We start from the raw sequence: 45188 nt of genomic DNA on the forward strand, positions 1-45188 counted from the left end.
GGGGTCTGGCCCATCGCTCCGGCCCCGTCCCCCTCTCAACTCCGACTAGGCAGCATGCTGCCAAGTCTCCGTATCTCTCCCGCAAGGGGAGAGAAATCTATGACCGCAATCGGGTCGCTTGCCGAACGTCAGCTTTTGGCAAGACCAGCAGCAAAACAGCTGAAGCTCCTCACCCCTTATCAAACGCCGCCTGCACCTTCGCCGCATCGGTCACCCCGTTCGCGACCAGCACCATCAGCAGCACCCGCGCCTTGGCCGGGCCGAGCGCCCTTGCCGCCACCAGCCCGAGCACGTCGTCATCGACCTCGACATTGCGGTCGACCAGCCCTTCGTCGACCCGCGAGGCGCGCACCACCGGCACGCCGCTTGCCGCCGCGCGGGCGAGGGCCTCCAGCACCACGCGGGGCGCATTGCCCTGCCCCATGCCGGCCAGCACGATTCCGCGCGCGCCGATGCCGAGCAGCGCCTCGACCGGTTTTTCGTCCATCCCCGCGCCTGCCGTCAGGATCGCGACGCGCGGCAGCTCCGCCGGGAAGGGATAGCGCGCCGCCTCACCCATGCGGTGCGCGGGGCCGAACCAGTCGAGGCTCGAGGGGGTGACGCGCGCCAGCGGCCCCCTCGGGAAGGTGCGGAAGGCGTCGATGCTGCTCGTCGCCGCCTTGCGGGCATCGCGCGCGGCGAGCACCGCGTCGCCCATCACCAGCATCACGCCGCGCCCCGCGGCCTGAGGGTCGCCCGCGACCCTTACCGCGTTGGCGAAATTCCGCATCCCGTCCGCGCCGACGGCATCCGCCGGACGCATCGCGCCGACGAGGATCACGGGCTTGGCGGTGGGCAAAGTGAGGTCGAGCAGCAGCCCCGTCTCCTCCGCCGTGTCGGTGCCGTGGGTGATGATCACGGCGTCCACCCCGCGATCGTCCATCGCCCCCGCGCAGGCCGCATGAAGCGCCTGCCACTCGGCAAAGCCGATATCCTGCGAGCCGATGCGGGCGATCTCCTGCGGGTGCAACTCCGCCGCCAGCCCCAGCGCCGCAAGGTGCCCGACCAGCACCTCCAAGGACAGCCCACCGGGCCGGTAAGCCGCCCCCGTCCCGCTCGCGCCCGATCCGGCAATCGTGCCGCCGGTGCCGAGGACGAGAATGCGGGGCGTGCGCGTGCTCATGTCCCTGCCCCTAGCCTTGGCACGCGCCCTCGCCTAGCGGCTCGTTGCCGAACTGATCGAACACCGCCGCGAGCCCCGGCACATCGGGCTCGGCCCGCAGGGTCGCAAGCGCATCTTCGATGTCGATCGACAGCTCGGAGACCCCGCCCGCATAGCCGACCCCCTTCGCCCCCAGCGCGCGCGCCAGCGCCAGCGCCGGGCGGTTTTCGGGCAGGACGTGGACGGTGAAATGCTCGTAGCCCTCGCGCGTGCAATCGAGCAGCAGCACCGCCGTCAGCAGCCGCGCAAGGCCGCGACCGTGATAGGCGTCGATCACCGCGACCGAGAACTCCGCCGCATCCGGATCATCCTTGTCGCGGAAGGCGTGGACCACGCCCAGCGCCGGGGTATCGGCGAGGTCGCTCCGCAGTGCGCCCCAGGCGAGGTGATCGTGGCCGTCGGGCGAGGCCAGCGCGCGCAGCACCTGTGGCGGAGCCTCGCGCATTCCCGAGAAGAACCGCAGGTAGCGCGACTGCGGCGAAAGCTGCGCGATGCCCTCCTTCAGCCGCGCCTCGTCCGCGCGGTTCACGCGGCGGATGCACACCGGGGTGCCGTCATTGAGAGCTGTGTGAATGGCCATCGTGCCTGCCGACTCCTCCTGCCCCGCCTGCTGCCTGCGCCGTCCGCCTATCCTAGCGGCTTGACCCGCACACCAACACAGCTAAACCGCGCCCGGCCCACGAAGCCGTGGGGCGGTTAGCTCAGTTGGTAGAGCATCTCGTTTACACCGAGAGGGTCGGCGGTTCGAGCCCGTCACCGCCCACCAGGCGATGAACCCGATGACCGGACTGCCTATCCCCGGGAGCGCGGCGCCAGCAGGGCGGCGGCCAGACCATCGACGATGAACCGCTTTGTCAGCGGCCCCAGCACGTCGGCCGCCATGGAAGCGCGCCGATCACGGCATTCCCGCAAATCGCCTCGGCGTGAATTAAACCGGCTGCACCGCTCGTTTCATCCGTGACCGTCCCGATCGGGGCGAGCAGCAATGAAAGGAGACATCACGTGAAACTCGCAATCGCTACCCCGGTCATCGCCCTGGGCATGATCGCGGCCGCCGGGCACGCCGCCGCAAGCGACCTTTACGAGGAGCGGCTTGCCCGTGCCGAAGAGCACCTGATCCTCGCCGCACCGATCGCCGGGATCGAGAACAGCCTGTGGTATGACTACCGCATCGACATCACCGAAGCGCAGAAGGAGCTGCGCGCCGACCTTGGCCGGGCGAGCGATATCGAGGACCTGCGCGATGCGTGGGAGGAATATGCCCGCGAATTGCGGACCGAACGCAAGCACTACATCGAGGAGATGGCGGAGCGCGGCTATCGCTCGGGCACGGTGACGGTGGGCTGATCCGCCGCACTTCTTTCCATCGAGGCACCGGGACGGGGCTGGCGTGATGCCGGCCCCTTCTTGCATGTGGTCTCGTCAGGGCTGCTTCCATCCGCGCGCGCGCGCGGCACGCTCCTGCGCGGCGTCCAGAGCGTCTCCCGCCGCCATGTCCTGGGCCGCTGCGAGCAGATCGGCTTCGCTGCCGGCCTGACGGAACTCGGTTGCCTGCCCATCGCCCAGGGCGAACTGCTGCTCGATCCTCCAGCCGGTGTCATCGCGGCAGGCAATCCCGCCGGCGTCAGCCCCTCGCCACGCGCGGCACAGATCACCGTCGTCGCGCGCGAAGCTGAGCAGGATGCGGGTGCCTGCCTCGGCGGGCTGGGTGGCGGCAAGCTGCGTATCGAGCGCGGCAGCCAGCTCGCCCTGGGCGTAGCCCTCGGGCGTGCTCGCCTGCCATGGCTGCAAGACCGCGAGCACCAGCGAGGCCGCCAGGGCCGGACCGGCAATGGGCACCCAGCGCCGAACTGCCGGTGCAAGGCCCCGCTTCTGCCGGGCGGCAGCGATGCTGGCGACCTGCGAGTCGCTCGTCCCGGCGTCATGCGTCGGCGTGACGAGCAGCGCAGCAAGGCCGGGCGGCACCGCCTCTTCGGCGATCGGCGCATAATGCCCGGACAAAGTGGCCCTGAGCGCGCGGTGAGCCTGAACCTCGCGGGCGAGCGCCGGGTCCGCGGCGATTGCCGCCTCGACCTCGGCCTGCTCGGCAGCGCCCAGCTCGCCATCGGCATAGGCTGCCAGCATTTCCCGGGTCACGCTCATTGCGCATCCTCCAGCATCGCCATCAGCGCGTCGCGCCCGCGCACCAGCCGTGAATTGAGCGTGCCCACCGGGCAGCCGACGATCTCGGCCGCCTCCTTGTAGGACCATCCCTCGACCATCACCAGCAGCACCGCCTCGCGCTGTTCTTCGGGCAGCCGGGCCATGGCGCGATCGACCAGAGACAGCTCGACCGCCGCTTCCTGGCTACCGTCACCGCCAACCGCGAGACCCGCGTCCGGATCCACGAAGGTCTCGCGGCGGCGCGCCGTCGCACGGGCCTCGTCGATGAATATGTTGCGCATGATCCGGTACATCCAGCTGTCGAGCCGCGTCCCCTCCTGCCACTGGTTGCGGCGGGCAAGGGCGCGTTCGATGGTCATCTGGCACAGGTCGTCGCCGTCGGCCCGGGACCCGGCAAGCCCGATCGCGAACCGCCGCAGCCGCGGCAGCAGATCGAGCACCTGGTTTTCGAAGCTCTCGGGCAGCGTTCCTTGCCTTTCTGCGGATGAAACGGATGGGCCTGTCCGTTTCATCCATGCTTAATGCCAAATGGCGGAAAGAGACAATCATGCGCGGTGGGACAAAACTTCTGGCTGTGTCGCTGATGGCGGGGGCGCTAGCGTGGCCGCTGGCGGCGCAGCTTCAGGTGCCCGGGGTTCCGGTTCGCGTGCCGCCCGTCGGCGGAGTGCTGGGCGAGGTCAACGGGCAACTCGAACAGACGGTGGAACAGGCAAGCGCGCTCACCGGGCGCGAGGCACGTCGCCTGCTGCAACTTCGCGAGCGCACGCTTGGAAGGCTGCTGCGCGCCAACCCGCAAGCGATCGAGCGTGACGCGGTCGGCAACCTCGCGCGGCGCGGCGAGTTGCTTGCGACGGGACTTGCCGAACCGGGGTTCGCGGTGCTGGAGCAGGCGGGCTTCCGCGTGCTGGCACGCGAGCAGATCGAGGGGCTCGACATCGCCTTCGCGCGCATCGCGGTTCCGGCCGGAATGACGCTGGCCGAAGGGCAGGGGCGCGTCGCAGAGCTTGTCCCCGAAGCCGAGGTGGAGGCCGACACGCTCCATCTGGAGGCAGGAGGCCAGATGGCGCCTCGCCCGCTTCCGCTTGCTGCGATGGCAGCCGCTGCGACGGCTGCTGCGTCGAACGTCAAGGTCGGGGTGATTGACGGCGGCATTGGCAAGGCCGTGCCTGTCTCGGGGTTAAGGGGCTTTGCTGCCGGGGCACCGCGCGCCTCCGATCACGGCAGCGCCGTTGCCAGCCTGCTCCAGGCGCAGGGGATCACGCGGCTGTGGGTTGCCGACGTCTACGGCTCGGACCCTGCGGGCGGCAATGCCTCGGCGATCGCCAAGGCGGTCGGCTGGTTGACGGCCAGCGGCTGCAAGGTGGTGACGGTCAGCCTCGTCGGGCCGCGCAGCGCCCTGGTGGAGCGCGCGATCACGGCTGCTCAGGGCAAGGGCGTGGTGGTGGTTGCAGCGGTGGGGAATGACGGCCCGGCGGCACCACCTGCGTTCCCCGCATCCTATGCAGATGTCCTCGCCATCACGGGGGTGGATCGCAAGGGTCGTGCCCTGATCGAGGCGGGGCGCGCGCTTCATCTCGATTATGCCGCGCCGGGCGCCGGGGTCTTCGCGCGCGACGCGACGGGCAAGATCAAGGCTTGGCGCGGCACGAGCTTCGCCGCACCGCTCGCCGCTGCGCGGGTGGCCGCAGCGCTCGGCAGCGCAGGCGCGTGGCGTGCACGCGTCGATGCCGAGGCCCGCGATCTCGGCCCCAGGGGCGCCGACAAGACCTATGGCCGCGGCCTGCTGTGCGGGAGCTGCGCCCAGCGGAAATGATTCTTGCGCGGGGCCATGCATTAAGCGCGCGGCCCCATCCGTTTTCCTTTCGAGCGGGCCAGCGGAGGCCCGCTGGACACCTGAAAGGAGACGGACATGAACAAGCTTATCCTCGCTGCAAGTGCCATCGCGCTGATCCCCGCTGCCGCACAGGCGCAGCTGCTGGGGGGCGGCGGTCTGGGCGGTGGCCTCGGCGGCGGCCTCGGCGGCACGCTCGGCGGCACGATCGAAAGCACCACCACCACCGTCCGCGGCACGGTCGACAGCACCGTGAGCGGTCGCGGCTCGACCCGTGGCAGCCAGTCGGTCGATGCGCGCAAGGGCACCGTTCAGGCCGAGCGCAGCGCCGAAGGCTCGATCACCGGTTCGACCGGCAGCCTCGCCGATCTGGTCGTGCCCCCGATGGGCGAAATGACGCAGGCAAGCGGGAGCGGATCGGCGAGCGGCCAGGGCAGCGCCAATGCGCAGTTGATCGGCACCGATGCCGTGACCGGCACCCTCGCGCCGGTGGCGGGCACCGCCAAGTCCTTCGCCGCGAACACCGCCGGCGGCGCCGTGGGCACGGCCCGCGGCGCCGCCCAGAACGCACCGATGCCAGGCATGCCGGCGATCCCGGCTGCCGGCAGCATCGCAGGCGAGGGTAGCGGCGGCGCGGCTGGTGCGGGTTCGGCCTCGCTGATGCCCTCGGCGCTCGCCGTCGCGGGTTCGGCCGCAGCGGCAGGACAGGGCATGACCAGCGTCGCGCCGGGCATGCCGGTGATGACCCCGGACGGCGCCTCGCTCGGCAAGGTGCGCGAGGTGATCGCCAATGGGCGCGGCGAAGTCCGGCAGGTGGTCGTCAAGCAGGGCAAGGTCACGCGCACGCTGCCCGCCGGCATGTTCACTGCCTCGGGCAACGCGCTGGTCGCCGGCGAGGCGCAAGGCAGCGCGGGCAAGTCGGCCCCGGCGGCCGAGGCAGCGCCTGTGCCTGCGGCCGGAAACGACATGCCCTGATCCGACGGACCGAAAGCCCGCCGACCGTCCCGATCGGTCGGCGGGTTGCGCTGCTGGAGACGGCTGCCTCGAGCAGCCGTCTCCCCTTTTGTATGGCCGGGATCGGCTCCCCGTTCCCGACGAGGAGCCGGCTGGCGGTGTTTGCGAACACCGGCGGGGGAAAAGAGTGTTTGCAACTGATAATGATTCGCACTAGTAGGGCGCCGTCAGTCAGGCAGGCACAGGATTTCCATGCACTCCAAGCTCTACCGTTCGTCCGCGCTCTTCGCCCTTGCCACGCTTCTCGGCGTGGCACCTGCCAGCGCCAGGACCGATGCTGACACCGAGGCGACATTGGCGGATGCATCCGTACCGGGCGACGCGATCATCGTCACAGCGACCCGCTCCGGCACGGAGCTCGAAAACCTCCCGCTGTCGGTTTCGGTGGTGGACGAGGAGGAGCTGCAAACCCAGATCCGCCAGAACCGCAGCATCCTGAATGCGCTCGAGTTCACCGTGCCCGGCCTCAGCATTCAGGCGCCCGAGGACCGTTCGTCCTGCGGCAGCCAGATCCGTGGCCGCAACGCTTCCTTCCAGATCAACGGCGTGCCGGTGAACGAGGATCTGCGCGCCGGGTCATGCACCGCCCCCTTCGCGCTCACGCCCTTCGCGATCGAGCGCATCGAGGTGGTGCGCGGCGGCACCGCGCTTTACGGAGCTGGCGCCCCGGGCGGGATCATCAACCTCCAGACCCGCCGCGCCAAGGGCCGTGAGCTGGAGATCGACTTCACCGCCCAGACCAGCTTCAACACCGACGTCGCCCGCGACACCTTCACGACCGACCTCTACCTCGGTGCGGGTCAGGACCTCGGAGCCTTCGATTACTATGTCGGCGCGGGCTACACCGATGGCGGCCGCTCGCGCAGCGGCAACGGCAATCCGGTGCTGAGCAGCGATTTCGAAGCGATCGACCTTGTCGGCTCCTTCGGGCTCGACATCGGACAGGCGCGGATCGACTTCACCGGCACCTTCCACGACGAGAACAGGGGGCGCGACTTCTATCCCGAGGGCGCATTCCTCCCGGGCAGCGACGAGGTCGCGAGCGTGATCGAGGTCGCCCCGCACCCGCAGGTCGGCGAGGCGGGCGACCGCAGCGCCACCGCGATCCTCAGCTTCAACCACCCGGATCTGCTCGCCCATGACGTGACGCTCGCCCTGTTCTTCCAGGACCAGCGGATCATCCAGCGCGACAACTTCTTCGATGTGGCGTTCGGCGACGACTTCTTCGCCTCGAACCGCGAGAACTCGCGCCTCGGCCTGCGCAGCACCTTCGTGCGCAGCTACGACATCGGTGCCGCGCAGCTCAAGACGAGCTACGGGCTCGACTACACCCGCAACGACTTCCTGCGCTTCACGGTCGATCCCGCCGGCGAGGATCGGGTGATCGGCTATATCACCCCGGCCTTCTACCTCGAAACGCTGGCACCTTTCGCACAGGCCGAGTTCACCACCGGCGCGCTCACGCTGACCGGCGGGGTGCGGCACGAGTGGTATTCGGGTGCTATCGAGCAGGAGGGCTTCGACCCGACCCTGCCGCGCGCCGCCACGCCCGGTGCCTTTGCCGACAGCGAGCTGACCCTGTGGAACGCCGGCGCGGTCTACCGGCTGAGCGAGGCGGTGCAGCTCTATGCCGGTTTCAGCCAGGGGGCCGAGCTCTCGCAGCTCGGCCGTGCCGCACGAGGCGCTCTCGATCCTGGCGCAATTTCAAACGAGCCGGCGACCTCGGACCAATACGAACTCGGCCTGCGCGGCGCCAGCGGGCCGGTGAACTACAGCGCGGCAGTCTACCGCGCCACCTCCGATGCCTCCTCGCAGATCCAGCCCGATCCCTCCTGTGCGGGCGAGACCTTCTGCCCGCTGATCCCGCTGCGCATCCCCGAGCGGGCCTGGGGCGTCGAGGCGCAGGCCCAGTGGAAGGTGCTCGACAGCCTCCAGCTCGCCGGCGTCTTCACGCTCCAGCGCGGGGAAGTGTTCGACGAGGAAACGGGCGAGTGGATCAGCTTCTCGACCGACCGTGCCGTCCCGCTGCGCATCACCGCGCGCGCCGACTGGCAGCCGGTGGAGAGGCTGAGCGTCGGCGCGCAAGTCACCCATTACGGCGCATCGAGCTTCTTCACCCCGACGCAGGAGGACTTCGGCTTCGTGGATAGCGATGCGGTGACGCTGGCTTCGGCCAATATCGGCTATGACCTTGGCCGGGTGCGGCTCTACCTTGCCGCCGACAACCTGTTCGACGAGGCCTATGTGAACCCCGCCTCGCAGGGCGACGGGCTCGACTTCTTCAACTACGAGGCCCCCGGCCGCCGCGTGACGATCGGCGTCAGTGGACGTTTCTGAGCGCCTCCTTGATACCCCCGGCAGCGGCGGCGCACCGGCTTCGGCCGGGCGCTCCGTGCTGGCCGGTGACGGGCGGCGCAAGCCCCTTCCGCTCGCCTACTGGCTGCACAACCTGTTCGGCCTCAAGCTCAGCCTGTTCCTCGCCTTCGTCTGCCTGACGGGCACGATCGCCACCGTCGCCCACGAGATCGAGTGGCTCTACAAGCCCGCCGTGCGCGCCAGCGCCTTCACCCCCGGCACCGAGGACTGGGGCGCGATGTGGGCGGCAGCTGAGCAGGCCTACCCGCAAGCAACACTCACCGGCATCGGCTCCTACGATCGCAGCCACGCGGCCTATTTCGCCAAGAGCATCGCCGCGCGCGATGCGGCGGGAACGGACTTCAACATCTATGTCGATCCCGGCACCGGCCGGGTGACCGGGCACGAATACGGCCGCAGCCTGCAGGACGCGATGCGGGCGCTGCACTACTACCTGTTCATTCCCCGCGATGTCGGCTTCTATCTCGTCACCAGCCTCGGTTTCGTGCTGCTGGGCTCGCTGGTGACGGGCCTGATCGTCTACAAGAAGTTCTGGCGCGGCTTCTTCCGCCGCCCGCGCCTGTCTCGCAATCTCCGCACGCTGATGGGCGATCTCCACCGGCTGGGCGGAGTGTGGTCGATCTGGTTCGCCGCGATCATCTCGCTGACCTCGATCTACTACTTCTTCGAGTGGAGCGGGCTCGACTGGAACAGCGAGACCCCGCGCGTCCCCGAAGCGCACTTCGTCGAGACCGCCACCGCCGCCGACATCGCCCGGTGGACCGCTCTGGCGCGAGCAGCCAAGCCGGGTTTCGCGATCACCGCGATCGCCCTGCCCTATGAACCCGGCGATCCGGTCATCGTGCAGGGCCACTGGCAGGCCGTGCTGGTGCGCGAGCGAACCGATGCGGTGTTCATCGATCCCGTGACCCACCAGATCGCAGGCCGCCGCACGGCGCATCTCATGGGCGCGGGGGAGCGGATCGTGCATACGGTCGATCCGCTGCACTTCGGCACCTTCGGCGGGCTGGCGACGCGCCTGCTGTGGGCGGTGTTCGGCCTGGTGCTGACGGGCCTCGCTGCGAGCGGCGCCTACCTCTTCGCCAAGCGCACGCGCCTTGCGCTGCGGGAAGGAACACCGTTCGCGTTGCTCGACTATCTCGGCGCATGGAAGTGGCCGAGCGTCCTGCTGGTCACGCTGGTGCCAGGCGTGGCTTTCCTGTTCTGGTGAACAGCAAAGGGTCAGCACCTTCTCGCCTGTTCTCCCGAGCATCGCGTCTCGTTCGCGCCTGAGATCGCGAAAAACCGTCATTTACTCTGCTCGGCTCTCGTTTACACCGAAGGCGTCGGCGGTTCGATCCCGTCACCGCCAAAGGGGGGCGGGAGGGCCGCTGCGGGAGAGCAGGCGATGGACCTCGAACTCGAAGGCAAGACCGCGCTGGTGCTGGGCGCGAGCAAGGGCTTGGGCCGCGCGATTGCCGAGGCGCTGGCGGCCGAGGGCGCGGGGGTGATGACCGTGGCGCGCTCGGGCACAGGGCTGGCGGGGCGACTCCACATCCACGCCGATCTCGACGACCTTGCCGCGCCGCAAGCGATCATCGACCGCGTGCGCGCCGGGGGCGCCTCGCCCGATATCCTCGTGCTGAATGCTGGCGGGCCGCCGGTCGGCGCTGCCGCTTCGACCACGCCTGCGGACTTCGCCGCGGTGCTGCCGCGGATGTTCAATGCCCAGCTTGCCCTCGCGCAGGCGTTTCTGCCGGACATGCGGAAGCGCGGCTTCGGGCGGATCATCGCGGTCGCCTCGACCAGCCTCCTCACGCCGATCGCGGGGCTGGTGCTGTCGAACGCGGTGCGCGCGATGCTCGCCTCGTGGTGCAAGACCCTCGCCAGCGAGGTCGCGGCGGACGGCGTGACGGTCAACCTCCTGCTGCCCGGCCAGATCGCCACCGACCGCCTGTCGAGCCTCCACGCCGGGATGGCGGCGGCGCAGGGTCTCGAGGCCGAGCAGGTCACCGCCCGCTCGATCGCGGCGATCCCCGCCGGGCGGCTCGGGCGACCGGAGGAGTTCGGCGCCATCGCCGCCTTCCTCGCCTCGCCGCGTGCGGGCTTCATCACGGGGAGCGCGATCAAGGTCGACGGCGGGCAGACGCCAACGCTCTGATCCGAGTTGCTTGCGCCCGCGCGCCGGGGCCCCTAGCGCATCGCCCATGTCCGACCTGTTCATCGCGCTTCAGCACATCGTCCCCCAGCACGCCCTCTCGCGCTTCGCCGGGAGCATCGCGTCGAGCGAGACGCCGTGGCTGCGCGACATGCTGATCCGCAGGTTCGTTGCAGCCTATGGCGTCGACCTCGGCGAGGCCGCGCGGGGGATCGGGGAGTTCGAAAGCTTCAACGACTTCTTCACGCGCGAATTGAAGCCGGGCGCAAGGCCGCTGGCTGATGCGGAGAACTTCATCCTCTCCCCCGCCGATGGCGCGGTGAGCCAGATCGGCCCGGTGAGCGGCGGGCGCATCATCCAGGCCAAGGGGCGCGATTACAGCGTGGCGGAAATCCTCGGCTGCGGGGGGGAGGAAGCCGCGCGCTTCGAGGGGGGATCGTTCATCACCATCTACCTCAGCCCGAAGGACTACCACCGCGTCCATATGCCCGCCGCGGGCACGCTGGCGAAGACCAGCTACATCCCGGGCGACCTCTACTCGGTCAACACCGCCACCGCCGCCGGGGTCGACCGGCTGTTCGCCCGCAATGAGCGCCTCTCCTGTCGCTTCGACGGGCCCGACGGGCACTTCGCCAGCATCATGGTAGGCGCGATGATCGTCGCCGGGATCGACACCGTGTGGCCCAACACGTTCCGCACCCACGCGGGCGCGCCGGTGCACGAGGACTTCGCGCGGCAGGGCCGCAATTTCGCAGCAGGGGACGAGATGGGGCGGTTCTACCTCGGATCGACCGTGGTGCTGCTGTTCGAGCCGGGCCGCGTGGCATGGCGCGCAGACCTCAAGGCGGGCGACCCGCTGCGCATGGGCGAGGCGATCGCCGCGCGCCTTCCTGCCTGAACGCACACCCTTTGCACTAAATTCACTGGTCGCCCGCTAGCCCGGCGATAACAGGGGTTTGCGCGTCTACCGCGCGGCATGGGGCACGGGCATGGAGCCGCTCAAGATCGCCATCATCGGCTGCGGGCCTGCGGGGCTCGCCGCGGCATTGCTGCTTGCGCGGCAGGGGCATGCGGTGGCGGTGTTCGACCGCTTCGTCTCCCCCGGCCCGGTCGGATCGGGGCTGATGATCCAGCCGAGCGGCATGGCGGTGCTCGCCGAACTGGGGCTGGCTGCGGAGGTCGTCCGCAGGGGAGCGCGAGTCGATGCGCTGCGGGGGATCGAGGAGCATGGCCGCTGCGTGCTTGACGCGCCCTACGCCGCGCTCGGGCTGCGGCACGCCTTCGGCCTCGGCATCCACCGCGCGAGCCTGTTCGACGTGCTGTTCGAGGCCGCGGAGCGCCAGCCGGGGGTGACGATCCATGCGGGTCACGCGGTCACGGGGAGCACCTGCGAAGCGGCAGGCCGCCGCCTGCTGTTCGACAGTCGCGCGCCGTCTGCCCCCTTCGACCTCGTGGTCGATGCCAGCGGCTGGCGCACCGGCTTCGACCCCGCGCCGAAGAACATCCTCCCCTTCGGCGCGCTCTGGGCGAGCCTGCCCTTGGCGCCCGGCGATCCCTTCGCGGGCAATCTGCTCGAGCAGCGCTACCGCCGCGCGGGGCAGATGGCTGGCGTGCTGCCCATCGGCCGGCGCGCGGGCGCTGCCGGGCCGGAGGTCGCCTTCTTCTGGTCATTGAAGGCCGAGGACTACCCCGTGTGGGCCGCCACCCCGCTCGGCGACTGGAAGGCCGAAGTGCTGCGCCTCTGGCCCGCATTGGAAGGCCTGCTGGCCCGGATCGAGACCCGCGAGCATCTCACCTTCGCGCGCTATGCCCACCGCACCCACCCCGCGCCCGTCACCGACAGGATGATCGCCATCGGCGACGCGTGGCACTCGGCGAGCCCGCAGCTCGGGCAAGGCGCGAACATGGCGCTGCTCGATGCGTGGAGCCTTGCCCGCGGCCTTGCCGAGGGGCGCACGCTGGCGGAAAAACTGCGGCTCGCCGCCGGGTGGCGCCGCGATCACGTGTGGCTCTACCAATGGGTGACGAAGCTGTTCACCCCGCTCTACCAGTCGGATTCGCGCGTGCTTCCCGCCCTGCGCGACCGTGTCCTCGCCCCGCTCTCGCGCCGCTGGCCCGCGAAGGGCATCCAGGCGCAGCTGATGAGCGGGCTTTTCGGCTTCCCGCTCGCGCCGCTCGGCCTTGCCCCGCCCGATTACGAGGGCCTCAGCGCGTCCCTCACCAGCTTGGCCGCTTCCGGCGCGCCCCAGTCATAGCCCCCCGCCACCCGCAGCACCTCCTTGCCGCTCGCATCGAACAGGATGGTGAGCGGAAGCGCGCCCTCGGGAGTGAAATGGGCCGCAAGCGCAGTGTCGGGATCGAGCCACGGTTCGAGCCGCTTGTAGCCGTTCTTCGCGAAGAACGGCGTCACCAGCTCGGCCCCGCGCACGTCCTGGCTGACGGTGATGACGCGCACCTCGCCCTCCAGCTCTGCGGCCAGCGCGTCGAGCTGCGGCATTTCCTTGACGCAGGGGCCGCACCATGTCGCCCACAGGTTGAGCAGCACCGGGCCGTCCGTGGCGCCCAGATCGAGCACCTTGCCTGCCGGATCCGTGAATTGCAGATCGGGGATCGGGGTGCCGGCAAACTGGCGGGTCATCAGGCCTATCGTGGTCCCCGACGCTGCGCCCGCCTCAACCGGTTGCGCTGGCGCGTCTGCCGCCCTATCGCATCCCGCCAGCAGCAGGAGCGGCAATCCGAGAATGAGCGACCAGCGGGACATGACAGGCTCCGGCAACAGCGCGACCAACGCCATGTGGGGCGGCCGCTTCGCCGACGGCCCTAGCGCGATCATGCGCGAAATCAACGCCTCGATCCCGTTCGACAAGGCGCTCTGGCGGCAGGACATCGCTGCGAGCAAGGCGCATGTGGCGATGTTGGGGGCGCAGGGGATCGTCTCGGCGGACGACGCGCTGGTGATCGCCAATGGCCTTGAGGCGGTCGCCGCCGAATACGAGCGTGACGGGGTGCCCGAGGACTGGGATCGCGAGGACATCCACATGACCACCGAGGCGCGGCTCGCAGAGCTGATCGGGCCGGTCGCGGGGCGCCTCCACACGGCGAGGAGCCGCAACGATCAGGTCGCGACCGATTTCCGCCTGTGGGTGCGCGATGCCTTCGCCCAGATGGACGAAGGCCTCGCCGCGCTCCAGCGCGCGCTGGTGGCGCGGGCAGGCGAGCATGCGGCAAGTATCATGCCCGGCTTCACCCACCTGCAGACCGCGCAGCCCGTGACGCTCGGTCACCACCTGCTGGCCTATTACGAGATGTTCCGGCGTGACCGCGCCCGCATCGCCGACGCGCGCGCGCGGATGAACGAATGCCCGCTCGGTTCGGCGGCGCTGGCCGGCACCGGCTTCCCGATCGACCGCGAGGCGACCGCCGCCGCACTGGGCTTCGACCGCCCGACCGCCAATTCGCTGGACGCCGTCTCCGACCGCGATTTCGCGCTCGATTTCCTCTGGAGCTGCTCGGCCACCGCGCTGCACCTCTCGCGCCTCGCGGAAGAGCTGATCCTGTGGGCGAGCCAGCCCTTCGGCTTCATCCGCCTGCCCGACAGCCTCTCGACCGGCAGCTCGATCATGCCGCAGAAGAAGAACCCCGACGCCGCCGAACTGGTGCGCGGCCATAGCGGGCGGGTGATCGGATCGCTGACCAGCCTGATGATCACCATGAAGGGGCTCCCCCTCGCCTATTCCAAGGACATGCAGGACGACAAGCCGCCGGTGTTCGAGGCCGCTTCGCTGATGGCGCTCTCCATCGCGGCGATGACCGGGATGATCGCAGGTGCGACCTTCAACACCGCCCGGATGCGCGCCGCCGCCGAGCTCGGCTATGCCACCGCCACCGACCTTGCCGACTGGCTGGTGAGGCAGGCGGGCATCCCGTTCCGCGAGGCGCATCACATCACCGGCGCCGCGGTGAAGCTGGCCGAGAGCCGCGGCATCGCGCTCGACCAGCTGCCGCTCGAAGACCTCAAGGCAATCGATGCGCGGATCGACGAAAGCGTCTATGCCGCGCTCTCGGTGGATGCATCGGTCGCCGCGCGAAGCTCCTATGGGGGAACCGCGCCCGATCAGGTGCGTATGCAGGTCGCCGCCGCGCGCGCGATGCTGGGAATGGAGGAGGATTGATGCGTCTTGCTGCCGCTCTTGCCGCAAGCCTGCTGGTGTCGGCCTGCGGCACGGTCTCGCCGCTGACCCCGGCCGAAGGCGCCGCGGCGCCCGCGGCGCCCTATGGTGCCACCGCCACCCCGTCCGCCGAGGAGCTGCTCCGCCGCGAGGCGCTCGCCGCGCCCGAACGCTCGGTCGAACTGCGCCGCCGCTCGGAAGAGCGGCAGGACGATCCCTTCGACCTGCCCCCCGAATAGAGCCCGCATGGATCATTTCTCCCTCAAAAACGGCGTGATGCACGCCGAAGACGTGCCGCTGCCGGTGATCGCCGAGGCCGTCGGCACCCCCGTCTATGTCTATTCGCGCGCCACGCTGGAACGCCACGCGCGGGTCTTCCGCGAGGCGCTGGACGGCGTGCCCGACAAGCTGATCGCCTTCGCGGTCAAATCGAACCCCAACCTTGCCGTGCTGCGCGTGCTTCAGCAGCAGGGCATGGGCGCGGACGTGGTCTCGGTGGGGGAGATGCGCCGCGCACTCGCGGCAGGGATCGCGCCGGAGATGATCGTCTTCTCGGGCGTCGGCAAGACTGCCGCGGAGATGGCCGCCGCGCTCGATGCGGGCATCGGCCAGTTCAATATCGAGAGCGAGGAGGAGGGCGTCGAGCTCGCCGCGATCGCCGCCGCGCGCGGGGTGACCGCGCAGTGCACCCTGCGCATCAACCCAGATGTCGACGCGGGCACTCACGACAAGATCTCGACCGGCAAGGCCGACAACAAGTTCGGCGTACCGATCAGCGAGGCGGGGCAGATTTTCGGCGCGCTGGCGCGGCTCCCGGGGATCAACCTGAGGGGCGTGGCCGTGCATATCGGCAGCCAGCTCGCCGATCTTGCGCCTCTGGAGGCAGCGTTCGGCAAGCTCGGTCGGCTCGTCGCCGGCCTGCGCGGCGCAGGCCACGCCATCACTCATGTCGATCTCGGCGGCGGGCTGGGCGTGCCCTACCGCGTGGGCGAGGTGCTGCCTGCACCCGCCGAATACGGCGCGATGGTGGCCCGCGTCACGAAGGACTGGGGCGTCAAGCTGATCTTCGAGCCCGGCCGCGTGATCGCGGGCAATGCCGGGGTGCTGCTGACCCGCGTGGTCAGGGTCAAGCGCGGGATCAAGGACCCCTTCGTGATCGTCGATGCGGCGATGAACGATCTGGCGCGTCCGGCGCTTTACGGGGCCTATCACCACTTCGAGGCCGTGGAGCCAAAGGGCGCGCGGATGACCGCCAACATCGTCGGCCCGATCTGCGAGACCGGCGACACTTTCGCGATGGGCCGCGAATGCGATGCGCTGGAGGCCGGCGACCTCGCGGTGTTCCGCACCGCGGGGGCTTACGGGGCCACCATGGCCTCGTCCTACAATTCACGCGGCTTCGTGGCCGAGGTGCTGGTCGATGGCGACCGCTTCGCGGTGGTCGCCGACCGGATCGAGGCGGGTGCGATCATGGATGCCGAGCGCGTGCCGGAATGGCTCGGGTGAGGGTGTGAGCGGGCAGATCGCCAGCCTGCCGCTGTTCCACCAGATCACCGGACAGCAGGTGCTGGTGCTCGGCGATGGCCCGGCGGCAGAACCCAAGCGCCGGCTGGTCGAACGCGCGGGCGGCATCATCGTCGAGGACTTCGCCCGCGCGATCGACGAGGGCGTGCGGATTGCCTTCATCGCCTATGAGGACGCGCAGGCCTGCGAGGTCGCGGCGATCAATGCGCGCTGTGCGGGGATGCTGGTCAATGTCGTCGACCGGCCCGAGCTGTGCGACTTCACCACGCCGAGCATCCTCGATCGCGATCCGCTGCTGGTGGCGATCGGCACCGGCGGGGCCTCGGCGGGGCTGGCAAAGCACGTTCGGCTGCGGCTCGAGCGGGTGCTGCCCGCGACGCTCGGCGCGCTGGCGCGGGCGCTCGAGGCCGCTCGGCCCGTCTTGCGCGCGCGGCTGCCCGACGGGGCGGAGCGGCGACGCGCGGTGGATGCGGGCTTGCGCGAAGGCGGCCCGCTCGATCCGCTCGATCCGGGCGCACACACAAGGGTGACGGCATGGGCCGAGGGTGCGGGCGCGCGCGCAGCGGCTTCCGGCACGCTTGCCGAGATCGTCCTGACCAGCGCGGACCCCGAGGACCTGACCCTCAGGCAGGCGCGGCTGCTCGGGGAGGCGGATGTGTTGTGGCTCGACGGCGCCGTGCCGCCCGCGATCCTCGCCCGCGCCCGCGCCGATGCGGCACGGCGGGAGCTGACCGGGAGCGGCGCCGAAACGGTCGAGGCCACCTCGGGCCTCGCCCTGATCCTGCGCTGGCGGCCCGAGGCCTTGGGCGCGGCCTAGGCCGCCTGCAGCACCGGCGTCTTGAGGCTTGCGAAATAGGCCGACATCGCGGCAAGCGCCTTGTCGCTCAGCGCGATGAAGGCGCGGCGGCGGTCGGCCGGATCGGGGACGCGCACGAAGATCCCGCTTTCGACCATCTGCGTCAGCCAGCGCAGCGCGGTGGTCGCCGGGACGGCGGCCGCGATGCACAGCGAGGTCACCGAGACCCGCGCGCCTTCGCCATGCGCGGCGGTGAGATCGAGCAGCATGTCCCATGCCGGATCGCCGAACAGTTCGGGATCGAAGAAGCGCGCGCGTGCCTGCCGGTTGGCGATGATCTGCCGCACCACGCCCGGATCAGGCAGCGGCGGCCCTGCGGCATCGACAGGGGCGGGAGCCGCGCCGAAGCCGCCGAAAGCCGAGGGTTCGGGTGCGGCATAATCGCGCTTGAACTCGCCGAGCACGCTTGGCCCGGGTCCGGGCGTCGGGGCATGGCTCAGCCGGTCGAGCGAATGGGCGATCGCCTCGACCTGCTGCGACAGGCGCAGCAAGGCCACGCGGTCCTCCTCGCCCATTTCCCTGAGGCGCGCCGCCCCCGCCTCGCCCATCACCCGGCCAACCGCGATCACGCGTTCGGCGCGGCTGGGGCTGACGAGGATCTGCGGATTGGACTGGTCGAGCACCGCGAAGACATCGTCCAATCCCGCCAGGTTGGTGCCGACGATCAGCTTCGCCCCCGAGCGCGCCACCCGCATGTCGAGCCGTGCGAGGCCGGCGAGCATCATCGCATCGATCCCGCGCGATCCGGTGACCGGGCAATCGACCACCACGACATCGCCCAGCAGCGCGATCGGCCCTTCGAGCAGCGCCCGCAGCGAGCCGCCGTCGATCGCGCGGAACCCCGCCCCGCCGAGGTCGGCGGCGATCTGGCGGCGCAAGCCCTCCTCCGCCCCGAAGATCGCGACCCGCGCGGGCAGCCCGGCGCCGTCATCGGCGAGGTCGTAGGTGAAATCGGCTTGGGCGGCGGTGTTGGTCAGCATCGAATCGACTCCAACTCTGTTGGAACGATTATGGAACAAAACGCGATCAGGTCAAGTAAATCCGCATATTACGGCCTGATCTCGATCACCGTGCCGTCCGGCACGATACGCCACAGCTCCTCGATCTCTTCGTTCGAGAGGGCGATGCAGCCGTCGGTCCAGTCGCCCGGGACGCGGCCGAAGGGCAGTGAATTGGGCTGGCCGTGGAGGAAGATGTCGCCCCCCGGCGACCGGCCCCGCGCCGCGGCAAAGGCCCGGTCGTCGGCATTGGGGTAGGAGATCTTGAGGCTGAGGTGATAGGCGCTGCCCGGATTGCGGCCCTCGATCACGTAGCGACCCTCGGGCGTGCGCTCGTCGCCTTCGAACTGCTTGTGGCCTTGCGGTGCGTCGCCGAACTGCAGGCCGCGCCAGGCTTTGACCGGCTGCCCCCCGATATAGGCGACCATCAGCCGCTCGGACTTGTCGACGATGAGGTAATCGACTTGCGTGAAGCGCCGCTCGGGCACGATCCGCGCGGCCTCGCGCGCCAGCGGCGGCTGCGCGGAGGGCGCGCGCGCCTCGTCCGCCGGGGGCGCGGTGCAGGCGGCAAGAACCAGCAGGGGGGCGAGGAGCACGAGGCGGATCATGGCGGCCAGACTAACCCGCACCGGCCGCTGCGATCAATGCGCGGAAATCCGTTGCTGCGCGAGAGGGCAGGCGCCCGCGCAAGCGGGCAGCGCCCCCTCCCCCGCCCCCCTCCCGCGCGGGGAGGGGGAGGAAGGGTCAATCCACGAAGGGATCGCGCATCAGGATCGTGTCGTCGCGCTCCGGTGAGGTCGAGACCAGCGCGACGGGGCACTCGATCAGCTCCTGGATGCGCTGGATATACTTGATCGCGTTGGCCGGAAGGTCGGCATAGCTCCGCGCGCCCGCGGTGCTTTCGTGCCAGCCGGGCATGTCCTCGTAGATCGGCTCGCAGGCGGCCTGGTCGGCAGCGTGGCTGGGCAGGTAGTCATAGACCTTCCCGCGCAGGCGGTAGCCGGTGCAGATGCTCACCCGCTCCAGCCCGTCGAGCACGTCGATCTTGGTCAGCGCAATGCCGGTCACGCCGCTGATCGCGCAGGACTGGCGCACCAGCACCGCGTCGAACCAGCCCACCCGGCGCTTGCGGCCGGTGACGGTGCCGAACTCGTGGCCGCGTTCGCCGAGCCGCTGGCCGACCTCGTCCTCGAGTTCCGTCGGGAACGGCCCCGAGCCGACACGGGTGGTGTAGGCCTTGACGATGCCCAGCACGAAGCCGGTCGAATTGGGACCGAGGCCGGAGCCGCTAGCCGCCGTGCCACTCACCGTGTTGGAGCTGGTGACAAAGGGATAGGTACCGTGATCGACATCGAGTAGCACGCCCTGCGCGCCCTCGAACAGGATCTTGGCGCCCGCGCGCCGCACCTTCTTCAACCGCTTCCACACCGGCTGGGCGAACCTGAGCACGAAGGGGGCGATCTCGCGCAATCCTTCCAGCAGCGCCGCGCGGTCGACCGGCGGCTGGCCGAAGCCCGCGCGCAGCGCGTCGTGGTGCGCGCAGAGGCGATCGAGCTGCGGCTCCAGCGTGTCGAGATGCGCAAGGTCGCACACCCGGATCGCGCGGCGGCCGACCTTGTCCTCATAGGCCGGGCCGATCCCGCGCCCGGTGGTGCCGATCTTGCCCTTGCCCGCCGCCGTTTCGCGCAGGGCGTCGAGATCGCGGTGGAGCGGCAGGATCAGCGGACAATTGTCGGCGATGGCGAGGTTGTCGTCGGTGATCTCCACTCCCTGCCCTTCGACCTTGGCGACCTCGTCGCGCAAGGCCCAGGGGTCGAGCACCACGCCGTTGCCGATCACCGACAGCGTGCCGGAGACGATGCCGGAAGGCAGCAGCGAGAGCTTGTAGGTCTTGCCGTCGATCACCAGCGTGTGGCCGGCATTGTGCCCGCCCTGGAAGCGCACCACGGCATCGGCGCGGCTCGCCAGCCAGTCGACGATCTTGCCCTTGCCCTCATCGCCCCACTGGGCGCCGATCACGGTGACGTTGGCCATCTTGTTCCTTCGATGCTCGGAAAACCGCGCGGGGCCTAGGCGTTTGGGCGTGGGAGAGCAAGGGCGCGCGAAGGGTTTGGCTGGGTGCGGCGTTGGGGGGTGAGAATCGCCACTCCCAAGGACACCTGCCGATGAACACCACCGCAAAGCTCATGATCGCCGCAGGCGCCCTCGCCGCGCTTGCCACCCCGATCCTCGCGCAGCAGCGCCCCGGCGGGGGCGAGCGCCTGCCGAAGGAGTGCCGCGCCGAGATCGTCAAGCTGTGCGGCACCGACCGCAGCCAAATCCGCACCTGCCTTGCCGAGAAGGCGAGCCAGCTGTCGGAAGGCTGCCGCGCCGAGCTGCGCGCGCGGATCGAGCAGCGCCGCGGCCAGGGCGGCGGCGCAGGCGGGAGCGAGGGCGAGGGTGCAGGCGGCGCGGCCGCAGCGGATACCCCCCCGCCGCAGACGCTCTCCTACGGCAAGGACAGCCTCCAGGGGATCGACCTGTGGGTGCCCGAGGGTGCCGGCAAGGCGCCGCTGGTCCTGTTCGTCCACGGCGGCGGGTGGAAACGCGGCAGCAAGAACAATGCGATGGGCCGGGCGATGCCCGCGCACATGCTGGAACAGGGCTATGCCTTCGCCTCGATCGACTATCGGCTGGTGCCCGCCGCCACGGTCGAACAGCAGGCGGCCGACGTCGCCGCGGCGCTCGCCCATCTGCTGAAGCGCGCCGATGCCCTCGGGATCGATCGCAGCCGCGTGGTGCTGACCGGGCACTCGGCCGGCGCGCATCTGGTGGCGCTGGTGGGGACCGACGAGCGCTACCTGAAGAAGGCGGGCCTCAGCTTCGCCGATATCGACGGGGTGATGCCCAATGACGGCGCGGCCTATGACGTGGCGCGGCAAGTGGCGCAGAGCGGCGGACGGATGGGCGGCGTCTACATCGAAGCCTTCGGCACCGACCCCGCGCGCCAGCAGGCGCTCTCCCCCATCACCCACGCCGCCGGGCCGAACGCGCCTGCCTTCCTGCTGATCCACGTCCAGCGCCCCGACGGCGTGGCACAGGCCAAGGCGCTGGCCGAAGCGCTCGAGCGCGCGGGCACAGCGGTCGAGATCGGCAGCTTTCCCGGCGACGGCCTGCGCGGCCACATGGAGATCAACCGCAAGCTCGGACAGCCCGACTACCCCGCGACCCCGGTGATGGACGCATGGCTGAAGGCGGTCTTCGGCCAAACAGCCTAGTCAGCCTGCAGTCCGGTTCGTCTTCCAGACCCCGGGGAACGTTCCCGCGGCCAGCACACTCTCGAAGTCCTCACCGGTGTTTTCGGCGGGTTCGGTGCCTACCATCTAGAGTGCCTGAACCCTGCCGCCCTTCAGCACGTAGTCGCAGCCCAGTGCTGCCGGGTCTTCGCCCGGCGCAAGCTGCGCGATGGTGCGCCAGCCTTCGAAGCGCAGCGTCGCCGCCGCGGCGCGGTCGTGGCCGAGGGGGAGGTAGCAGATGCGCACCGGCTCGGGCTGGGGGGCGATGTCGGCCAAGCGGTCGAGGTAGAGAGTGAAGCCGGTCGCGGGCTCCTCGCTGCCGGCGATCCGGTAGGTGCCGCCCCGCCCCGCCGCGCGGCGCAGGCCCTCGGCATACAAGGTGAAGCCGAACCACGACTGGTACTCGAAGCCGTGGCGCTCGGTCGGGTCGAGCGTGATGGTGGCGGCATCGCCGACGGCGGCGGCGATGGCCTCGAGCCCGTCGAGCCGGGACTTGAGCGCGCCGCCCGCATCGACCGCGCGAAGCGCAGCGAGCGCGCTCTCGAAGGGCCCGGTGGCGTAGAGCAAGGGCAAGTAGGCCGCGCCGCCCGCGGCCTTGAGCCCCCCTGCGTCCTTGGTGTCGAGCTCGCGCCGGACGGCCTCGCGCGCCTCGGGGGCGAGCGGGAAGGCCTTCTCGGCCAAGGTGTCGACCAGGTCGGGGAGCGTGAAGTCGACGGCGATACCGGTGAGGCCCGCGGCCTTCAGCGCCTCGACCGCGAGCATCACCACCTCGCCCGCCGCCGCCACGGAGTCCGCGCCGATCAGCTCGGCCCCGAGCTGGAGGCGCTCACGGGCCGGATCGAGCTGGCTCGCCTTGATGAGCACAGTGTCGCCGCAGTAGGCGAGCCGCAGCGGGCGCGGGGCGGCGGCAAGGCTGGTCGCGGCGATGCGGCCGACCTGCGGGGTGATGTCGGAGCGCAGCGCGAGGGTGCGCAGGGAAGCAGGGTCGACGAAGCGGAACATCGCGCTGGTCTCGCCGACGGTGACGCCCGCCATGCGGCCCGCCAGCGAGGCCTCGAACTCGAGCAGCGGCGGGCGCACGCGGTCATAGCCATGCGCGTCGAGCACATCGAGGCAGGCGCGCATCATCGCGGTGATCCGCGCGGCTTCCGAAGGTAGACGGTCCTCGAGGCCTTCGGGGAGGAGGTCGTTGGGTTGGGTCATATGGCCATGCCCCTACCCAAATCGTCATCCCGGCGAAAGCCGGGATGACGAAGAAGGGCAGGAGATCAGAACGCCAGCGCCTTGACCATCTTGACGCCTTCGACCTTCTCGGCCTCGGCGATCACTTCGGGGGTCAGGGCTTCGTCGAGGCTCAAGAGCAGCACCGCCTCCCCGCCTGCCTCGCGGCGGCCGAGGTTGAAGGTGCCGATGTTGATGCCGTGGCTGCCCAGCAGCGTCCCGATGCGGCCGATGAAGCCCGGCTTGTCGTCGTTGACGATGTAGAGCATGTGGCCCGACAGCTCGGCCTCGATCCCGATTCCGAAGATCTCGACCAGACGCGGCGCTTCGGTGCCGAACAGCGTGCCCGCGACCGAGCGCGGCCCCTGAGCCGTCTCGACCGTCACGCGCACGAGGGTGTTGAACGCCCCGTCGCGGTCGTGGCGGATCTCGCTCACATCGAGCCCGCGCTCCTTCGCGAGGAAGGGCGCGTTGACCATGTTCACCGTGTCCGAATAGCGGCGCATGAAGCCCGCGAGCACGGCGGCGGTGATCGGCTTGCCATTGAGTTCGGCCGCCGCGCCTTCGCGCTCGATGCTGATGTGGGTGAGATTGCCGTGGGCGAGCTGGCCCACCAGTGAGCCGAGCTTTTCGGCGAGCGCCATGTAGGGCTTCAGCTTCGGCGCCTCCTCGGCGCTCAGCGAGGGGACGTTGAGCGCATTGGTGACGCCGCCGTTGACGAGATAGTCGGCCAACTGCTCGGCCACCTGCAGCGCGACGTTGACCTGCGCCTCGGTGGTGCTCGCGCCCAGATGCGGGGTGCAGATGAAGTTGGGCGCGCCGAACAGCGGGTGATCGGCGGCCGGCGGCTCGGTCTCGAACACGTCCAATGCCGCGCCTGCGACCTGACCGCTCTCGAGGCAGTCCTTGAGCGCCGCCTCGTCAATCAGGCCGCCGCGCGCGCAGTTGATGATGCGGATGCCCTTGCGCGCATTCTCGAGCCGCTCGCGGCTGAGGATGTTGCGGGTCTCTTCCGTGAGCGGGGTGTGCAGCGTGACGAAGTCGGCGCGGCTCAGCAGCGTGTCGAGATCGACCTTCTCGACGCCCAGTTCCACCGCGCGCTCCTCGGTGAGGAAGGGATCATAGGCGATCACCTTCATCTTGAGGCCCAGCGCGCGGCTCGCCACGATCGAGCCGATGTTGCCCGCGCCGATCAGGCCGAGGGTCTTGTTGGTGAGCTCCACCCCCATGAACCCGCTCTTGGGCCACTGGCCGGCCTGGGTCTGGGCATTGGCCTCAGGGATCTGCCGGGCGAGCGCGAACATCAGCGCGATGGCGTGTTCGGCGGTGGTGATCGAGTTGCCGAAGGGGGTGTTCATCACCACCACGCCCTTGGAAGAGGCGTAGGGGATGTCGACATTGTCCACCCCGATCCCGGCGCGGCCGATCACCTTGAGGTTGGTCGCCGCATCGAGGATCGCCTTGGTGACCTTGGTCGAGGAACGGATGGCAAGGCCGTCATATTCGCCGATGCGGGCGGCAAGCTGCTCAGGGGTTTCGCCGGTGATCACGTCGACATCGCAGCCGCGCTCTTCGAAGATGCGCGCGGCGTTGGGATCCATCTTGTCGGAAATGAGAACTTTGGGACGGGTCATGGGGAAAACCTTCCAATCGTCATCCCGGGCCTGACCCGGGATCGCGCGCAGATCGCGCTGGTGCATTAGGGAGAGCGGCCCCGGATCAGGTCCGGGGCGACGCGAATTGCGACGGCCTCAGCCGTTCTTGACCTTCTCGTAGGCCCACTCGATCCACGGCAGCAGGCGCTTGATGTCCTCCTGCTCGACGGTCGAGCCGCACCAGATGCGCAGGGACGGGGGCGCGTCGCGGTAGCCGTTGAAGTCGTAGCCGACATTGCGCTCTTCGAGCAGCTTGACGATCTTCTTGGGGACCGCGGCCTGATCCTCGGCCGAAAGGCTCTCGTACCAGTCGCCCTGGAAGACCATGCACACGCCGGTGTTGGTCTGGAGCGCGGGGTCGCTCGCCATGTTGCGCAGCCACGGGGTGGCCTCGATCCAGTCCTTGACGATCTGCGCGTTCGCATCGGCACGCGCGATCAGCGCCTTGCGGCCGCCGATCGACTTGGCCCATTCGAGCGAGGCGATGTAGTCCTCGGTCGCGAGCATCGAGGGGGTGTTGATCGTCTCGCCCTCGAAGATGCCGCGGTTGAGCTTGTCGCCCTTCTTCATGCGGAACAGCTTGGGCAGCGGCCAGGCGGGGTTGTAGCTCTCGATCCGCTCGATCGCCTTGGGGCTGAGGATCAGCATGCCGTGCTGCGCTTCCGAGCCGAGCACCTTCTGCCACGAATAGGTGGTGGCATCGAGCTTGGCCCAGTCCATCTCCATCGCGAAGATCGCGCTGGTGGCATCGTTGATCGTCACGCCCTCGCGCCCGGCCTCGAGCCAGTCGGTGTTGGGGATCTTGGCGCCCGAGGTCGTGCCGTTCCAGGTGAACACCACGTCGTTGCGCTGGGGAATGGTGGTGAGGTCGGGGATTGCGCCATAGTCGGCGGTCAGGACCTGGAGGTTGGGGAGCTTCAGCTGCTTGACCGCGTCCTGGATCCAGACATTGCCGAAGCTCTCCCACGCCGCGACCGTCACCGGGCGCGCGGGATCGAGCATCGACCACATCGCAGCCTCGATCGCCCCGGTGTCCGAGGCGGGCATGATGCCGATCAGGTAATCGTCGGGAATGCCGAGCAGTTCGCGCGACAGGTCGAGCGCATACTTCAGCCGCGCCTTGCCGAGGCTCGAACGGTGCGAGCGGCCCAGCGATTCGGTTTTGAGCTTGTCCAGCGACCAGCCGGGGAATTTCGCCGTGGGGCCCGAGGAAAAGAAGGGGCGCTCAGGCTTCAGCACAGGCTCATGCGCGAGCCCGCGAACGTAGTCAGTCATGTATTCTCTCCTTGCAGAGAGCACGCGCGGCGTTGGGACCGCGTGGCCCGTGGGCGGCTTTAGTGACGCGAGGGGAGGAGTCAATGACTATCGACGCGGGTCATGAAGTCCCCCGCAACCTCCCTCTCGCAAAATCCGCATCGCTCGCCTAAGGGGGCGGCTCCATGGACATCTCAGACCTCCGCATTGCCCTGTTCAGCGGCAACTACAATTACACCCGCGACGGGGCGAACCAGGCCTTGAACCGCCTCGTCGGCTCGCTGCTCGAAAAGGGCGCGAAGGTGCGCGTCTATTCGCCCAAGGTCGCCAACCCCGATTTCGAGCCGACCGGCGATCTGGTTGGCGTGCCCAACGTGCCGATGCCGGTGAAGGGCCGGGGCGAATACCGCATGCCGACCCGCCTCGGGGCGGCGGTGAAGCGTGATCTCGAGGCGTTCAAGCCCGATATCGTCCATCTCGCCTCGCCCGATCCCGCCGCCCATGCCGCGCTGCGCTGGGCGCGCGCCAAGGGCCTGCCGGTGCTCGCCAGCGTCCACACCCGCTTCGAGACCTATCCGCGCTACTACAACATGGCTTTCCTCGAGCCGCTGATCATCAAGGGGCTGAAGCGCTTCTACAACCGCTGCGACGCGCTGGTCGCGCCCTCGCAGTCGATGATCGACGAGCTCCTGGCGATGGGCATGCACACCCGCATCGGGCTGTGGAGCCGGGGGGTGGACCGCACGATCTTCTCCTCCGCCCGCCGCGATCCCGATTGGCGCCGCAGCCTCGGCCTTGGCGATGATGACGTCGCCATTGTCTTCCTCGGGCGGCTGGTGATGGAAAAGGGGCTCGACGTCTTCGCCGAGACCGCCGCGCGGCTGCGCGACGCCGGCGCGCCGCACAAGGTGCTGGTGATCGGCGACGGCCCGGCGCGCGGGTGGTTCGAGGCGAACCTGCCGGGCGGGATCTTCGCAGGGTTCAAGACCGGCGAGGCCTTGGGCCAGGCGCTCGCGAGCGGGGACGTGTTCTTCAACCCCAGCGTCACCGAGACCTTCGGCAATGTCACCCTCGAGGCCATGGCGAGCGGCTTGCCGGTGGTGGCGGCGGGCGCGACGGGCAGCGCCAGCCTCGTCGCGGATGGCGTCACCGGGCGTCTGGTCGTGCCCTCGGGCGGCATGAAGAGCGACGCGCAAGCCTTCGCCGCCGCGCTCGCGCCCTATTGCCGCGATCCGGCCCTGCGCGCCGCGCACGGCAGCGCGGGCGAGACGCGCGCCTGCGAATATTCGTGGGACGCGATCAACGCCGTGGTTGCCGAAACCTATCGCGATCTGGTCGAGGAACGGCGCAACCGCGCCTGAGCCGCATCTAGCGCAGCACGCCCCTGGCGGCCATCGTGCGCGCGTAGAACAGCAGGAACAGCGTCACCACCCAGATCGCGACATCGAGCGCCGGCGCCTGCATCGCCGCCGGCACATCGAGCACCACGTAATTGCCGAGCGTCGTGCCGACGAGGCCGATGGTCCCCACCACCATCGCCGTCACCGCCCATTTCGAGCGCAGCAGCAGCAGCACCGATCCGGCAAAGGCGCCCCACACGCCCAGCGCCCAGAAGGCGCTGATCCACGCGGGATAAGCGTTCATGAAGGCGATCTGATCGGGCGTGAGGCCCATCTGCTCGAGCATCCCGAGCCTGGTCGTCAGATAGCTGACGATCCCCATCGCGTTGAACAGCAGCGTCGCCGCGCCCACCACCCACAGGTGCCACGGCGTCGATGCGCGGTTTGCGGTCGATTCTGTCATGGGTTTCCCCTCCCCCATCCGCTGCGACCCGGACGGGGGAGAGAATAGGCGGATATTGCACGCGCCGCAACTGACGCGTGCCGCAGCGTCAGAGCCGCTCGATGCGCTTGGCCATCTCGTCGATCATGTCGACGATCTCGTTGATGGTGGCCTCGTCGAGCTTGCCCGCCTTGGCGCGGTTCTTGAGGACGCTGCCGAGGTTGCCCATCGCGCGGAACAGGTCGTGCGAGCGGACCGTGGTGGTGCGCTCGCCGTGGCGGCCGAGGCGGCGGAGCAGCGCCTTGACTTCGTCCGCGCGGTCTTCGAGTTCCTCGCTGCCCTGCGCGGTCACGGCGAAGGGCTTCTTCGCACCCTCGGCCTCGGCTTCCTCGATCGCGCCTTCATCCTCGAGCAGCTGAAGCGTGGGGTAGACCGCGCCGGGGCTCGGAGCGTAGTCGCCGCCGGTCATTTCCTCGATCGCCTTGATCAGCTCATAACCGTGAGAGGGGTTCTCGGCGATCAGCGCCAGCAGCGCGAGGCGCAGCTCGCCCTGCGCGAACATCCGCCCGCGGCGGCCACGGCGGCCGCGATAGCCCTCCGGCCCGCCCTCTTCACCGTCAGCCTCGCGACCGCGCGGAAACTCCTCGTCGAAGCGCGCGCGCATCTTGAAGGCCGGGCCGCCGAAATTGGTGTTCCCGTTCATTGCCCCATTCATCGCCATCGTCGCCATTGCCTCGGCGAGCTTTTCCCAGCCGCCACCGCGGCCATACCGGTTCCAGGTCATATCGTTCCTCCTCGCCTATATCAGCGATATAGGGAAGATATATCTTAGAGCTATCGTTTCAAGGGGAACTTCCGGCGGAGGTTCCCTTTTCCGCCGGGTGGCCTATCTCGGCCGACGAATGACTGATCTGTTCGGACAAGACGCCCCCGAGGGCCCGCACAAAGATGGGCGCGATGCCCCGCACGAGGACGCGCCGCTCGCCGACCGGCTGCGGCCGCAGCAGCTGTCCGAGGTCGTCGGGCAGGAGCACCTCACCGGCCCCGAGGGCGCAATCGGGCGGATGGTGGCGGCAGGCAAGCTCGCCAGCATGATCCTGTGGGGGCCGCCGGGGACGGGCAAGACCTCGATCGCTCGTCTGCTCGCCGATGCCGTGGGGATGCGCTATGCCGCGATCAGCGCGGTGTTCTCGGGCGTGGCGGACTTGAAGCAGGCCTTCGCCGAGGCCGAGAAGATGGCGAAGGCCGGCCGCAAGACCCTGCTCTTCGTGGACGAGATCCACCGCTTCAACCGCGCCCAGCAGGACGGTTTCCTGCCCTATGTCGAGCGCGGGGTGGTGACGCTGGTGGGCGCGACCACCGAGAACCCGAGCTTTGCCTTGAACGCCGCGCTCCTCAGCCGCGCGCAGGTGCTGGTGCTGAACCGGCTGGACCAGACCGCGCTCGCTGCCTTGCTGGCAAAGGCGGAAGACCTCGAAGGCCCCCTTCCCCTCACCCCCGAGGCCCGCGCCGCGCTGATCGCGCAAGCCGATGGCGACGGGCGCTTCCTGCTGGGGCAGGCGGAGACCTTGTATGCGGCAGAGCTGAAGGAGGCCCTCGACCCTGCGGGTCTCGGGAGCTTCCTCCAACGCCGGGTCGCGGTCTACGACAAGGACCGCGACGGGCATTACAACCTCATCTCGGCGCTGCACAAAGCGGTGCGCGGGAGCGATCCGCAGGCCGCGCTCTACTGGCTGGCGCGGATGCTGGTGGCGGGCGAGGAGCCGCTGTTCCTCGCCCGGCGGCTGGTGCGCATGGCGGTCGAGGATATCGGCATGGCGGACCCGCAGGCGCTCCCGCAATGCATGGCGGCAATGGAGGCCTACCGCTTCCTGGGCTCCCCCGAGGGCGAGCTCGCGCTGGTCCAAGCCTGCCTCTACCTCGCCACCGCGCCCAAATCGAACGCGGTCTATCTCGCTCAGAAGGCGGCTTGGAAGGCGGCGAAGGACACCGGCAGCCTGATGCCGCCGATGAACATCGTCAACCCCGCGACCGGCCTCATGGAAAGCCTCGGCTACGGCAAGGGCTATACCTACGACCACGACACCCCCGAGGGCTTTTCGGGCGACAACTACTGGCCCGAGGGCATGGCGCCCGAGGCGTTCTACACCCCCGTCGAGCGCGGCTTCGAGCGCGAGGTGAAGAAGCGGCTCGACTATTGGGACAAGCTGCGCGCGGAGCGGGGGTGAGCCGCTTCTCGCACTTCCTCGCGGTGGACTGGTCGGGGGCACGCGGGCCGCGGCAGAAGGGCATTGCCCTTGCCGTGGCGCTGGCAAAGGGCGGGCCGCCAGTGCTGGTTGCGCCGCCCGACCCCAGGGGGTGGGCGCGTCAAGAGGTGCTGGCGCTGCTGCTCGACCTGCCGGTGGCGACGCTGGTCGGGCTCGATCTCGGCATCAGCCTGCCCCATGCCGATGCCGGGGCCTTCTTCCCCGGGTGGGAGGCCTCGCCCGCCGACGCGCGCGGTCTGTGGGCGCTGATCGACGCGCTGTGCGCCGCCGATCCGCATCTCGAGGCGGGCAGCTTCCTCGCCCACCCCGAGGCCGCGCGCTATTTCCGCCACGGCGCGGGGGCGACAGGCGACCGCTTCCTGCTGCCCGGCGCGCTCAGCCGCGAGGGCCGCTTCCGCCGCGCCGAGCACGCGCAGCGGCGGCAGGGCGTGCGGCCGGTGAGCAATTTCAACCTCGTGGGCGCCGCGCAGGTCGGCAAGTCGAGCCTGACGGGCATGCGGATGCTCCACCGCCTCGGCGGGCGAATTCCGGTGTGGCCGATCGACCCGCTGCCGCAGGAGGCCTCCTCGGTGGTGACCGAGATCTACACCGCGATGGCCGCCCGCCTCGGCGGGGTGACGGGGGCGGCAACCAAGCTGCGCAGCTTTGCCGCGCTGAACGACGCGCTCGATCGTCTGGGTTCTCCCCCGGTCGCAGGCGAAGGCCCGATCGACGATCACTCGGCCGACGCGCTGCTCACAGCCGCCTGGCTTCGGCGGGTGCACAAGGACCGCGATCTGTGGCACCCGCCCAGCCTCACCCCCGAGATCGCCCGCACGGAAGGGTGGACTTTCGGCGCGCTCTAGGCTTATGGCGCGGCCAAGGTGAGCCGGCTTAGCTCAGATGGTAGAGCACCTGATTTGTAATCAGGGGGCCGCGGGTTCGATCCCTGCAGCCGGCACCGCTTCTTGTCAGGCTGCCCCACCCGTTGCAGCTTCGGCCTCGCCGCATGCCGGCGTCACAATCGCCGCGACGCTCCCTTGGCTGCCTTCCAGCCCAGAACCAAAAGGATGATGGTGCCGATCACGGCGAGCACGAATACGATCAAGGCGATATCGACAAGAGCGCCGGCCAACCCGCCAAACCCCAGCACGGCAGCGATCAGCGCGATGACCGCCAGAGCGATAGCCCATCCATACATTGTCCGTCTCCTTGTTCACAAGACAAGGGCAACCGGCCGAGCGGAACAACTGTTTCCCGAGGCTGGACGAGACGAAGGATAGGCAAGCCGAGCGGAACGACGCGCGGAGGATTTCACGATTTTAACCCAGCCGGAGGAAGAACTCCTCGCGCTCGCGGCGCAGCTCGTCGGGGGACAGCGCGGCCAGCGCATCGAGCTCGGCGCGCAGCGCCAGCGTCAGCCGCTTGACGGTCTCGGCAGGGTCGCGGTGCGCGCCGCCGCGCGGTTCGTAGACGATGCGGTGGATCACGCCGAGCTTGAGGAGGTCGCCCGCCGTTACCCGCATCGCCTCGGCGGCGGTGGCGGCCTGCGCGCTGCTGCGCCACAGGATCGAGGCGCAGCCTTCAGGGCTGATCACCGAATAGACCGCGTGTTCGAACATCAGCACGCGGTTGGCCGCCGCGAGCGCCACCGCCCCGCCCGATCCGCCCTCGCCGATGATGACGGCGACAAGCGGCACGCCCAAGGCAAGGCAGGCCTCGGTCGAGCGGGCGATGGCTTCCGCCTGCCCGCGCGCCTCGGCATCGACACCGGGAAAGGCGCCGGGGGTGTCGACCAGCGTCACCACGGGGAGACCGAAACGGTCGGCGAGTTCCATCAGGCGGATCGCCTTGCGGTAGCCCTCGGGCCGGGCCATGCCGAAATTGTGCTTGAGCCGCCCCGGCGTGTCCTCGCCCTTCACATGGCCGATCACCATCACCTTGCGCCCCTCGAAGCGCGCAAAGCCGCCGATGATCGCCTGATCGTCGCCGAAGGTGCGGTCGCCCGCGATGGGCAGGAACTCGGAGAACAGCCCCGCCACCAGCTTCTCGAAGCGGGGGCGCTGCGGGTGGCGCGCGACCAGCGTGCGCTCCCATGGCGAGAGGCGCGCGTAGGTATCGGCGAGCAGCTTGTCCGCCCGCTCGCGCAGCATCCGCGCTTCCTCGGTGCCCTCGGCATGGGCGGAGAGTTCCGCGACATGCTTGTCGAGCGCCTCGATCGGCTTTTCGAAGGGCAGGTACTGGATCACGGCCCCCAAAACTCCCTTGCGCGCCGCTTTACACTGTCATCGACATGCCGCGATAGATCCGCGCGCGATAACGCGAGTCCTCCGCGTCCGGCAGCGGCGCGCCGACCAGCAGCACCGCGCGGGCGAAGCGGCGCACCTCCTCGAGATGCTCGTCGAGATCGCGCGGTTCCTCAGACTGCACCCGGCGGGTGAGATTGATCTGGTTGACCGGCACATCGTGGACCAGCCGCTCGTTCTCGACCGCGAGCGTCGCGGTGAAAGCGTGGAGCGTGGTCTTGATGAAGTTCGCCAGCGCAAAGGCCGGGGACTTGTCGCCCATCGGCACGTCGGGGCTGGTCAGCACCAGCTGGCAATCGTCGTACAGGGACGCGCGCCGCGCCACGCGGAAGTGGTGGGTGAGGTTGTCCTCGACAACCTGCCGGAACTCCTCGGGGGTCAGCGGGTCGTCGGTCGCGAAGAGCTTGCCCGGGAGCGCCGCCATCGGGGTCGAGAGGATCGTCGTCGGCCGCCCCCAGGCGAGCAGCGCCTCGTCCATCGCCGCCTCGACATCGCTTGTGACGAGGAGCGAGGTCAGCGCGTCTGCAGTGTCGCCCTCGAGCTGCGCCTTGATCGCCTCGAAGCCTTCCGCGCTGCGGCTGATCAGGACGACGTTGGCGACGTGGCAATCCTCGATGAAGGCGCGCGCAGTTTCGGCGAGGTAATCGGCGAGGTGTTCGCCGATGATCCACACCGTCTTGCCCCGCATCTGGTCGAGGCGTTCCTGCTTCGGCGAGCCGAACAGCTCGCGCTCGGTGGTCGAGCGTTCGACGCTGAGGCCGCCCGAGGGCATGAAGGTCTCGCCCGAGACCGCGCGGTCGGCGAGGAAGAACACCGTCGCCTGCGCCACGTCATGCTCGGTCGGCATCTTGCCGAGATAGAGCTTGGAGAGCACCCCGGTGCCGACCTTCTTCGCTTCCGCCGCGATCTTGTCGGCGGGGAGGAAGGGCGCGTCTTCGGGCGGAACGCGCAGCAGCCACTTGTCGTCGTCCGCTGCGGGCCGCTCGGACCATTCGGGTGCGTCGAGGAACAGGCCGGCCTGCCTAAGGCGGCTGACCAGCGCGGCGGCGATCTGCGGGGTGAGGAGATACTGGTCCCAGGTGCAGGTACCATCGCCCTCGCGCGCGCAGGCCAGCGCGAGTTCGCGCAATTCGCGCGGGTTGTTGGTGTCGTGGCTCATCTTGACGGTGTCGTTGCGGGCGAGCCGTGCCAGCACCGCCTCGACCCGCACACCGCGCCGGATCGCCTTGATCGCGGCGGCGTGGACAGCGTTCAAGCGCTTGTTCTCGAGGATCAGCTTGCCGCGCCGCTCGAACAGCCCGGGCTTGCCGCCGGTGCCCGAGAGGCGGTCGCCATCGACCGGGCCGGGGGCGATGGCGTTGAACTGCACCTCGGGGCCGAGATAGCGCGCCATGCTCTCGACCATCGCGCGCTGCCCGGCCTTCGACACGGCGTAGTCGGCACGGTTGGGATAGGCGACCGCAAGATACTTCTCGCCCCCGAAGTAGGACGAGACGTTAAGGATATAGCCCGAGCCTTGCGCCTTCATCAGCGGGGCGACGTGGTGCATGAGAAAATAGTTCGACACGAGGTTCGCATCGAGCGTGTAGTTCCAGGCGTCGACCCCCATGTCGACCACCATGTCCTCCGCCCCCGCCACCCCGGCATTGTTGATCAGGTAGTCGATCCGCCCGAAGGCCTTCAGCGTCGCATCGACCGCGCCCTTCAGGCTCTCGAAATTGCTGACATCGACATTGGCGAGGGTCTGCACCCGGCGCTCGACCCCGGCAAAGCCGATGTCCTCGAGCTCCGAGACGATCCGCGCCCGCGCCACCGCCAGCTCGCTCTCGCGCCGGGCGACCATCATCACCTTGCCGCCGGCGAGCGCCAATAACCGCGCCACTTGCCCGCCAATACCCGCCGATCCCCCGGTGATTAGCGCGACTTTACCCAGATGCAGCCCGGTGATGTTTTCGGAGAAGCCCGGCATGGCCTTGCGCGCCCCGGTCGCCTCGCCGATATTGCCGGGGACGTAGAGCGTGATCTCGCCCAGCTTGCTTTCCTTCAAGAGGATGCGCGCGGCGTGGCCGGCGGTGAAGCGGATGTTCTCAGCCTCGGTGTTGGTGAAGCGGACGATCTGGTTGCCCCACTCGGCCTGGCGGCGGCGGCCGTGGGCGGTGTCGATCTCACTTTCGTCGCGCCAGATGCGGATCAGCTGTTCCGTGGCGGCGCGCAGGATGTGGCCGTAGACGTCGCCCTTGCCGTCGCTGGCATGGCTGACGAAGACGAAGCGCGGGGGTTGCAGCAGGTTGTCGTGGCGCTTCCAGTAGCGGCTCATGGTGCGGGCCAGCGCCATGTTGCCGGCGAGTTCGGCGTCCATCAGCGCTTCGACCACGCTGTCATCGGCTGCGGTGATCGCGCCCGACAGCTCGCCCGCACCCAGCGCCGGGAGGAACAGCGCGCCGCTCACAGGCGTGCCGCCCTTGGTGTAATCCTCGAGCGCCGCTTCCATCGCCGCCGGGTCTTTCCGGCTGAAGCGGATGATGCTGAGCTTGTCGCCCAGCCCCAGCGCGGCGCAGCGCTTCTCGGCAATGGCGACGTCGGCGGCGCGCGGCAGGCCGAGCACGACCTCGGCCCCGCAGGCGAGCTGCACCTGCGCGATCTCGAGCGCCTCCTCCCAATCATCCCCCGCCGCGATCAGCACCGCGAGGCCGGTGCCGTCCATCGAGCGCATGGTGGGCCGCGCAAGGTAGGTCGAGCGCTGCTCCTTCCTCACGCTCATCCCGTGGGTGACCTCGAAATCGTGGCCGTTGTAGGCCGCGCTCTCATCCGAGCCGAGGAACACGCAGGTGGTGGCGATGTCGGTCGGGGTGGGGAAGGTCTTGGCCTTCGCGTTGCCGCCGGTCGCGCGCTCGAGGCTCATCATGTCGAAGAACTGATTGGCGGTGGTGCCCGCCTCGTCACCGCGCGCGCTATCCATCGCGGCGAAGACATTGCGGATTCGCTCGCTCTCGATCGGGCCGGGGTAGACGAGGTTGACGCGGATGCCCTTGGGGCCAAGCTCGAGGCTCAATTCGCGGCTCCACGCGTTCATCGCCGCCTTGGGGACCACGTAGGCGGCACGCGCGTAATAGGGCGTGCGGCTGAAGATGGTCGAGACGTTGATGATCGAGCCGCCTTCGGGAATGTGCTCGGCCGCGACCCGCGCGACGTTCCAGGCGACGCCGAAGATGTTGCGCAGCGCTTGCGATACGGTCTCGCTGTCGGTGCTGCCGGTCTTCTGGAGCGCGGCGAGTTCATCCGCCGACAGGGGCAGATTCTCGATCGGCTGCTTGGGCCCGGCGCTCCCGGCGTTGTTGACGAGGATGTCGATCCGCCCGAACTGCCCCACCACCTCGGCCATCGCCGCCCGCACCGAGGCGATGTCGCCCCCGTCGAGCGCCACCGTGGCGAGCCGCGCCGGATCAGCACCCGTGGCCTTCAGGAGCGCTTCGGCGGCGGCCTTGGTGCGCTCGGGGGTGCGCCCCGTCATCACCACGGTTGCGCCTTCTGCAAGATAGTGCGTGACGATATGCCCGCCGAGGTTCCCCGCAGCCCCCGTGACGACGGCGATCTTGCCGGCCAGACGGCCCGGAATATCGCCTTGCAGAGCAGGCGCAGCGGCAACGGCTTTCGGTTTGGCCATGACTCTCTCCTCACAGAAATTACCGCGAAGGCGCACTTCGCTTTGCGTTTCGTTCATTCTCTGGGGAGGAGAGGGAAGAACGTTTCAAAAGTGCAATGCGCGAGTTAGCCGTCCGGTTCCCCCGCACTCGCCGCAGCCCACGCTTCGAGCAGGGCATCACGGCTGCGCAGGCCCAGTTCGGGGAGCGCATGGTTGACCACATAGGTCGAGCCGGTGTGGCGGTTGTCCCACATCGCCTGGTGCGCTTCCGGCAGGCCGTCCCACGGCACGACCTCGGGCTCGGTCACTTCGAGCAGGCCCGCCGCGATCATGTCGTTCATCCGCGCGACCTCGTAGGCGTTGCACAGGTGCGTGCCGAAGATTTGCGCGGTCGGCATGTAGATACGCCGCTGGCGGGTCCACACCTGCGGCGCGTAGAAGGTGAAGCGGCAGCCGGTCAGGTCTTCTGCAAAAATCACCCGGCCGGTGAAGGGTTTCACCAGCGAGGTCGAGATGCCGAGCGTGTCCTGCCCGGCCCGCTCGAACACCAGATCGGGGCTGCCGCGCGGATTGTCGGGCGAGCGCAGGATTTTTCCGACCGCCGAGCCGAAGGGCTTCATCACCCGGTCCTGATAGTCGCGCACCGCCGCCTTGAAGACCTCGATATCCGCTTTCGCGTCCGGCAGGCGCGGCATGGTGTCGGGCCAGTGGAAGTTCGCACCCTCGCGGCGGCGGATGGATTCGAGGGAGACGATCCCCTCGATCGCGTCCTCCAGCCCCAGCGATTGCAGGAACTCGCGCTGGCCATCGGTGGTGGTGGCGATCACCGAGCGGGCGTTGAAGCGCCGCGCGGCCTCGATCATCTCGAGGCCGGTCTCGTCGAGCAGCTCGGACGAGCCCGGCCCGTAGAAGATCAGCACCGCCTCGCCGCCCCGCAGCGCGGCACGGCGGAGCATTTCTTCGGGGCTGGCCGACCCCGGCTTGCCCATGAAGCTGAAGTGATAGCCCGACGAAGCGCCGTAGAAGGCGAGCGTGCCGCCTTCGGCCAGCAGTTGGAAGCTGCGCGGGAAGGCCGTTTCGCCCGCGTGGCTGACGACGTAATCGGCGAGCTTGCCGCCGTTCAGCGCCTTGTATTCCTCGACCAGTGGCGCACCTGCGGCTTCCCATTGGATTGCCTCGGCCTTGTCCTCGGGCACGACTGTATAGAGCTCGGCGAACCGCGCATCCTTGCGGTTGATCGCCCCGACCGCGCCCTGCACCTGGGTGATGAAGCTGGCCCGCTCTTTCGAGGACACCAGCCCCGTCACCTGCAAGCCCGTCCGCACCGACGAGCGCAGCGCATCGAGCCCCGTCCCCGTTGCCGCGCCCTCGACGAACAAAGTCCGCCCAGGTGCGATCTGCAAGGTGGTGAAGAGGCAGCGCGCAATCGTGCCGAGGTTCAGCACATAGCTCCCCGCCTGCTCCAGCGTGAGATCCGGCGGCACCTTGTGCATCTGCGGGGCCTGCACGGTCAGGAACTGGGCGTGGCTGCCGGTCTCGGTCTCATAGCCCTGGATGCTGAAATCGGCATACATCGGGTCATTGCCGACCAGCGGGCTGAGGAGATCGTTGGTCCCCGAATAGACCGTTACCAGATCGCCGACCTTGATCCGCCCCTGCGCGCGCGTCTCGGAGCCCAGCGCAGCGACCAGCGCGATCCCGCCCGATCCGGTGATCTGCACGTCTTCCTCATGCGCATCGAAGGGCGAGACGGGGATTCCGGTCAGCGCCCAGATGTCGTTGAAGTTGACCTCGCTGGTCAGCATGTAGAGCAGCGCCTCGTTGGGCGCGGGCTCGGGGGTCTTGACGATCAGCTCCTTCTCGTGGGTCGCCGGAGGGCCGAAGCGGGGCTGGCCGGTGTCCGGATCGCGGGCGATGCCGAAGGCGTATTGGTAGGGCGGGATCGGCGTCACGCCGGGGTAGAAGGGCGCGCCCACGGGGAGCAGATCGCCCGCCGCTTCCAAGGCCTGCGCACGCATCTCGTGCTCGGCATCGATCCACACCCCGTCGCGCCGCACCGGGAGCGGGGGCGCAACCTTGTCCATGAACTGCCGGATGCCGGTCTTGCCGCCCTCGGGATCGACGATGGCTTCGGAAAACAGCCGCGCCTCGCGCGCCGTCCCTTGCGTGATGCCGTGCTCCAGCCCGGTGCGCACCGCATCGAGCGCCCGCGCGCCCGCAACATCGCGGCCCGCCCATGCGAGCTGCCTGAGAATGCGCTGGAGGAAATCATCCTCCAGCACCGCGTCCAGCGACACCTCCGCCGCGCTTTCCCATCGCACGGTCGCCGCCTGCCGCTCCGCGAAGGCGAAGCCGAGCGCGCTGCCCGGCCCGTTCTTCACGAAATCGCGCACCGCGGCATGGGCTGCGGAGAGCGCATCCTCTGCGCCCTCGACCAGCTGATCGACCACGCCGATCGCGTGAGCCTGCTCCGCCGTAATGCTCCGCCCGCCGAGGATCAGGTCGAGCGCATCGCGCACGCCTTCCGTCCCCCGCCGGTCGGCGAGGAGGCGCGGCAGGCGCTGGGTGCCGCCATAGCCCGGCAGCAACCGCAGCCGGATCTCGGGCTGGCCGAAGCGCGCCACCGGCTCGGCAATGCGGTAATGGCAGGCGAGCGCGAACTCCATCCCGCCGCCAAGCGCCACGCCTTGCACCGCCGCGACGCAGGGCTTGTTCATGCGCTCGATCGTGCGGAAGGCGAGGTGCGCGTTGTTGGGGAGCACCATGGCCTCGTCGACCGTGTGAATTTCCTCCAGCATCTGGCGGATGTCCGCGCCCGCAACGAAGGAGCTGGTGCCCTCGCCGGTGAACACCACCGCGACCACATTGTCGTCGCGCGCCAGCGTCGAGGTGACCAGCACCAGCTCGTCGATCGCGCGTTCGTTCAGCGCATTGACCGGCGGGTTGGTGACGGTGACGGTCGCGACCTGCTTGCCCGGGGCGATCGTGTTGTACTGCACGAGAAAGTAGCGGTGCCGGTCGAACAGCGCCTGTTCGTCGCTCATGCGCTGCTTGCGCTGCCAGTCGGCGATGACGGTGCGCAGCTCGTCCAGCGCCTCGGGGTTCCTGAGCGTCGTGACGTCGCCGACATCCTCGCCCACCACCAGCGCGCGGACCATGCGGCGCATGTATTTGCCGCTGCGGGTCTCGGGGAACTGACTGACCTCGATGAAGTCCGCCGGGACCGCGACCGCGCCCTTCTCGGTGCGCACGAGATCGAACAGGCGGCGCTTGTCCTCGTGCGTGAGCTTGCGCCCCGCCACCGGCACCACGAAGGCGAGCGGGGTCAGCCCCTTCTCGCGGTGCGGCGCGCCGACGACCAGCACGTTGCCGACCGGCGAGTCCGGCGCAAGCGCCTTGTCGCGCAGCACCGCGCCCTCGATCTCCTCGGTCCCCATGCGGTGGCCCGAGACGTTGATGACGTCGTCCGACCGGCCGTGGAGCGAGAACGAGCCGTCCGCGTGCTGGATCGCGAAGTCGCCCTGGGTATAGGCCCATGCGCCCTTCCAGCGCTTCCAGTAGCCCTCTTCCCAGCGAGCCGCGTCGCCGCGCCAGGCGGGATCGACGCGGCCATCTGAGACCTTGAAGCCCGTGATATCGCCCCAGATGGTGCGCGCGAGGTAGGGATAGGGCGCGGCGATGACGATCTCGCCCTTCTCGCCGATATCGGCCTTGCGCCATGGCACGCCGCCCGCGTCGGAGCGCGCAAAGGGCGCGGGTGCGCCCTTGCCCGCCTCATCCTCGACCCACACATCGCCCACGATCCACGGCAGCGGATAGGCGTGGGCGTCAGGGCGCAGCGGGAAATCGTCGTTTCCGAACATGTGCGTCCACGCGATCCCGCCGTGCTCGGTCGCCCAGTAGGAGTTGATGTAGCGCGGCGTCACGTGCTCCATCCCGAAGGCCTGCACGCTGGGGCTGACCGGCTCGGCGCAGAAGGTCGCGACCCTGAGGCCGCTCATGTCGTAGCGCTCCACCTCGGCAAGGTTCGCCGGGTCGGACATGATCGACTTCAAGAAGGTCACCCCCGCCTTGAAGATGCGCACCCGGTGCCGCTCGATCATCGAGGCGAAACGGCCCGCGTGCGGGAAGACCGGCGAGCCTTCGCTGACCAGCGAGGTCACCCGCGTCATCAGCGGGGCGCAGATCAGGTAGCTCTGCCCGGTGATCCAGCCCGGATCGGCGACCACGAACAGCGTGTCGCCGGGCCGCGCGTCGAAGCTGACCCGCATCGTCTCGGCCACCCCTGCGGCATAGCCGTGGCTGTGGACGATCCCCTTGGGCTTGCCGGTGCTGCCCGAGGTGTAGATGAAGAACATCGGATAGTCGGCATCGACCGGCATCGGCTTGGACGACGCCCATACCGCGCGGACGAAATCAGTGTCAGGGAGCGCCAGCAGATCGGCCTCGGACTGGACAGCGAAGCCCTCCGCGCGCGCTTTTTCCAGCACGGTCACCAGCGCCGCCTCGGTCAGCTCGTGGCTCCAGCGGTCGCGTTCCTCGCGCCAGATCATGTCGGGCTGGTGGGTATGCCGGCACACGATCACCGCCTCGACCCGCGGCGGCAGGGTCACGAGGCTCGAGGCGATCGCGATCCGCACGCGGGCGGCATCGGCAGAGGTGATCCGCCCTTCCGCGCCGAGATTGATGAGCGCCCGCCCGACGCCGCGCATCACGTCCGACCGGTCGACCGTGATCTCTCCGGCAAGCGCCTCGCGCACCGTCTCGAGGATCGCCGCGTGGCCGCCCTCGGGCAGCCCCAGATCGAGCCCGCCGAGGATTTCCAGCGCGGTCGTCACCGGCACGAAATTGTCGAGCGCCGGGTCTGTATAGGCGTTCTTGAACGCGGCGACCTGCGCGTTGCGATAGCTGCCATCGCTGGTCACGATCACCCGCGCGCCGGTATCGGCGATGCGGTCGCTGAGGGTCTTGTCCGAGAACCCGCCGAACACCGCCGTATAGACCACGCCCATCCGCTTGGCAGCCTCGGTCCAGTAGATCTGCGGCACGATGCTCGGCATGTTCAGCGCCATGCGGTCGCCCGGCTTCAGGCCCAGCGCCTCGAGCGCGACCGCGCACTTGGCGACCTCGAGCAGCAGTTGCTTGCGGGTGACGGTGAAGCAGTCGATCGGCGCGCCCTTGCCGCCGAGCGCCGACATGTCCCAGCGGTCGCCTTCGAAGATCAGCGCGGCCTCGTCGCCGTGGCCCGCCAGCACATGCCGGTCGAGCTCGGAGAAAGCGGCGTTGGTGCGCCCGCCGACGAACCAGCGCCAATGCGGCGGGGTGGTGCCGTCGAACCCGGTGTGCCACGGGGTGAAGCCGGCGGGCAGAGCGGGCGAGACCGGCGCGCCGGTGGCGGCATCCCAGCCGTGCCAGCTGCCGTCCGCCGCGCGCGCCAGCCATGCGCCAGACGGAGCGGCATCGGCCACGAACCAGTGCATGTTGCGCCCCGCGATCTCGCCGTGGAAGGCGCCCGGATCGGCCAGCGCGGCGGCGCGCATCGCCTCCCAGTCGGCGCGGGTGCGCAGCGGGTTGCTCAGCGCCTCGCGCGGGCTCGCCAGCAGAGTTTCGACCGAAATGACGCCATCCCCCGTTATTGCCATGCCCGGCTCGCCGGAACCGGGCGCAAAACGCGCTGGGGCGCGATCCCGAACGCCGGCGGTGATGCAGCAAAATTGCACGTCGCGGGCCGCAAGGGACAGATTATGCCGTGCCGGGCCCACGATCCGATAACGACCTTGCCCGGAAAGAGTTCCGCACCCCGCGGCGGGCCCGCCTTGTCCGCAGGCCAACGGAGGGGTGGGTAACACTTTATCAATCACGTTCGGCCTATGCCGCACAAGGGTCGCTCCCGATGATGCGACACCACGAGGACACGCATGCCGCTAGGCTTTGGCAAGACCCTGCGCCAATCCAGAAGCGCCGCGGCCGACCGGCGCGCGGCGCAGGACGTCGGCGCGCCCGAGCGTGCGGTGGTGCTCAGCGAGGTCGAGGAACTCGGCATCGGGATGTTCTGGGCGACCGACGCGGACGGCAATCTCAGCTTCCTCTCGCAGCGCGCACTGGACGATCTGGGGGCCGGGGCAGAAGCGCTGATCGGCACGCCGATCACCCGGGTCTTCTGCGATGTCGACGAAGAGGACGGTGCCCCCAACCAGCGCAGCCTTGCCTTCAAGCTCAAGGCGCGCTCCCGGCTCGACGAGCAGATCGTCGCGCTGACCGATGCGCGCGGCAGCACCCGCTGGTGGCGGTTGAACGGTCGCCCGCTGCTCGATCCGTCAGGCAGCTTCCGCGGCTATCGTGGCAGTGCCGTCGATATCTCGGCGCAATATGCTTACGAGACCCAGGTGGCGCGGCAATCGCAGGTCGACGAGCTGACCGGGCTCGCCAATCGCCGCAAGCTCAATGAGCGGCTCAGCGCGATGCTGGCGGCGTTCCGCATCAGCCGCCGCTCCTGCGCGCTGATGATGATCGATCTCGACCGCTTCAAGCAGGTCAACGACACGATGGGCCATCCCGCCGGCGACGACCTGCTCAAGCAGGTCGCCCAGCGGCTGCAGTCGATCGTCAAGGATGCAGGCGAGGTCGGGCGGCTCGGCGGCGACGAGTTCCAGGTGCTGCTGCCCGACATGGACGACCGCGGCACGCTGGGCGAGCTTGGCAACCGCATCGTCCAGTCGCTCTCCCAGCCCTATCAGGTCAACGGCCGGCGCGCGATCATCGGCACCTCGGTCGGGATCGCGATCGCGCCCTATGACGGGCTCGAGGCCGACGAGCTGACCCGCGCGGCCGACATGGCGCTCTACTCCGCCAAGGAGACCCGCGGGGGCACCTTCTGCTTCTTCACCAGCGAGCTGCGTGATGCCGCCTCCAAGACCGCGCTGCTCGGCGACCGGCTGCGCGATGCGGTCGACAAGGGTGAGCTGAAGCTCGCCTACCAGCCGCTGGTCGATCCGGTCACCAACGAGGTCAAATGCTTCGAGGCGCTGCTACGCTGGCACGACGAAGAAGAGGGTGACATCAGCCCGGCGCATTTCATTCCGATCGCCGAGAACGACGATCTCATCATCCGCATCGGCGAGATGGCATTGAAGCAGGCCTGCATCGACGCGCTGGCCTGGCCCGAGACGATCCGCGTCGCGGTCAATGTCTCGGCCAAGCAGTTCGTGCGCCCGGGCTTTCGCAAGGCGGTGGCCTCCGCGCTCCAGGCCTCCGACCTGCCGCCCGGGCGGCTCGAGCTCGAGATCACCGAGAGCGTGTTCGTCGGCGATCTGGAAACGGTCGACGCGATCTTCCGCGATCTCAAGAAGCTCGGCGTGCGCCTCGCGCTCGACGATTTCGGCACCGGCTATTCCTCATTGGGCTACCTCAAGCACGGGCATTTCGACAAGATCAAGATCGACCAGAGCTTCGTGCGCGGTTGCACCGAGAACGGCGATATCAACCCCGCGATCATCGCCGCGATCGTCGCGCTCGCCAAGGCCCTCGGGATGGAGACCGTTGCCGAAGGTGTCGAGGCGATGGACGAGCTCGCGCTGGTCAAGGAACGCGGCGCCGATCTGGTGCAGGGCTACATCTTCTCCCGGCCGATCACCCAGGAACAGGTGCTCGCCCAGTTCGCCGATGGCTCGGGCGTGTTCCGCCCCAGCGGCCCGCCGCGCCACCGCGCCGAGCGCATCACCATCTTCCGCAAGATCGGCCTGATCCACGAAGACCACTATTACGACGTGATCCTCAGGAACCTCTCCAAGACCGGCGCGCGCATCAACGGCCTTGCCGGGGTGCCGGTGGGAACCGAAGTGGTGCTCGATCTCGGCCACGGGCAGCTGGTGGTGAGCAAGGTCGTCAACGCCACCGAGAACAGCCAGGGCCTCAAGTTCGAGACCGCGCTGATCAGCGACGGCAGCGGCGGCTTCATGACCCGTCACCGCATCTCGCCCTACTCGCTCGCCGAGGCGGGCATCCCGCTGGCGGCGCTCGGGCCGGGAGCCTTCCCGCTCGCGGCGTGGCGCGATGCCAACAAGAACAAGTCGGTGCCCAGGTTCGTGCAGCTGGAATTGAATTCGCCGCACCTCAACACCTAGAGCATCGCATTGTTTCACGTGAAACATTGCAAGAACATGGCAATAAGTCGATAATTACCCGCCGATTGGCGTCGCAACCCTCAGCCGCGACCGCGGTAGGACGGCACGCCCTGGTCGGGCAGCCACAGCCCCTCCGGCGGGGCGCCCGATTGCCAGAACACGTCGATCGGGATTCCTCCGCGCGGATACCAGTAGCCGCCGATGCGCAGCCATTGCGGGCGCATCTCCTCGAAAAGGCGCACCCCGATCCCGACCGTCACGTCCTCGTGAAAGCCGTTGTGGTTGCGGAACGAGCCGAGGAACAGCTTCAGGCTCTTGCTCTCGACGATGGTGTCGCCCGGCACGTAGTCGATCACCAGATGGGCGAAATCGGGCTGGTTCGTGACCGGGCACAGCGAGGTGAACTCGGGGCTGACGAAGCGCACAAGGTAGGTGAGGCCCGGGCGCGGGTTGGGCACGTAGTCGAGCACCGCCTCTTGCGGCGAGGCGGGGAGCGGCGTGTCGCGCCCGAGGAACTGCGGGGTCGGCCTGGCAGGGCCGGAGGGCGGGGGTGTGCTTTCCATGCCGCGCTGTTGCCCCGTTCCGTCGGACGGCGCAAGGCCGGAACTGGACGCGGGGCCGCACGCCTGCCTAAGGAGAGACAGCGCGGGTTCACGAGGGGCCCCGCAAACCCCGCATCCCCGACCATCAGACCCTTTCGCCAATGCCGATTGCGCCATGATCCGCCTTGCTGACCGTCTCGCCCGCCGCGCCGTCGTCCCCGCTCGGTGGGGTCGCGTCCTCGCGCTCGCCTTCGCGCTGCCGCTCCCCCTTGCGCTCGGCGCACCGCTCGCCGCGCAGCAGACCTTCAGCCTGCCGCCCGCGAGCCCCTCGCCCACTCCGGCCCCGGCGGGCCCTGCCGACGAGCGCGCGGGCGTCGCGATCCCACCGCGGCCCATCGCTACCGATAGGCCGACGCCCGCGCCAAGCCCGCAGGTGCAGCCGCTGGCGCTGCCGAGTGCGACCACCACACCGCAGCGCACCCCCGCCCCGCGCGAGAGCGCGCCCCCGGCGGGCGCGCGCGCACCCTCAGCCACCGCGAGCCCCGCCGCCGACCCGGCGCTCACGCCAGCACCGGCGGCGAGCGCCGGGAGCGCGGGAGTGCCCCAGGCGAGCACACCTGCGGCTTCGGGCGCAGCGCCGCCGCTGGCGAGCGCGCCCGCCGACGCTGGCGGCAAAGCGGGAATTCCCTCCCTGTCCGGTGCGTCCCTGCCCGCATGGTGGCCCTTCGCCGCTGGCGGGCTTGGCGCGCTGGTGCTCCTGGGCGGGGCGGCGCTGTTGCTGCGCCGTCGTCGCAAGGCGCGGCCGCTGCGGCTTGCCGCGCCCGGCGCCGAAGCGCCCGTCGCCGCGCCGGGCACCGACAGCGCCCCGCCAC

At 69.3% G+C, this 45188-nt stretch carries 35 protein-coding genes, 2 tRNA genes and 1 pseudogene; 20 read left to right on the plus strand and 18 right to left on the minus strand.

Annotated features, from left to right (window positions below; genetic code table 11):
- Nucleotides 1-169 precede the first annotated feature (169 nt).
- Nucleotides 170-1162, minus strand: a complete 993-nt coding sequence (locus AX692_RS15415) for an asparaginase (RefSeq protein WP_073975024.1) — start codon at nucleotides 1160-1162, stop codon at nucleotides 170-172.
- A gap of 10 nt (nucleotides 1163-1172) precedes the next feature.
- On the minus strand, nucleotides 1173-1781 hold the full coding sequence (locus AX692_RS15420; protein WP_230959577.1) for a GNAT family N-acetyltransferase: 609 nt from the start codon (nucleotides 1779-1781) through the stop codon (nucleotides 1173-1175).
- 110 nt (nucleotides 1782-1891) lie between these two features.
- Here AX692_RS15420 and AX692_RS15425 point away from each other — a divergent pair.
- Nucleotides 1892-1967, plus strand: a tRNA-Val gene (locus AX692_RS15425).
- A gap of 236 nt (nucleotides 1968-2203) precedes the next feature.
- On the plus strand, nucleotides 2204-2548 hold the full coding sequence (locus tag AX692_RS15430) for a hypothetical protein (RefSeq protein ID WP_230959578.1): 345 nt from the start codon (nucleotides 2204-2206) through the stop codon (nucleotides 2546-2548).
- 75 nt (nucleotides 2549-2623) lie between these two features.
- On the opposite strand, the gene AX692_RS15435 is transcribed toward AX692_RS15430, so the two are convergent.
- Nucleotides 2624-3343, minus strand: a complete 720-nt coding sequence (locus AX692_RS15435; protein ID WP_073975026.1) for a zf-HC2 domain-containing protein — start codon at nucleotides 3341-3343, stop codon at nucleotides 2624-2626.
- On the minus strand, nucleotides 3340-3876 hold the full coding sequence (locus AX692_RS15440; protein WP_073975027.1) for an RNA polymerase sigma factor: 537 nt from the start codon (nucleotides 3874-3876) through the stop codon (nucleotides 3340-3342). The genes AX692_RS15435 and AX692_RS15440 overlap by 4 nt, the downstream gene beginning before the upstream one ends.
- Before the next feature lie 35 nt (nucleotides 3877-3911).
- Between AX692_RS15440 and AX692_RS15445 the strand changes: the two genes are divergently transcribed.
- The 7 genes from AX692_RS15445 to AX692_RS15475 all read left to right on the plus strand — a co-directional run bounded on the left by AX692_RS15445 (nucleotide 3912) and on the right by AX692_RS15475 (nucleotide 12977).
- Entirely contained in the window at nucleotides 3912-5177 is a 1266-nt protein-coding gene (locus tag AX692_RS15445) for a S8 family serine peptidase (protein ID WP_081095384.1), read from the plus strand.
- A 96-nt stretch (nucleotides 5178-5273) separates the two neighbouring features.
- Nucleotides 5274-6170: a hypothetical protein gene (locus AX692_RS15450; protein ID WP_073975029.1), complete on the plus strand. Its 897-nt coding sequence runs from the start codon at nucleotides 5274-5276 to the stop codon at nucleotides 6168-6170.
- Between the two features lie 231 nt (nucleotides 6171-6401).
- Entirely contained in the window at nucleotides 6402-8546 is a 2145-nt protein-coding gene (locus AX692_RS15455; protein WP_073975030.1) for a TonB-dependent receptor, read from the plus strand.
- Nucleotides 8533-9795 (plus strand): PepSY-associated TM helix domain-containing protein, encoded by a 1263-nt coding sequence (locus AX692_RS15460; RefSeq protein WP_073975031.1) that lies wholly within the window; start codon nucleotides 8533-8535, stop codon nucleotides 9793-9795. The genes AX692_RS15455 and AX692_RS15460 overlap by 14 nt, the downstream gene beginning before the upstream one ends.
- A 177-nt stretch (nucleotides 9796-9972) precedes the next feature.
- Entirely contained in the window at nucleotides 9973-10725 is a 753-nt protein-coding gene (locus tag AX692_RS15465) for an SDR family oxidoreductase (protein WP_073975032.1), read from the plus strand.
- 46 nt (nucleotides 10726-10771) lie between these two features.
- Nucleotides 10772-11620 carry an archaetidylserine decarboxylase gene (asd, locus tag AX692_RS15470; RefSeq protein WP_073975033.1) on the plus strand — a complete coding sequence of 283 codons (849 nt, stop codon included), beginning with the start codon at nucleotides 10772-10774 and terminating at the stop codon, nucleotides 11618-11620.
- A 91-nt stretch (nucleotides 11621-11711) separates the two neighbouring features.
- Nucleotides 11712-12977, plus strand: a complete 1266-nt coding sequence (locus AX692_RS15475; protein WP_073975034.1) for an FAD-dependent oxidoreductase — start codon at nucleotides 11712-11714, stop codon at nucleotides 12975-12977.
- On the opposite strand, the gene AX692_RS15480 is transcribed toward AX692_RS15475, so the two are convergent.
- On the minus strand, nucleotides 12917-13360 hold the full coding sequence (locus AX692_RS15480) for a TlpA family protein disulfide reductase (RefSeq protein WP_230959579.1): 444 nt from the start codon (nucleotides 13358-13360) through the stop codon (nucleotides 12917-12919). The genes AX692_RS15475 and AX692_RS15480 overlap by 61 nt on opposite strands.
- Nucleotides 13361-13514: 154 nt before the next feature.
- Here AX692_RS15480 and argH point away from each other — a divergent pair, with 154 nt between their 5' ends.
- The 4 genes from argH to AX692_RS15500 are packed head-to-tail and all read left to right on the plus strand — an operon-like array spanning nucleotide 13515 to nucleotide 17232.
- Nucleotides 13515-14894 (plus strand): argininosuccinate lyase, encoded by a 1380-nt coding sequence (gene argH / locus AX692_RS15485; RefSeq protein ID WP_073975050.1) that lies wholly within the window; start codon nucleotides 13515-13517, stop codon nucleotides 14892-14894.
- Nucleotides 14894-15130 (plus strand): hypothetical protein, encoded by a 237-nt coding sequence (locus AX692_RS15490; RefSeq protein ID WP_073975036.1) that lies wholly within the window; start codon nucleotides 14894-14896, stop codon nucleotides 15128-15130. Before argH ends, AX692_RS15490 begins: the two co-directional genes overlap by 1 nt.
- Before the next feature lie 7 nt (nucleotides 15131-15137).
- Entirely contained in the window at nucleotides 15138-16397 is a 1260-nt protein-coding gene (gene lysA, locus AX692_RS15495; RefSeq protein ID WP_073975037.1) for a diaminopimelate decarboxylase, read from the plus strand.
- Nucleotides 16366-17232: a precorrin-2 dehydrogenase/sirohydrochlorin ferrochelatase family protein gene (locus AX692_RS15500; RefSeq protein WP_073975038.1), complete on the plus strand. Its 867-nt coding sequence runs from the start codon at nucleotides 16366-16368 to the stop codon at nucleotides 17230-17232. The genes lysA and AX692_RS15500 overlap by 32 nt, the downstream gene beginning before the upstream one ends.
- Here AX692_RS15500 and AX692_RS15505 read toward each other — a convergent pair.
- From AX692_RS15505 to AX692_RS15515, 3 genes are all read right to left on the minus strand, one after another.
- The gene (locus tag AX692_RS15505; protein ID WP_073975039.1) at nucleotides 17229-18251 is read right to left on the minus strand and encodes a winged helix DNA-binding protein; all 1023 of its coding nucleotides are present in this window, start codon (nucleotides 18249-18251) and stop codon (nucleotides 17229-17231) included. The two genes, AX692_RS15500 and AX692_RS15505, sit on opposite strands and share 4 nt — an antisense overlap.
- Before the next feature lie 68 nt (nucleotides 18252-18319).
- Nucleotides 18320-18877: a L,D-transpeptidase family protein gene (locus tag AX692_RS15510; RefSeq protein ID WP_073975040.1), complete on the minus strand. Its 558-nt coding sequence runs from the start codon at nucleotides 18875-18877 to the stop codon at nucleotides 18320-18322.
- A gap of 136 nt (nucleotides 18878-19013) precedes the next feature.
- Nucleotides 19014-20303 carry an adenylosuccinate synthase gene (locus tag AX692_RS15515; RefSeq protein ID WP_073975041.1) on the minus strand — a complete coding sequence of 430 codons (1290 nt, stop codon included), beginning with the start codon at nucleotides 20301-20303 and terminating at the stop codon, nucleotides 19014-19016.
- A 353-nt stretch (nucleotides 20304-20656) separates the two neighbouring features.
- Here AX692_RS15515 and AX692_RS15520 point away from each other — a divergent pair, with 353 nt between their 5' ends.
- Nucleotides 20657-21526, plus strand: a complete 870-nt coding sequence (locus tag AX692_RS15520) for an alpha/beta hydrolase (protein WP_419470490.1) — start codon at nucleotides 20657-20659, stop codon at nucleotides 21524-21526.
- 105 nt (nucleotides 21527-21631) lie between these two features.
- Here the strand turns inward: AX692_RS15520 and AX692_RS15525 are convergent, their stop codons facing one another.
- From AX692_RS15525 to AX692_RS15535, 3 genes are all read right to left on the minus strand, one after another.
- Nucleotides 21632-22747 (minus strand): ATP phosphoribosyltransferase regulatory subunit, encoded by a 1116-nt coding sequence (locus AX692_RS15525; RefSeq protein ID WP_073975043.1) that lies wholly within the window; start codon nucleotides 22745-22747, stop codon nucleotides 21632-21634.
- 65 nt (nucleotides 22748-22812) lie between these two features.
- Nucleotides 22813-24399 carry a phosphoglycerate dehydrogenase gene (serA, locus tag AX692_RS15530; RefSeq protein WP_073975051.1) on the minus strand — a complete coding sequence of 529 codons (1587 nt, stop codon included), beginning with the start codon at nucleotides 24397-24399 and terminating at the stop codon, nucleotides 22813-22815.
- Between the two features lie 117 nt (nucleotides 24400-24516).
- Nucleotides 24517-25695 (minus strand): phosphoserine transaminase, encoded by a 1179-nt coding sequence (locus AX692_RS15535; protein ID WP_073975044.1) that lies wholly within the window; start codon nucleotides 25693-25695, stop codon nucleotides 24517-24519.
- A gap of 164 nt (nucleotides 25696-25859) precedes the next feature.
- Between AX692_RS15535 and AX692_RS15540 the strand changes: the two genes are divergently transcribed.
- Entirely contained in the window at nucleotides 25860-27035 is a 1176-nt protein-coding gene (locus AX692_RS15540) for a glycosyltransferase family 4 protein (protein ID WP_073975045.1), read from the plus strand.
- 7 nt (nucleotides 27036-27042) lie between these two features.
- On the opposite strand, the gene AX692_RS15545 is transcribed toward AX692_RS15540, so the two are convergent.
- Nucleotides 27043-27477, minus strand: a complete 435-nt coding sequence (locus AX692_RS15545) for a hypothetical protein (protein WP_230959580.1) — start codon at nucleotides 27475-27477, stop codon at nucleotides 27043-27045.
- 88 nt (nucleotides 27478-27565) lie between these two features.
- Complete coding sequence (locus AX692_RS15550) at nucleotides 27566-28240, minus strand: PadR family transcriptional regulator (RefSeq protein WP_073975047.1); 675 nt, start codon at nucleotides 28238-28240, stop codon at nucleotides 27566-27568.
- Nucleotides 28241-28358: 118 nt separating this feature from the next.
- Here AX692_RS15550 and AX692_RS15555 point away from each other — a divergent pair, with 118 nt between their 5' ends.
- From AX692_RS15555 to AX692_RS15565, 3 genes are all read left to right on the plus strand, one after another.
- Nucleotides 28359-29684: a replication-associated recombination protein A gene (locus AX692_RS15555; protein ID WP_073975048.1), complete on the plus strand. Its 1326-nt coding sequence runs from the start codon at nucleotides 28359-28361 to the stop codon at nucleotides 29682-29684.
- On the plus strand, nucleotides 29681-30568 hold the full coding sequence (locus tag AX692_RS15560) for a hypothetical protein (RefSeq protein ID WP_073977769.1): 888 nt from the start codon (nucleotides 29681-29683) through the stop codon (nucleotides 30566-30568). Before AX692_RS15555 ends, AX692_RS15560 begins: the two co-directional genes overlap by 4 nt.
- A gap of 22 nt (nucleotides 30569-30590) precedes the next feature.
- A tRNA-Thr gene (locus tag AX692_RS15565) sits at nucleotides 30591-30663 on the plus strand.
- 57 nt (nucleotides 30664-30720) lie between these two features.
- On the opposite strand, the gene AX692_RS15570 is transcribed toward AX692_RS15565, so the two are convergent.
- The 4 genes from AX692_RS15570 to AX692_RS15585 form a co-directional block, all read right to left on the minus strand.
- The gene (locus tag AX692_RS15570) at nucleotides 30721-30903 is read right to left on the minus strand and encodes a DUF1328 family protein (RefSeq protein ID WP_073977098.1); all 183 of its coding nucleotides are present in this window, start codon (nucleotides 30901-30903) and stop codon (nucleotides 30721-30723) included.
- 121 nt (nucleotides 30904-31024) lie between these two features.
- Nucleotides 31025-31951: an acetyl-CoA carboxylase carboxyltransferase subunit alpha gene (locus AX692_RS15575; protein WP_073973239.1), complete on the minus strand. Its 927-nt coding sequence runs from the start codon at nucleotides 31949-31951 to the stop codon at nucleotides 31025-31027.
- Nucleotides 31952-31979: 28 nt separating this feature from the next.
- Complete coding sequence (locus AX692_RS15580) at nucleotides 31980-35672, minus strand: SDR family NAD(P)-dependent oxidoreductase (protein WP_073977099.1); 3693 nt, start codon at nucleotides 35670-35672, stop codon at nucleotides 31980-31982.
- Nucleotides 35673-35776: 104 nt separating this feature from the next.
- Nucleotides 35777-41293, minus strand: a complete 5517-nt coding sequence (locus tag AX692_RS15585; RefSeq protein ID WP_073974958.1) for an AMP-binding protein — start codon at nucleotides 41291-41293, stop codon at nucleotides 35777-35779.
- Between the two features lie 276 nt (nucleotides 41294-41569).
- Here AX692_RS15585 and AX692_RS15590 point away from each other — a divergent pair, with 276 nt between their 5' ends.
- A complete protein-coding gene (locus tag AX692_RS15590) occupies nucleotides 41570-43774 on the plus strand; it encodes a putative bifunctional diguanylate cyclase/phosphodiesterase (protein ID WP_073977100.1) in 2205 nt (734 codons plus the stop codon).
- An 80-nt stretch (nucleotides 43775-43854) separates the two neighbouring features.
- Here the strand turns inward: AX692_RS15590 and queF are convergent, their stop codons facing one another.
- Complete coding sequence (queF, locus tag AX692_RS15595; protein ID WP_073973888.1) at nucleotides 43855-44337, minus strand: preQ(1) synthase; 483 nt, start codon at nucleotides 44335-44337, stop codon at nucleotides 43855-43857.
- A gap of 154 nt (nucleotides 44338-44491) precedes the next feature.
- Here queF and AX692_RS15600 point away from each other — a divergent pair.
- Nucleotides 44492-45188, plus strand: a pseudogene (locus AX692_RS15600) (hypothetical protein); the annotation flags it as partial.

The organism is Erythrobacter donghaensis (genome assembly GCF_001557325.1).
GTDB lineage: Bacteria > Pseudomonadota > Alphaproteobacteria > Sphingomonadales > Sphingomonadaceae > Erythrobacter > Erythrobacter donghaensis_B.

What these genes read in the sequence shown, in the direction of transcription:
- AX692_RS15415 (WP_073975024.1), bottom strand. Translation starts at nt 1,162, where the DNA reads ATGAGCACGCGCACGCCCCGCATTCTCGTCCTCGGCACCGGCGGCACG.
- AX692_RS15420 (WP_230959577.1), bottom strand. Translation starts at nt 1,781, where the DNA reads ATGGCCATTCACACAGCTCTCAATGACGGCACCCCGGTGTGCATCCGC.
- AX692_RS15435 (WP_073975026.1), bottom strand. Translation starts at nt 3,343, where the DNA reads ATGAGCGTGACCCGGGAAATGCTGGCAGCCTATGCCGATGGCGAGCTG.
- AX692_RS15440 (WP_073975027.1), bottom strand. Translation starts at nt 3,876, where the DNA reads ATGAAACGGACAGGCCCATCCGTTTCATCCGCAGAAAGGCAAGGAACG.
- AX692_RS15445 (WP_081095384.1), top strand. Translation starts at nt 3,912, where the DNA reads ATGCGCGGTGGGACAAAACTTCTGGCTGTGTCGCTGATGGCGGGGGCG.
- AX692_RS15450 (WP_073975029.1), top strand. Translation starts at nt 5,274, where the DNA reads ATGAACAAGCTTATCCTCGCTGCAAGTGCCATCGCGCTGATCCCCGCT.
- AX692_RS15455 (WP_073975030.1), top strand. Translation starts at nt 6,402, where the DNA reads ATGCACTCCAAGCTCTACCGTTCGTCCGCGCTCTTCGCCCTTGCCACG.
- AX692_RS15465 (WP_073975032.1), top strand. Translation starts at nt 9,973, where the DNA reads ATGGACCTCGAACTCGAAGGCAAGACCGCGCTGGTGCTGGGCGCGAGC.
- asd (WP_073975033.1), top strand. Translation starts at nt 10,772, where the DNA reads ATGTCCGACCTGTTCATCGCGCTTCAGCACATCGTCCCCCAGCACGCC.
- AX692_RS15475 (WP_073975034.1), top strand. Translation starts at nt 11,712, where the DNA reads ATGGAGCCGCTCAAGATCGCCATCATCGGCTGCGGGCCTGCGGGGCTC.
- AX692_RS15480 (WP_230959579.1), bottom strand. Translation starts at nt 13,360, where the DNA reads ATGACCCGCCAGTTTGCCGGCACCCCGATCCCCGATCTGCAATTCACG.
- argH (WP_073975050.1), top strand. Translation starts at nt 13,515, where the DNA reads ATGTGGGGCGGCCGCTTCGCCGACGGCCCTAGCGCGATCATGCGCGAA.
- AX692_RS15490 (WP_073975036.1), top strand. Translation starts at nt 14,894, where the DNA reads ATGCGTCTTGCTGCCGCTCTTGCCGCAAGCCTGCTGGTGTCGGCCTGC.
- lysA (WP_073975037.1), top strand. Translation starts at nt 15,138, where the DNA reads ATGGATCATTTCTCCCTCAAAAACGGCGTGATGCACGCCGAAGACGTG.
- AX692_RS15500 (WP_073975038.1), top strand. Translation starts at nt 16,366, where the DNA reads ATGCCGAGCGCGTGCCGGAATGGCTCGGGTGAGGGTGTGAGCGGGCAG.
- AX692_RS15505 (WP_073975039.1), bottom strand. Translation starts at nt 18,251, where the DNA reads ATGCTGACCAACACCGCCGCCCAAGCCGATTTCACCTACGACCTCGCC.
- AX692_RS15510 (WP_073975040.1), bottom strand. Translation starts at nt 18,877, where the DNA reads ATGATCCGCCTCGTGCTCCTCGCCCCCCTGCTGGTTCTTGCCGCCTGC.
- AX692_RS15515 (WP_073975041.1), bottom strand. Translation starts at nt 20,303, where the DNA reads ATGGCCAACGTCACCGTGATCGGCGCCCAGTGGGGCGATGAGGGCAAG.
- AX692_RS15525 (WP_073975043.1), bottom strand. Translation starts at nt 22,747, where the DNA reads ATGACCCAACCCAACGACCTCCTCCCCGAAGGCCTCGAGGACCGTCTA.
- serA (WP_073975051.1), bottom strand. Translation starts at nt 24,399, where the DNA reads ATGACCCGTCCCAAAGTTCTCATTTCCGACAAGATGGATCCCAACGCC.
- AX692_RS15535 (WP_073975044.1), bottom strand. Translation starts at nt 25,695, where the DNA reads ATGACTGACTACGTTCGCGGGCTCGCGCATGAGCCTGTGCTGAAGCCT.
- AX692_RS15540 (WP_073975045.1), top strand. Translation starts at nt 25,860, where the DNA reads ATGGACATCTCAGACCTCCGCATTGCCCTGTTCAGCGGCAACTACAAT.
- AX692_RS15545 (WP_230959580.1), bottom strand. Translation starts at nt 27,477, where the DNA reads ATGACAGAATCGACCGCAAACCGCGCATCGACGCCGTGGCACCTGTGG.
- AX692_RS15550 (WP_073975047.1), bottom strand. Translation starts at nt 28,240, where the DNA reads ATGACCTGGAACCGGTATGGCCGCGGTGGCGGCTGGGAAAAGCTCGCC.
- AX692_RS15555 (WP_073975048.1), top strand. Translation starts at nt 28,359, where the DNA reads ATGACTGATCTGTTCGGACAAGACGCCCCCGAGGGCCCGCACAAAGAT.
- AX692_RS15570 (WP_073977098.1), bottom strand. Translation starts at nt 30,903, where the DNA reads ATGTATGGATGGGCTATCGCTCTGGCGGTCATCGCGCTGATCGCTGCC.
- AX692_RS15580 (WP_073977099.1), bottom strand. Translation starts at nt 35,672, where the DNA reads ATGGCCAAACCGAAAGCCGTTGCCGCTGCGCCTGCTCTGCAAGGCGAT.
- AX692_RS15585 (WP_073974958.1), bottom strand. Translation starts at nt 41,293, where the DNA reads ATGGCAATAACGGGGGATGGCGTCATTTCGGTCGAAACTCTGCTGGCG.
- AX692_RS15590 (WP_073977100.1), top strand. Translation starts at nt 41,570, where the DNA reads ATGCCGCTAGGCTTTGGCAAGACCCTGCGCCAATCCAGAAGCGCCGCG.
- queF (WP_073973888.1), bottom strand. Translation starts at nt 44,337, where the DNA reads ATGGAAAGCACACCCCCGCCCTCCGGCCCTGCCAGGCCGACCCCGCAG.